The organism is Salinicola corii (genome assembly GCF_008298015.1).
Lineage (GTDB): Bacteria > Pseudomonadota > Gammaproteobacteria > Pseudomonadales > Halomonadaceae > Salinicola > Salinicola corii.
In genome coordinates this window covers 170,388-212,048 of the sequence record NZ_VTPX01000009.1, presented here as the reverse complement: position 1 = coordinate 212,048, position 41,661 = coordinate 170,388, and the positions used below count along the sequence as shown (strand labels likewise).

At 65.0% G+C, this 41,661-nt stretch carries 33 protein-coding genes and 4 tRNA genes (1 of these 37 cut by a window edge); 9 read left to right on the top strand and 28 right to left on the bottom strand.

Going from position 1 to position 41,661, the window contains the following annotated elements:
• Positions 1 to 24 precede the first annotated feature (24 nt).
• From F0A16_RS16005 to F0A16_RS15990, 4 genes are read right to left on the bottom strand one after another with little or no spacing between them, the layout of a single operon-like run.
• Positions 25 to 408, bottom strand: a complete 384-nt coding sequence (locus tag F0A16_RS16005) for an STY4526/YPO1902 family pathogenicity island replication protein (RefSeq protein WP_149436403.1) — start codon at positions 406 to 408, stop codon at positions 25 to 27.
• Entirely contained in the window at positions 408 to 2,447 is a 2,040-nt protein-coding gene (locus F0A16_RS16000) for a ParB family protein (protein ID WP_149436402.1), read from the bottom strand. The genes F0A16_RS16005 and F0A16_RS16000 overlap by 1 nt, the downstream gene beginning before the upstream one ends.
• Entirely contained in the window at positions 2,444 to 2,950 is a 507-nt protein-coding gene (locus F0A16_RS15995; protein WP_149436401.1) for a hypothetical protein, read from the bottom strand. The genes F0A16_RS16000 and F0A16_RS15995 overlap by 4 nt, the downstream gene beginning before the upstream one ends.
• Entirely contained in the window at positions 2,943 to 3,632 is a 690-nt protein-coding gene (locus F0A16_RS15990; protein WP_149436400.1) for a DUF2786 domain-containing protein, read from the bottom strand. The genes F0A16_RS15995 and F0A16_RS15990 overlap by 8 nt, the downstream gene beginning before the upstream one ends.
• Before the next feature lie 107 nt (positions 3,633 to 3,739).
• On the opposite strand from F0A16_RS15990, the gene F0A16_RS15985 reads away from it, so the two are divergent.
• Positions 3,740 to 4,039: a hypothetical protein gene (locus tag F0A16_RS15985; protein ID WP_149436399.1), complete on the top strand. Its 300-nt coding sequence runs from the start codon at positions 3,740 to 3,742 to the stop codon at positions 4,037 to 4,039.
• A gap of 237 nt (positions 4,040 to 4,276) precedes the next feature.
• Here the strand turns inward: F0A16_RS15985 and F0A16_RS15980 are convergent, their stop codons facing one another.
• The gene (locus F0A16_RS15980; protein WP_149436398.1) at positions 4,277 to 4,507 is read right to left on the bottom strand and encodes a type II toxin-antitoxin system HicA family toxin; all 231 of its coding nucleotides are present in this window, start codon (positions 4,505 to 4,507) and stop codon (positions 4,277 to 4,279) included.
• On the opposite strand from F0A16_RS15980, the gene F0A16_RS21800 reads away from it, so the two are divergent.
• Positions 4,506 to 4,682, top strand: coding sequence for a hypothetical protein (locus tag F0A16_RS21800; protein ID WP_187776046.1), 177 nt, complete (start codon positions 4,506 to 4,508; stop codon positions 4,680 to 4,682). The genes F0A16_RS15980 and F0A16_RS21800 overlap by 2 nt on opposite strands.
• 17 nt (positions 4,683 to 4,699) lie before the next feature.
• On the opposite strand, the gene dnaB is transcribed toward F0A16_RS21800, so the two are convergent.
• The 7 genes from dnaB to F0A16_RS15945 form a co-directional block, all read right to left on the bottom strand.
• Positions 4,700 to 6,109 carry a replicative DNA helicase gene (dnaB, locus tag F0A16_RS15975; protein WP_149436397.1) on the bottom strand — a complete coding sequence of 470 codons (1,410 nt, stop codon included), beginning with the start codon at positions 6,107 to 6,109 and terminating at the stop codon, positions 4,700 to 4,702.
• A complete protein-coding gene (locus F0A16_RS15970; RefSeq protein WP_149436396.1) occupies positions 6,099 to 6,989 on the bottom strand; it encodes a ParA family protein in 891 nt (296 codons plus the stop codon). Before F0A16_RS15970 ends, dnaB begins: the two co-directional genes overlap by 11 nt.
• A gap of 80 nt (positions 6,990 to 7,069) precedes the next feature.
• A tRNA-Asn gene (locus F0A16_RS15965) sits at positions 7,070 to 7,145 on the bottom strand.
• A gap of 34 nt (positions 7,146 to 7,179) precedes the next feature.
• A tRNA-Asn gene (locus F0A16_RS15960) sits at positions 7,180 to 7,255 on the bottom strand.
• 27 nt (positions 7,256 to 7,282) lie between these two features.
• Positions 7,283 to 7,358: transfer RNA gene (locus F0A16_RS15955), tRNA-Asn, on the bottom strand.
• A 204-nt stretch (positions 7,359 to 7,562) separates the two neighbouring features.
• Positions 7,563 to 7,639: transfer RNA gene (locus tag F0A16_RS15950), tRNA-Met, on the bottom strand.
• A gap of 140 nt (positions 7,640 to 7,779) precedes the next feature.
• Entirely contained in the window at positions 7,780 to 8,724 is a 945-nt protein-coding gene (locus F0A16_RS15945) for a choline ABC transporter substrate-binding protein (RefSeq protein ID WP_149436395.1), read from the bottom strand.
• 253 nt (positions 8,725 to 8,977) lie between these two features.
• Between F0A16_RS15945 and betI the strand changes: the two genes are divergently transcribed.
• The 7 genes from betI to F0A16_RS15910 all read left to right on the top strand — a co-directional run bounded on the left by betI (position 8,978) and on the right by F0A16_RS15910 (position 23,335).
• Entirely contained in the window at positions 8,978 to 9,598 is a 621-nt protein-coding gene (gene betI / locus F0A16_RS15940) for a transcriptional regulator BetI (protein ID WP_149436394.1), read from the top strand.
• Positions 9,599 to 9,696: 98 nt separating this feature from the next.
• Complete coding sequence (gene betB / locus F0A16_RS15935; protein WP_149436393.1) at positions 9,697 to 11,166, top strand: betaine-aldehyde dehydrogenase; 1,470 nt, start codon at positions 9,697 to 9,699, stop codon at positions 11,164 to 11,166.
• A 66-nt stretch (positions 11,167 to 11,232) separates the two neighbouring features.
• Positions 11,233 to 12,921 (top strand): choline dehydrogenase, encoded by a 1,689-nt coding sequence (betA, locus tag F0A16_RS15930; protein WP_149436392.1) that lies wholly within the window; start codon positions 11,233 to 11,235, stop codon positions 12,919 to 12,921.
• Between the two features lie 273 nt (positions 12,922 to 13,194).
• A complete protein-coding gene (locus tag F0A16_RS15925; protein WP_149436391.1) occupies positions 13,195 to 14,442 on the top strand; it encodes an efflux RND transporter periplasmic adaptor subunit in 1,248 nt (415 codons plus the stop codon).
• Positions 14,439 to 17,618, top strand: a complete 3,180-nt coding sequence (locus F0A16_RS15920) for an efflux RND transporter permease subunit (protein ID WP_149436390.1) — start codon at positions 14,439 to 14,441, stop codon at positions 17,616 to 17,618. The genes F0A16_RS15925 and F0A16_RS15920 overlap by 4 nt, the downstream gene beginning before the upstream one ends.
• On the top strand, positions 17,615 to 20,719 hold the full coding sequence (locus tag F0A16_RS15915) for an efflux RND transporter permease subunit (protein ID WP_149436389.1): 3,105 nt from the start codon (positions 17,615 to 17,617) through the stop codon (positions 20,717 to 20,719). The genes F0A16_RS15920 and F0A16_RS15915 overlap by 4 nt, the downstream gene beginning before the upstream one ends.
• 147 nt (positions 20,720 to 20,866) lie before the next feature.
• Positions 20,867 to 23,335, top strand: a complete 2,469-nt coding sequence (locus F0A16_RS15910) for an acyl-CoA dehydrogenase (RefSeq protein WP_149436388.1) — start codon at positions 20,867 to 20,869, stop codon at positions 23,333 to 23,335.
• A gap of 84 nt (positions 23,336 to 23,419) precedes the next feature.
• Here the strand turns inward: F0A16_RS15910 and F0A16_RS15905 are convergent, their stop codons facing one another.
• The 16 genes from F0A16_RS15905 to F0A16_RS15830 form a co-directional block, all read right to left on the bottom strand.
• Positions 23,420 to 23,899 carry a septal ring lytic transglycosylase RlpA family protein gene (locus F0A16_RS15905; protein ID WP_149436387.1) on the bottom strand — a complete coding sequence of 160 codons (480 nt, stop codon included), beginning with the start codon at positions 23,897 to 23,899 and terminating at the stop codon, positions 23,420 to 23,422.
• Between the two features lie 165 nt (positions 23,900 to 24,064).
• Positions 24,065 to 25,852, bottom strand: coding sequence for an SLC13 family permease (locus F0A16_RS15900; RefSeq protein WP_149436386.1), 1,788 nt, complete (start codon positions 25,850 to 25,852; stop codon positions 24,065 to 24,067).
• A 101-nt stretch (positions 25,853 to 25,953) separates the two neighbouring features.
• Positions 25,954 to 26,931 carry an NADPH:quinone reductase gene (locus F0A16_RS15895; RefSeq protein WP_149436385.1) on the bottom strand — a complete coding sequence of 326 codons (978 nt, stop codon included), beginning with the start codon at positions 26,929 to 26,931 and terminating at the stop codon, positions 25,954 to 25,956.
• Between the two features lie 112 nt (positions 26,932 to 27,043).
• Positions 27,044 to 27,616 carry a hypothetical protein gene (locus tag F0A16_RS15890; RefSeq protein WP_149436384.1) on the bottom strand — a complete coding sequence of 191 codons (573 nt, stop codon included), beginning with the start codon at positions 27,614 to 27,616 and terminating at the stop codon, positions 27,044 to 27,046.
• A gap of 196 nt (positions 27,617 to 27,812) precedes the next feature.
• Positions 27,813 to 28,478 carry an RraA family protein gene (locus tag F0A16_RS15885; protein ID WP_149436383.1) on the bottom strand — a complete coding sequence of 222 codons (666 nt, stop codon included), beginning with the start codon at positions 28,476 to 28,478 and terminating at the stop codon, positions 27,813 to 27,815.
• Positions 28,475 to 29,344, bottom strand: a complete 870-nt coding sequence (locus tag F0A16_RS15880) for an IucA/IucC family C-terminal-domain containing protein (protein WP_149436382.1) — start codon at positions 29,342 to 29,344, stop codon at positions 28,475 to 28,477. The genes F0A16_RS15885 and F0A16_RS15880 overlap by 4 nt, the downstream gene beginning before the upstream one ends.
• A complete protein-coding gene (locus F0A16_RS15875) occupies positions 29,341 to 30,255 on the bottom strand; it encodes an ABC transporter ATP-binding protein (RefSeq protein WP_149436381.1) in 915 nt (304 codons plus the stop codon). The genes F0A16_RS15880 and F0A16_RS15875 overlap by 4 nt, the downstream gene beginning before the upstream one ends.
• Positions 30,256 to 30,258: 3 nt before the next feature.
• Positions 30,259 to 31,287: a FecCD family ABC transporter permease gene (locus F0A16_RS15870; protein ID WP_149436380.1), complete on the bottom strand. Its 1,029-nt coding sequence runs from the start codon at positions 31,285 to 31,287 to the stop codon at positions 30,259 to 30,261.
• Positions 31,280 to 32,302 carry a FecCD family ABC transporter permease gene (locus F0A16_RS15865; RefSeq protein WP_149436379.1) on the bottom strand — a complete coding sequence of 341 codons (1,023 nt, stop codon included), beginning with the start codon at positions 32,300 to 32,302 and terminating at the stop codon, positions 31,280 to 31,282. Before F0A16_RS15865 ends, F0A16_RS15870 begins: the two co-directional genes overlap by 8 nt.
• Positions 32,299 to 33,234 (bottom strand): ABC transporter substrate-binding protein, encoded by a 936-nt coding sequence (locus F0A16_RS15860; protein WP_223119806.1) that lies wholly within the window; start codon positions 33,232 to 33,234, stop codon positions 32,299 to 32,301. Before F0A16_RS15860 ends, F0A16_RS15865 begins: the two co-directional genes overlap by 4 nt.
• A gap of 125 nt (positions 33,235 to 33,359) precedes the next feature.
• Positions 33,360 to 35,309 (bottom strand): IucA/IucC family protein, encoded by a 1,950-nt coding sequence (locus F0A16_RS15855; RefSeq protein ID WP_149436378.1) that lies wholly within the window; start codon positions 35,307 to 35,309, stop codon positions 33,360 to 33,362.
• Positions 35,306 to 36,088 (bottom strand): HpcH/HpaI aldolase family protein, encoded by a 783-nt coding sequence (locus F0A16_RS15850; protein ID WP_149436377.1) that lies wholly within the window; start codon positions 36,086 to 36,088, stop codon positions 35,306 to 35,308. The genes F0A16_RS15855 and F0A16_RS15850 overlap by 4 nt, the downstream gene beginning before the upstream one ends.
• A complete protein-coding gene (locus F0A16_RS15845) occupies positions 36,088 to 38,004 on the bottom strand; it encodes an IucA/IucC family protein (protein ID WP_149436376.1) in 1,917 nt (638 codons plus the stop codon). The genes F0A16_RS15850 and F0A16_RS15845 overlap by 1 nt, the downstream gene beginning before the upstream one ends.
• A complete protein-coding gene (locus F0A16_RS15840; protein WP_149436375.1) occupies positions 38,001 to 39,380 on the bottom strand; it encodes an MFS transporter in 1,380 nt (459 codons plus the stop codon). The genes F0A16_RS15845 and F0A16_RS15840 overlap by 4 nt, the downstream gene beginning before the upstream one ends.
• The gene (locus F0A16_RS15835; RefSeq protein WP_187776045.1) at positions 39,377 to 40,657 is read right to left on the bottom strand and encodes a type III PLP-dependent enzyme; all 1,281 of its coding nucleotides are present in this window, start codon (positions 40,655 to 40,657) and stop codon (positions 39,377 to 39,379) included. Before F0A16_RS15835 ends, F0A16_RS15840 begins: the two co-directional genes overlap by 4 nt.
• A protein-coding gene (locus F0A16_RS15830; RefSeq protein ID WP_149436374.1) for an IucA/IucC family protein crosses the window boundary here: on the bottom strand, positions 40,650 to 41,661 show its 3' portion. The gene runs 734 nt beyond the window's last position; 1,012 of the gene's 1,746 nt are visible here — the last part of the coding sequence; its start codon lies beyond the right edge, outside the window — the gene reads right to left on this strand; it ends in the stop codon at positions 40,650 to 40,652. Before F0A16_RS15830 ends, F0A16_RS15835 begins: the two co-directional genes overlap by 8 nt.

Sequence of the window (41,661 nt, the reverse complement as noted above, 5' to 3'; positions counted from 1 at the left end):
AGCTGTGCTGCTTCCTGTTTGAACTCAGGGCTGAAGGATCGTCGTTGTCTTCTTGCCATATGACACCTCGCTCAAGGTGGGAAGAATACCACCTACGCTGGTGTCCGGTTTCATTGAACCACTACACACGCTGGCCCCGTGTCGAATGCAGTGATCGACGAGCCCATCGCGATCCTGGTCGCGATCGACGCGGCGCAGCGCCGCTTTGAAGGTGTCGTGATCCAGCTCGAACCGGGCCACGCCCGGAAACTCGTGGATCAGGGACTCGATCTCGCTGGCCCGCAGCCGACTGAGACTCTGCAGCTCATCGTCGCGGAAGCCCAGCGCGCGAGCGCGACGCATGTCGCCCTCACGAATCAGGATCAGCGCCTGGTTGAACAGCGCATGGTTGAGTTGCGGTGTCGCCATCACGAATCCCCCTCTGCATTGAGCACGTCACGCAGCACCCGGATCAGCCGGGTCAGCCAGAACACACGAACGAAGAGACCGTCGGGCAGACGCACCTCGGTGTCGTCACCATGACTGCCCACCAGTTCTCCCAATAGCGAGATGTCGCTCGGCATCACCGGATCGATGTTGCCCTCGAGACCGGCGAGCAGTTGCCAGACGAGCTGAGCACGACGGCTGGGTGCGCCCTCAAGGGGACCAAGTTCGTAACCGATACCGTCGCGCGCATTGAGGCGAATGACCTCGCTGGATCCGCTGGCCTCAACGCCGGCCCAGCTGGCCAGCACCTGGACCACTTCACCAATCTGCATGCGTAGATCCTGAGCGTTGCGACGCCAGGTCGGCACATGCCAGAGATCCGTGATCGGGGCGACACGGCCACCGTCCTGCAGCGGTACGCTTTTGAGTGCCGCTGCCTCGAAGTCGATGGCCTCCTCGCCGTGTTCCTTCGCCTGCCAATGACGCAGCTGGCGATGGCCCTCCGTCTCGTGGTGTGGAGAGAGGGTCAGATCGGCGGCGATGGTCGCCTGCTCTTCGGCAGAGCGGGTCGGCTGAAGTCTGTGCTCCTGCAGCAGACCATCGGTGTCCAGTAGCCCGCCGGCGTTGTCGTTCCAGTCGTCATCGAAGCTGCCGCCCTGTGGGGCCACCGGTGTTCGCTGGGTCTGAGCCTCGAGTTCGGCGTTGCGCTGCTCGAGCTGCTCGAGCTGGGCGCGCATCTGTTTCATGGCGACCGACTCGCCTACCCCGCCCGCATCCGGCACACCGCGCGCCGGCGACGGTTCCGGCGCGGGATCGAGGTCGCTCTGGCCATCGCCGAAGGTCAGATCATTGGGGTCGAGTTCATCGTCATCGCCGGTGGGTTCGCTACCGCTACGAGAGGTTTTGGCGGTCGATGGCAGAGAGGAAGGAGCCGACGACTTGCCGGACGACGAGCCACCCGGAGAAGTATCCGGTTTTGGCGGATAAAGGTGGCGCTCCTGGGGATGACGCAGGCGCTCCAGTTCACTATCGACAGTGGTCCAGATATCCGCGCGCTCCTCGTCCGTTGCCGCCCGGGCATACTTGCGTACGGTGAACCAGTTCTTCCACGCCATGTCGATGGGGTTGAAGTGCAGACCGGTGTGCTCGTTGAGCATGCCCTTCAAGCGATCTTCGACGATGTTCCAGCGGAATTCGGTCTGCCCCTCGTGATCGAGCTGGGCCATCTCCTCATGCCAGGCCAGCGCGAAATCGCCGTCGACGACGTTGTTGGCCCAGTGTTCCCCCTCGCCCAAGTCATCGGCGTGCTCGATCCAGTAGTCGGCACAGCGGGTCCAGCACTCGTCACAGAACTGGCGATAGGAGATCAGCTTCTCGATCTGGGGACGGCCCATTCCCGCATCCAGTGATAAAGGTAGCGTGGGGAGAAAGTGCTCGATGGTGTAGAGCATCCGACTTACGTGGCCATGATTGATGGTGTAACCCAGCACGCGAAGCCGCTTGGTCAACTCGCGCTGGGAGATGGTCTCGCCGGCGTCCTCCTCGATCATGCGTTTGGCCTCGAAGATCCCGCGTGCCCGCTCGATCCAGCTCAGTTGCCCCCGGTTGTCGTTCTCGGCCAGGTGGCCGGCAAGCACGTTGATCTCGCCCTGCCACGGGATGAAATGGCAGTCCTGGTGATAGAAGGACTGATCGCCCGTCTCCTGATACAGCTCATTGAGAATGGTCAGGCGGGTATTGCCCCCATCGGAGATCATGTAGCGGTCATCGCCGGGACGCTGCGTGACGGTCAACTTCTGCTTGAGTCCGACTGCCTTGATCGACGCCTTGATCTCATCGAACTTGGGGTTGTGATGGGTTCTGGGGTTGCGATCGTAGGGACGCAGCTGATCCAGCGTGAGCGACATCGCCTGTTCGCGGGTCGGTGCCGGCAGCCGATCGGTGGGCTGGCTCCTGAGCGTCGGCCCCGGCTGGTTCAGCTTGGCCGTGATCTGATCGGGGGTAACGGATGGTTTACTCATGAGGTCCACTCCGGCTGCCGCGAGGCGCAGCCATCAGAATCGAAAAAATGGTTCAACTGCTGGTTGAGACGACCGATGCTCTGGGTCAACCCGTGCAGGCTCAGGTCGCTGCGCGTCTGCGGCGGATGCTGCTGGCACAGCGCCTGCAGGCCACGACGCAGATCGAGCAGGTTGTCATTGACGATCACCAGCAGCTCGAAATCGCTGAGGTCGAAATACTGGAGCTGTGCCCAGCGCAGGCTGTGGTGGGGCTCCATCTCAAGCCGACTGGCCCTGTCGCAGGCCATGTGGAAGACCAGCCAGGTATCGGCGAGCAGCGAGCGCAGCGCATCGTTGCGCTTGTTGTGCGCCCGGGGATGCGCCGCGAACCAGGACTCCAGTGTCTCGACCCAGCCGGCAAAGGGATCGAGCAGTCCCAGGGCCAGACATTCCCGGCCCAGCAGATAGCGTTCCATGCCCCGGTCGGTCGCAGCGCGTGTCGGAAACGTGACGATCTCAGCCATGGGACAGCTCCTTGTGTTGGTCGCGATCGACGCCGCCATGCAGGCGCGCGTTACGACCAGCGGCGTACCCACGGGCCATTGCACGCTGATCGTCACGGCGTTGACCGCGGTCGATGGCCTCCATCGCCTCGAGCTGTGGATAGAAGCGCTGCTGGAAGTGCGCGATTGCCGCGACTGACGCCTCCGTTTTCTGCACCGGGACGATGTGCTCATACGCTCCGGCGACCCATGCCAGCGCATAGGCGTCTGCCCGACGGATCTTGGTGACGCGCTTCGCGCGCTTGTGCATGCCGTTCAGGAATGACTTGCGATCGCTGATCAGCTGACGCTGCAGCACCTCGAAGGCATACGCCGCGATGCGCACCTGGCTCGCCTCGCCGAGGAAGGCGAAGTACCCCTGCCAGCTCTCGAACGTGGGACGCGGTTCGTAGACCGTGGCGGTACCGAAGGCGGCATTGACCAGGCTGGCCAGATGATCGAGCCAGCGCGGCGGCTTGCGCCCGGTTGGCGACTTGACGGCCACACGGTCGATGGTCGATGCCGCGACATCGATCTCACTGACGCCGTACTCGTCCATCAGATGCTGCGCCTGACGCAGGGCCGTTCCGGCCTCGTGCTCGTTGGCAGAGCATGACAGCGCCAGACAGCGCTCGATCTTGCGAAGGATGCGATCGGGAGTCATTGGACACCTCCCGCCGCACCGTTGGGAAAAGGTGCCGGGCGCATCCCGTGGTAGGTTGAAAACGCTCCCCAAGAGCACATCTCAACACTGGCCACAGGAGGCCCGACATGACGGAAAAAGCGGAATTTGTCTATCGAGTGAATTACGAGATGGAGACCTCGCACGGTCAAAGTGAACCACTGAGAATCCTGAAACGAACAGATCACTTGCTTTACAAGCTCGCAGAACCACCCGTCATTCCTCGACAAGGCGAATACGTCGCCTTCAAGGACGATCTGTTGTCGACTGATATCGAATGGCTGAAAGTGAAGAACGTGTTTCATGGCATCACTCCTGGTCCACTCGGGGATCTACAACATCACTGGGTGACCGTCCTGCTAACTGCTGACGAATCCATTCCGGAGTGATACCAAGAAATGCCAGGACCTCTCTGACATCACCGTTGAGAACGATCATCTGATCGACGCTTAACGCACATCGACCGCGCATACCCGGAAACGCATGGTGTGCGCGGTACCAATGCCGCGTGCAGCTGGGCAGGCTGTAGATAGGCTCATCCGAGGTGCTCATCGGCAGCATCAAGTCAGCCAGCAGGCCTCTCGCTCGAGGGCTCAAGTCATTGATGGCTGGGTTGGAGTTATCCTTCATACCTCACCCTCCTCATGTCGCTGAACCCTACGCAGGCGTGCCAGCACGTTCTTCTCGGCTCGCGCGTCGCTGGGTGAAAAGCCGGTGAAGACGGGCGGGCAGCCCGGCTTGACGAAACGAACGTGACCGCCACGTGTGCGCTCAACGTTCCAGCCATGAGTCACGGCGTAACGCACTACACGCTTCAAGGCGCGGGTCGAGCAGCGGATCGGGAGTGCGTCAGGCATGGGGCACCTCCCCGATGAATTGATCGGTGTGATCAAGCTGCTGACGAAACAGATCCAGTTGGCCTTCAAGCGACCGGATCAGTCGCTCTCGTTCACCTCGAAGCAGTCGACATTCGCGGTTGAGCCGCGCAAGTTCGTCGCGTTTTTCAGCGAGGCGAGTTTCGAGATGCAGTAGTTCCTGGGCTGCACTGTTCATGAGCGCGCCTCCTGTACCTGTTTCCACGCCAAAGACTCGAACCGGGTGCTCGAGCCCACGAACGTCAGATGCACCGTGCCGGTGGGACCGTTGCGCTGCTTGCCGATGATCAGCTCGGCCAGTCCCTTGTTGTCGGGGTTATCAGTGTTGTAGACCTCATCGCGGTAGACGAACCCGATGACGTCGGCGTCCTGCTCGATCGCGCCGGAGTCGCGCAGATCGGCCATACAGGGGCGCTTGTTGGGTCGATTTTCTAGCGTGCGATTAAGCTGAGAGAGCGCCACCACCGGGCAGTTGAGATCCTTGGCGGTGGCTTTGAGAATCCGCGAGATCGCGGAGATCTCGTTGTTGCGGTTCTCGCAGCCCGGCTCCTCGAGCAGCTGCAGGTAGTCGATGAGGATGAGGGCCGGCTTGCCATGGCGGCGCATCAGCCGACGGGCACGAGACTTGAGTGAGGTTGCGGAAAGCCCGCTGGAGTCGTCCACGAACAGGCGCTCTTCGAACCCGAGTATGCGATTCGTGGCGGAGGTCAGCTTCTCCCAGCCTCCATCGTCGAGCTGCCCTGAGCGCAGCTTGCTCAGATCCAGCCGCCCCATGCTTGCCATCAGGCGCAGCATCAGCTGCTCCTCCGGCATCTCGAGCGAGAAGACGAAGATCGGTGCCGTGGCCAACTCGGTACGGCCCGCCGTGGCAACCAATGCATTCTCGACGAGGTTCATCCCCAACGTCGTCTTGCCCATCGACGGGCGGCCGGCGAGGACGATCAGATCGGAGTCCTGCCAGCCGCAGGTCAGCGCATCGAGATCCTGGTAGCCGGTCGGCGTGCCAGTAATGCCGTCCTTGGCGTTGAAGGCGCGATCAATGGTATCGATCGCCGCCGTCAGTGCCGGACGTATGCCGGTTTCCTTGCCCTGCCGATTTTCAGCCAGCTCGAACAGTTGACGCTCGGTGGCTTCGATCAACGCCTGACTGAGCTGCTGCCCATCCAGCGCCCGCTGACTGAGATCGCGCCCCATGTTGGCCAGTTGCCGGCGACGCTGATGCTCGCGAACGATGCCGGCATAGGCGACCACATTGGTAGCCGACGGTGTGTGACGGGCCAGCTCGGCCAGGTAGGACAAGCCGCCGCAGGTCTCGAGATTCCCATCGCGCTCCAGAACTTCGGAGAGCGTCACCACATCCAGCGGCTTTTCGTCATGGGATAGCGCTTCCATCGCCTTGAAGATCAGCCGGTGCGGGTACTGATAAAACGCGCCGGCATCGACGATTACGCAGATGTCATCCCACTTGGTGTTATCGAGCATCAACGCACCCAGCGTGGACTGCTCGGCCTCGATGCTATGCGGTGGCAGAAGCCCCATGGCCTCGGCTTCGGCGGATGCCGGGGATGCGGCTTCAATGGACATGACCCACCCCCGATTTTTCGGTGCCGGTTTTACCGCTCGGTGCATTGGTGCCCACCGCGCGAATGGCATCGGCCCACTCGGGATAGAGATCGATGGCCACGGCTTTGAGCTGGTCGGCACAGGCCGGTGCCTTACGGCTGTATGGCTTGCGCGGCTCGACCCGGTGAACGGGCAAGCCCTGCAACGCTGCCGAACGATAGGCGGAGAGATTGACCAGCGGCGTCTCGAGCACGCTAATGCCGTGATCTTCGACCTCGGCATACATGGTGCGAATACTGTCGGCAATGTCGCGGGCATCGCGCAGCTGGTCGGTCATCTTGTTGAGCAGGATGGAGACCGGCGGCACCTCGAAACGGGTATAACGTGCCAGCTCGCGCAGCTCATTGAGCATGCCCTGGGTGCCACGCACGAATTCGCGCGCGGTGAGCAGTTCGGGAACGATGGGAGAGATCAGCCGATCGGCGGCCATGACGGCCATCTCGAGAATCACCGAGCGCGCGCCCTGGGTATCGATCAGGATGGCGTCATAGCGATCGGCGAAGCGATCGAGCAGGTCGATCAGCCGGAAGCGACCATTCGGGGCATTGAGCAATAACTGCTGCAACTGATTCCGATAGTCGTTGGAGACGATGATGTCGAGATTGGGGATAGCGGTGTGCGAGATGATCTGGTCGAGGTCGACCAGTTCTGTCGCGAGCAGCTCGTACACCCCACCAGGGGCAGGCTGGGACAGCTCATAGTAGGAAGAGAGGGTTGGCTGGGAGTCGAGGTCTATGAGCAGGACCCGTAGACCGGCGTCTGCCAGGAGACCGCCCAGATTGGCCGTCGTGGTGGTTTTCCCGACGCCGCCCTTGGAGCAAACCGTTGCTGAAACACGCATAACTGCACCTCATCCGTCAGTGATTGGAATGAGTGCAGAGGCGGTATTACATACCAGGATGTTTTGTCTAAGCGTTCGGCTGGCTCCCTGAGCAGGACTCGAACCTGCGACCCAGCGATTAACAGTCGCTTGCTCTACCAACTGAGCTATCAGGGATCGATATGAATGCTTCCCGACACGATGATAGCGATGGCTCCCCGAACAGGACTCGAACCTGTGACCCAATGATTAACAGTCATTTGCTCTACCAACTGAGCTATCGGGGATCGTTGTTCACCGCTGGCTGATGATGTTGGCTCCCCGAACAGGACTCGAACCTGTGACCCAATGATTAACAGTCATTTGCTCTACCAACTGAGCTATCGGGGACCATCTTCAGCACGCGGCGTAGTATACGCGCTGAGTCTTTTGCGTCAAGGCCGGAGGCCAGGATTTCTCGAATTGCCGGAAAGGAATAATCGAACACAATCAATACGCTGCGCATCCTCTCTCCCCTCCTCGGCAGGCCTGATGACCGTGCGGAGCGCATCCGGGCGAACGAAGGGATTTCGCGGAGATAAAGAGGAAAAGCGTTGGTGGCTACGCCCTGATTCGAACAGGGGACCCCATCATTATGAGTGATGTGCTCTAACCAGCTGAGCTACGTAGCCGACGCTGCTGCCTGGAAACGGCAAACGTTGCCGAATGACAACGGGGGCGGACTATACCTGCAGGCTTGTCGAAGGACAAGCCTGCAATGAGAATCGGCGCAATTTTCGGCTCGTTCTCCCCTATCCGCCCTGGCGGTGGATCAGACGCCCAGCGCTTCCTTGACCGCCGGCAGGCCCGGTTCGCCATCGACCGTCGTCACGCCCTCGAGCCAGCCGTCCAGCGTCTCGGGATGCGCCTTGAGCCAGGCGCGGGCCGCCTCCTTCTCGTCCTCGCCGTCGTCCATGATGCTGCCCATGACCTCGTTTTCCATGTCGAGCGTGAAGCTCAGGTTCTGGAGCAGTTGGCCGACATTGCCGCACTCGCCGATGTAGCCGGCGCGGGTGTTGGTATAGACGGTGGCGCCGCCGTAATCCGGACCGAAGTAGTCATCCGCCCCGGAGAGATAGCCGATATCGAAGTTGGTGTTCATCGGGTGCGGAGCCCAGCCCAGAAACACCATCCACTCCTTGCTCTGGGTACGCGCCCGAACCTCGGCGAGCATACCGGCCTCGCTGGAGTCGACCAGCTGCCAGTCGCCCAGGCCGAAGGCGTCGTCATCGATCATCTGCTGGATAATCATGTTGCCGTCGTTGCCCGCTTCGATGCCGAACAGCTTGTGGCCGAACTGGTCCGCATGTTCGTCCAGATCGGCAACCGAGGTGACACCGGCGTCGATGACGTATTCCGGCACCGCGAGGGTGTACTTGGCGCCTTCCAGATTGGCGCGCGGACGGTCGACCTGCCCCTTCTCGATGTAGGGGTCGCTGATCGACTTCATCGACGGCATCCAGTTACCCAGGAACACATCGAAGTCGCCACCTTTCATGCCCGCGTAGGCCACCGGCACGGAGACGGTATCCGAACTCGCCTCATAGCCAAGACCTTCGAGCACGACGCTGGTCAATGCGGTCGTCGCCTGGATATCGGTCCAGCCCACCTCGGCGAAACGGACGGTCTGGCAGCTCTCGGGCTCCTGCGCCTGGGCCAACGGCGCCGCAGCCAGGCCGGCACCGGCTAGGGTCCACAGAATCGGCTGATATCTCATGGTGCTTGAACTCCCTGAACGTAATTGTAGATTTTCATCAATAATCACTGATTATCGAATGCCATATTTTCCATTCGATGACACAATACACTAGTTTTTATTGATTGACCGTTCAATAAAAAATTTCCATAATGGTCAACAGCCGACGTCGCCGGTTCAATACAAGCCGATTCCCCGCGATGACTGGAAACCCGACCTAAAACGGGTTATCCGTAGGGTTCGATCACGTCAGCCCCATGCAGGAGAAAAGCCCGTGCCGAAAGTCGGTATGCAACCCATTCGCCGCCGCCAACTGATTCAGGCGACGCTGGAGGCGATCGATGAGGCGGGGCTGGCCGATGCCACGATTGCCAGAATCGCCAAGCGCGCGGGCGTTTCCACCGGCATCATCAGCCACTACTTCGCCGGCAAGGACGGGCTGCTCGAAGCGACCATGCGCCACGTCCTGAGCGATTTGGGCAACGCGGTGCTGGAACGGCGTACGGCATTGGGCAACGCCCCGCCGGAGGCGCATCTGCACGCCATCATCGACGGCAACTTCGATCGCAGCCAGACCAGCCGTTCGGTGATGAAGACCTGGCTGGCATTCTGGGCCAGCAGCATGCATCACCGGCCGCTGCAGCGGTTGCAACGGGTCAACGACCGCCGACTCTACTCCAATCTGAGCTGCCAGTTCCGACGCGTGCTGCCAAAACGGGAAGCCAGAGACGCCGCACGCGGGCTGGCTGCCCTGATCGATGGACTTTGGCTGCGTGGCGCCCTGGCCCAGGAAGGCCTCAATGTGGACCGCGCCCGCCAACTGGCCTACGACTATGTTCGGGTACAGCTCGAGACCGCTCGCCACAATCGAACCCGCGCCAACGACTACGCCTGACGGCACCTCTCATGCCAGGCAACTGATCCACGAGTCGGATCCGAACCGCCGAGGCATCGGCAACGCTATTTCATTCGCCATTCCGAAGGAGAGTCATCATGGCACGACTCGAGACGCAGACACTCTACATCGACGGCCGCCACACCCCGTCCAGCGGCAACCAGACCTTCGATGCCGTCAACCCGACCAACGGCGAGGTCATCGCCAGCGTCCAGCAGGCAACCGCGGCCGATGTCGACAAGGCAATCGAGAGCGCCCAGCGCGCCCAGCGCCAGTGGGCGGCGATGACCGGCATGGAACGTGCGCGCATCCTGCACAAGGCAGTCGCCCTGCTGCGCGAACGCAACGACGAACTGGCCGAGCTGGAAACTCTCAATACCGGCAAACCGATCAGCGAAACAGCCAGCGTCGACGTGGTGACCGGCGCCGATGCGCTGGAGTATTTTGCCGGCCTGGCGCCGGGCATAGAAGGCACGCAAATTCCGCTACGCGAAGACTCCTTCGTCTATACCCGCCGCGAACCGCTGGGGGTCATCGGCGCCATCGGGGCCTGGAACTATCCTGTCCAGATCGCCTGCTGGAAAGCTGCCCCGGCCCTGGCCGCGGGTAATGCCGTGGTGTTCAAGCCGAGCGAGGTCACGCCGCTGACAGCGCTGAAACTGGCCGAGATCTTCACCGAGGCCGGCCTGCCGGACGGTGTGTTCAACGTCGTCCAAGGCGACGGCAGCGTCGGCGCCATGCTCACCGAGCACCCGGGCCTGGCCAAGATCACCTTTACCGGTGAAGTGGGTACCGGCAAGAAGGTGATGTCCGCTGCGGCCGGCTCCACGCTCAAGGACGTCACCATGGAACTGGGCGGCAAGTCACCGCTGATCGTGTTCGACGACGCCGATCTCGACCGTGCCGCCGACGGCGCGATGATGGCCAACTTCTACTCCAGCGGCCAGGTCTGTACCAACGGCACCCGCGTGTTCGTCCACAACTCGGTGAAGGAGGCCTTCGAAACCAAGATCGTCGAGCGCGTCAACCGCATCAAAGCCGGCGATCCTCTGGATCCGGAAACCAACTTCGGCCCGCTGGTCAGCTTCGAGCATCTGGAAAAGGTCGCAAGCTACCTGGAAATTGCCAAGCAGGACGGCGCTCGCCTGCTGGTGGGCGGCGACCGCATGACCGAGGGTGATTTCGGCAAGGGTGCCTGGGTCGCTCCGACCGTCTATACCGACTGTCAGGACGAGATGCGCATCGTCCGCGAGGAGATCTTCGGCCCGATCATGGCCATCCTGACCTTCGATGACGAAGAGGAAGTAATCCGCCGCGCCAACGACACCGAGTATGGTTTGGCAGCGGGTCTGTTCACCGAGGGGCTCAATCGCGCTCACCGCGTCATTCACCAGATCGAAGCCGGCATCTGTTGGATCAATACCTGGGGAGACTCACCCGCCGAAATGCCGGTGGGCGGCTACAAGCAGTCGGGCATCGGTCGCGAGAACGGCGTCGAGACGCTAGCGCACTATACCCAGACCAAGTCCGTACAGGTCGAGATGGGGCCGTTCGCCTCGGTTTTCTGACCGATAACGGGCTGCTCTCGATCATACGACGGTGTCTCCCCTCTTCTCTCTTGAAGGAGCGTGTGTATGCAACAGGCTCAGGAATTCGATTACATCATCATCGGGGCGGGTTCGGCGGGCAACGTGCTCGCCACCCGGCTGACCGAGGACCCGGCGGTCAGCGTACTGCTGCTGGAAGCCGGCGGCCCGGATTATCGCGCCGACTTCCGCACCCAGATGCCGGCGGCGCTGGCCTACCCGCTGCAGGGCAAACGCTACAACTGGGCGTTCGAGACCGACCCGGAACCGCATATGGACAACCGCCGCATGGAGTGCGGGCGCGGCAAGGGCCTGGGCGGCTCGTCGCTGATCAACGGCATGTGCTACATCCGCGGCAACGCCCTGGACCTGGACAACTGGGCCAGGCAGCCGGGCCTGGAAGATTGGCGCTACAGTGACTGCCTGCCCTATTACCGCAAGGCGGAAAGCCGCGATATCGGCCCCAACGACTATCACGGCGGCGACGGACCGCTGAGCGTGGCGACCCCGAAAGCCGGCAACAACCCGCTCTACCAGGCATTCATCGAAGCGGGGATCGAGGCGGGCTACCCGCGCACCGACGATCTCAACGGCTACCAGCAGGAAGGCTTCGGCCCCATGGACCGCTCGACGACGCCCAACGGGCGACGCTCTTCCACCGCGCGCGGTTATCTGGACATCGCCAAGCAGCGCGAGAACCTGACCATCGTTACCCATGCCACTACCGACCGGATACTGTTCGAAGACCAGCGGGCCGTGGGGGTCAACTACCTGCACAAGAGCCTGCCGCGCCAGGCCCTGGCCCGCCGCGAGGTGCTGCTGTGCGGTGGCGCGATCGCCTCACCGCAGATTCTGCAGCGCTCCGGCGTGGGCAATCCGGAACTGCTCGAGAAGCTCGGCATTCCCATCGTGCATCCGCTCAAGGGCGTCGGCGAAAACCTGCAGGATCACCTGGAGATGTATATCCAGTACGAGTGCAAGCAACCGGTGTCCCTCTATCCGGCGCTCAAGTGGTACAACCAGCCCAGGATCGGCGCTGAGTGGATGTTTCTGGGCAAGGGCATTGGCGCCAGCAACCAGTTCGAGGCCGGTGGATTCATCCGCAGCGACGATAGCGAGGCGTGGCCCAACCTGCAGTATCACTTCCTGCCGATCGCAATCAGCTACAACGGCAAGAGCGCGGTCCAGGCCCACGGCTTCCAGGCTCACGTCGGCTCGATGCGCTCCGAGAGCCGCGGCCGCGTTCAACTGGTCGACAAGAACCCGCGCAGCGCGCCCAGCATCCTGTTCAACTACATGTCCACCGAACGCGACTGGAAGGAGTTTCGTGCCGCGATTCGCCTGACCCGAGAGATCATCGAACAGCCGGCAATGGACGCCTATCGGGGGCGAGAGATTTCGCCAGGCCCCGACGTGCAGTCCGACGAGCAGCTCGATGCCTTCGTTCGCGAACATGCCGAGACCGCTTACCACCCCTGCGGCACCTGCCGCATGGGCAGCGACGACGATGCCGTAGTCGACGGCGAGGGTCGCGTTCACGGCATCGAGGGGCTGCGCGTGATCGATGCCTCGATCATGCCCCAGATCGTGACCGGCAATCTCAACGCCACCACCATCATGATCGCCGAGAAGCTCGCCGACCGCGTGCGCGGACACGAGCCGCTACCGGCCTCGGAGGCGCCCTACTACGTCGCCGACGGCGCGCCGGCTCGCCAGGCGCCCGCCAGATCCGCCTGACGACGTCACGGGGCGCCATCGCTTCCCTTCCATGCCCGGCCGGTCGAGCCGGGCATTTTGCCGTCTGCCGTCCTCTCGATCCGCCATCGGCATGGGCCGTCACGGTCGCCCCGTATACCCGAACGCCTCACCGGGAGGATTTACGCGCTAATTGCGCATTGTCCGAACAGTGTTCCGTTACACTGGGTTCGGCTTTACGCTAGTCTGACCCCCAGCTCGTTCGAGCCGTGTAGCGCGCACGTCACAAAGTCCGTACAAGGAACGTCTTTCGTCATGTCATCCTCCCCCACGTCGTCTCGCCCCCGCCGGCCGCTGCGCTGGCTGTGGTGGTTGCTGCTGATCCTCGTCGCGGCCAGCGTCGCCTACTATTTTCTCGGCAGCAACGGCGAGCCCGAGGGCAACGACAGATCCCCGGAACAGCCCAGCGCCAGCGGCATGCCCGCCACGGCCATCTCCGCCGTGGCCGCCAGCCGCGGGGACCTGCCGATAGAGCTGACGGCGCTGGGAACGGTGCGACCGCTGCAAAGCGTCGCCGTGCGGCCGCGGGTGGAGGGCGAGCTGATTTCGGTCGACTTCGAGGAGGGGCAAACGGTCCAGAAAGGAGAGCGGATCGCCCGGATCGATCCACGCGACTATCAGGCCCAATTGGACCAGGCCAAGGGACAACTGGCCCAGGATCAGGCCCAACTGGCATCGGCAAGGGAAGATCTGGCCCGCTACGAAAAGCTGATCGAGACCAACTATGTCTCGCGCCAGGAGCTGGAACAGCAGCGCCAACTCGTGCGCCAGTACCAAGGCACGGTGGCCAGTGACCAGGCCAGCGTGAAGAGCGCTCAGGTCCAGCTCGATTACACCGATATCACCGCACCTATCACCGGGGTAGTGGGGATTCGCAACGTGGATCCCGGCAATATTGTCCAGCTCGGCGACGACGATCCGATCGTCACCATCACCCAGCTGGACCCGATCTCGGTGATCTTTTCCCTGCCCAGTCGCTATGTCGATATCGTCCGTGGCCGCCTGGTCGCCGGCGACCACCCCTCGGTGAGCGTGACCGGCACCGACGGCGAGACTTACTCGGGCCGGTTGAGCAGCATCGACAGCAACATCAATAACGCCACCGGCACGATCCGCCTGCGCGCCACCCTCGACAACCCGACCGGCGGGCTCTATCCCAACGCCTACGTCGACGTCAGCCTGGTGTCTCAGATCCTCCACGACCAGGTGATCGTCCCCGAGCCGGCGGTACAGACCGGCCAGGAAGGCAACTACGTCTACGTGGTGAAGGAAGACGACACCGTGACCCGGCGCGACGTCACGCTGGCCGCGACCCAGAACTCGCAGAGCGCGCTGTCGTCCGGTGTCGAAGCGGGGGAACGGGTGGTGGTGGACGGCGTCGACAGCCTGCGCGAGGGTGCCAAGGTGCGCGTGGTCAGCGATGCCCTGCCGGGAGAGTCGAGTGACGAGGTGGCGGACCCCGCTGCCAGTGCAGACAACAGCGGTGACGGCCGCACATCATGAATCCGTCTCGCCTGTTCATCCTTCGCCCGATCGCTACCTCGCTGGTGATGCTGGCGATCCTGATCGCCGGCGCCATGGCCTATCGGTTGCTGACGATCTCGTCGCTGCCGGAGGTGGACTTCCCCACCATCCAGGTCACCACGCTCTACCCCGGCGCCGGTCCCGACGTAATGCTCTCTCACGTCACCTCCCCGCTGGAGGACGAACTGGGCGAGATCTCGGGGCTAGAGGACATGAGCTCGACCAGCACCGGCGGCGCTTCGCTGATCACGCTGCGTTTCTCGCTCGACTCCGACCTGGGCGTCGCCGAGCAGGAGGTCCAGGCGGCATTGAGCCAGGCCGAGACACTGCTGCCCGACGACCTGCCCCGCCCTCCCAGCTACAGTAAGGTCAACCCGGCGGATACGCCGATCATGACCCTGGCGGTCAGCTCGGACACCTTGCCGCTGACGAAGGTCTATGACCTGGTCGACACCCGCATGGCGCAGAAGATCGCCCAGATCACCGGCGTGGGACAGGTCAAGCTGGCCGGCGGTCACCAGCCCGCCGTACGCATCACCGTCGACTCGCGCCAGCTCGCCGCCTACGGGCTCGATCTCGCCGCGGTGCGCAGCGCCGTCGATGCCGCCAACGTCAACCGGGCCAAGGGCACGCTCTATGGGCCCTACCGCGCCTACAGCATCGATGCCAACGATCAACTGCTGTCGGCGAGCGGTTACCGCGACCTGATCCTCAAGAACGACGGTGGTTCGGTACTGCGGCTGTCGGACGTGGCCAAGGTCGAGGACGGCTCCGAGAACGCCTACCTCTCGGCCTGGGCCGATCGCGAGGGCGCGGTCCTGATCGACGTGCTGCGCCAGCCCGGCGCCAACGTGGTCGGCGTGGCCGACAGCATCAAGCGGAGCCTGCCGGCGCTGGAGAACACGCTGCCGGCCAATGTCGACGTCAGGATACTCACCGATCGCACCACCACCATTCGCGCCGCGGTGGAGGACGTGCAGTTCGAACTGATGCTCGCCATCGGACTGGTGGTGATGGTGACCTTCCTGTTCCTGCGCAACCTTCCGGCCACGCTGATCCCCAGCCTGGCGGTGCCGCTGTCGCTGGTGGGTACCTTCGGCGCGATGTACCTGGCGGGATTCAGCCTCAACAACCTGACCCTGATGGCGCTGACCATCGCCACCGGCTTCGTCATCGACGACGCCATCGTGGTGCTGGAGAACATCACCCGCTACGTGGAGAAGGGCGAAAAGCCGCTGGCCGCCGCGCTCAAGGGCTCGCGCCAGATCGCCTTCACCATCCTCTCGCTGACGGTCTCGCTGCTCGCCGTGCTGATACCGCTGGTGTTCATGAGTGGCGTGGTCGGCGTGCTGTTCCGCGAATTCGCGCTAACCCTGGCGATCTCGATCCTGATCTCCGCCTTCGTCTCGCTGACGCTGACGCCGATGCTCTGCGCGCGCTGGCTGAAGCAGCGTCCTGAAGCCGCCGGCAGCGGCGGCGAAGAGATGGACGACGAAGCCATGGTGCGCAGCCGTCAAGGCTTGTTCGGTCGCCTCACCCGTGGCTACGAACACGCACTGAACTGGGTTCTCGGCCATCAGACGCTGACGCTGCTGGTGGCGGTCGCCACCCTGGGCGTCACCGCCCTGCTGTTCATCGCCACGCCCAAGGGACTGTTCCCGGTGCAGGATACCGGCGTCATCCGCGGTATCACCACCGCGACGCAGTCGACCTCGTTCGACGCGATGTCGGCGCGCCAGCAGCGACTGGTCGACCGCCTGCTGAAGGATCCTGCCGTCGAGAGCATCTCGTCCAGCGTCGGCATCGACGGTACCAACACCACGCTCAATAGCGGCCGCCTCTCGATCAATCTCAAACCGCTGGGCGAACGTGGCGACCTGGACGGCGTAATGGCGCGGCTGCGCAACGAAAGCCGCGACATTCCCGGGCTGACCCTGTCACTGCAGCCGGTGCAGGACCTGACGCTGGAAGATACGATCAGTCGCTACCCCTATCAGTTCGCCCTGATCCAGGGCGATCGCGCAGCGCTAAACGACGACGCCGCCAAACTTCTCGCAGTACTCGAGCGCTCCCCCGCCATCGCCAGCGTCAGCAGTGATGTCCAGAACGAAGGGCGCAAGCTCGAGGTAACCATCGACCGCGACCGTGCCGGACGGCTCGGCATCAGCGTCGCCGATATCGACGACGCGCTCTACGATGCCTTCGGCCAGCGCCTGATCTCGACCATCTTCACCCAGGCTAGCCAGTACCGGGTGGTCCTTGCCGCCAACGCCACCGACAGCGACGGCCCGCAGGCGCTGTCACGTCTCTACGTCGCCAACGACGACGATGAGCTGGTGCCGCTATCGACCCTGGTGACCCTGACCGAACGCACCACCCCGCTCTCGCTGCAACGCCAGAACCAGTTTCCCTCGGCGCTGATGTCGTTCGCCGTCGCCGACGGCCACTCGCTGTCGGAGGCCTTCGAGGCCGTCAACCGGGCGGCGGCGGACACCCTCAGCGACCAGACCACGCTCACCTATCGCGGCTCGGCGCTGGCGTATACCGACTCCACCGGCGACACCCTGTGGCTGATCCTGGCCGCCATCGTCACCATGTACATCGTGCTGGGAGTGCTCTACGAGAGCTACATTCACCCGCTGACGATCCTGTCGACGCTGCCATCCGCCGCCATCGGGGCCTTGCTGGCACTGCAGATCGGCGGTTACTCGCTCGGCCTGGTGGCGGTCATCGGCATCATCCTGCTGATCGGCATCGTCAAGAAGAACGCCATCATGATGATCGACTTCGCGCTGGAAGCGCAGCGCGAGCGCGGCATGTCGGCGGAGAAGGCGATCCATACCGCGGCGCTGCTGCGCTTCCGGCCGATCATGATGACCACTTTCGCCGCACTGCTCGGCGCCATGCCACTGATGTTCGCCAGCGGCTACGGCGCCGAGCTCCGCCAGCCGCTGGGCGTCACCATGGTCGGCGGGCTGCTGTTCAGCCAGTTGCTGACGCTGTTCACCACGCCGGTGATCTACCTGTTCTTCGACCGTCTCGCGGTACGCTTCGGCCGAACCCGGCGCCATGACGATGAACACGACGAACGCGATGCGCCCGGTCGTGATGAAGCAAGTCGTGATGGAGAGACTCCAGACGGAGCATCGCCGTGAGTCTGTCGGCACCCTTCGTACGCCGGCCCGTGGCCACCATCCTGCTGGCGCTGGCCATCGTGCTGCTGGGCTCGCTCGCCTACGAGCGGCTGCCGGTGGCCCCGCTACCCAACGTGTCGTTTCCGACCATTCTGGTCTCGGCGAGCCTGAGCGGGGCCAATCCGGAGACCATGGCATCGACAGTGGCGACGCCGCTGGAGCGTTCGCTGGGTCGCATTCCCGGTATCACTCAGATGACCTCGTCGAGCTCGGACGGCTCCACCAGCGTGATCATCCAGTTCGATCTCGACAAGGACGTCAACGTGGCTGCCCAGGAGGTCCAGGCCGCGATCAACGACGCCCAGCCGCTGCTTCCCAGCGCCATGACCAGCCGGCCACACTATCGCAAGCTGAACCCCGCCTCGGCGCCGGTGATGATCCTGTCACTGACCTCCGACACGCTGCCGACCAGCGAGCTGTATCGCCTCGCCGACAGCAAGATCGCACCACCCATCGCCCAGGTACCGGGCGTCGGCGACGTCAACGTCGGCGGCAGTTCCTCCCCGGCGGTCAGGGTGTCGATCGATCCGCGCAAGCTCAACCATGCCGGCATCGCGCTGGACGCCGTGGCCGGCGCCCTGCGCGCGGCCACGACGCAGTCGCCAACCGGATTCGTGCAGACCGTCGAGCACCGCTGGGAGGTCCAGTCCGACTCCCAGTTGCTGAAGGCGAGCGACTACAGCCAGATCGTGATCGCCAAGGGCGACGACGGCTCGCTGATGCGCCTCGGCGACGTGGCCAGGATCGTCGACGGCGTGGAAGATCGCTACAACGTCGGCTTCCAGAACGATCTCCCTGCCGTTCTACTGGTGATCAACAGTGCCAGTGGTGCCAACATCATCGATACCATCGCCGGCGTCAGGGAGCGACTCGATGAAGTGCGCAGCCTGCTACCGCAGAACATCAACCTCAGCGTGCAGCTCGACCGGGCGCCCGGCATCCAGGCATCGCTGCATGAGACACAGCTGACGCTGCTGCTGGCCGTCGTCCTGGTGGTACTGGTCGTGTTTCTGTTCCTGCGCAATGCGCGCGCCACGATCATCCCCAGTGTCGCGATTCCGGTGTCGCTGATCGGCACCTTTGCGATGATGTGGGTGTTCGATTTCTCTCTGGATACCTTGTCGCTGATGGCGTTGATTGTCTCGATCGGCTTCCTGGTCGATGACGCCATCGTGGTGGTGGAGAACATCGCACGGCATATCGAACAGGGCGTCAAGCCGTTCAAGGCCGCGCTGCTCGGCGCCAGGGAAGTCAGCTTCACGGTCACCGCGATGAGTGTGTCGCTGGTGGCCGTGTTCATCCCGCTGCTACTGCTTGGCGGCTTCATCGGTCGGATGTTCCACGAGTTCGCGGTGACGCTGTCGCTGGCCATCGGCGTATCGTTGCTGGTGTCGCTGACGTTGACGCCGATGCTGTGCGCCCGCTGGCTGAAACCGCACCCCGAACGCCAGCGACAGCCACGCTGGGAGCGCCTCCTGACCGCGACCGGCAACGCCTTCGTGCGCGGCTACGCCACGACCCTGGACATCGCGCTCAAGCATCGTCGGTTGACGCTGCTGTCGCTGGTCGCCGTAGTCGTTCTCAACGGTTACCTCTACACCGCCGTCGACAAGGGGTTCATCCCGGATCAGGATACCGGGCGCCTGCTCGGCACCATGCGCGGCGACCAGGCGCTATCGTTCGACGCCGTCTCGGGGAAGCTCGGCCAGGTGCGCGAGCGCCTGCAGGCCGATCCCGCCGTCGACAGCGTGCTGGGCTTCATGGGAAGCGGCGGCCCGGGCCGCGGCGGCTCCTCGGCCACGCTGTTCATCACCCTCAAGGCCGACCGCCAGGGTTCGACCCAGGCGATCGGCAATCGCCTGATGGCCAGCCTGCAGGGCCTGACCGGGGTCAGCACCTTCATGTTTCCGCTGCAGGATATCCGCATCGGCGGACGCTCCAGCAGCGCCTCCCAGTACGAGATCACCCTCAAGAGCGACGATCTCGAACTGCTGGACGACTGGTCCAGGAAGGTCCAGCAGGCGATGCAGCAGGTCGACGGCATCACCGGGGTCGACAGCGACAACCGCGGCGACGGCCTGGCCGCCAGGCTGGTCGTGGATCGGGACACCGCCTCGCGTCTCGGCGTGGACATGAGCACCATCGACACGGCACTGGGCAACGCCTTCGCCCAGAGCAAGGTGGTGAGCCTCTACGATGCCGACGAACAGCGCTACGTGGTGATGGAAGTCGATGCCCCCTACCGCCAGGCCCCCGATGCCATCGGCGACCTCCATGTCAGCGCCAGCGACGGCGAGATGATCCCGATCTCGGCGTTCAGTCACGTCGAGCGCAGCACCACGCCGGTAACGGTCAACCACCAGGGGCAGTTTGCCGCCTCGACGGTCTCGTTCAACCTGGAGGAGGGCGTATCGCTGGGAGAAGCGACCGCGCGCATCCGCCAGGCCGTCGATGAGCTCCACCCGCCCACCGCTGTCCAGGTCGACTTCGAGGGCAGCGCCGGCACCTTCCAGAGCGGTATCGAAGCGATGCCATGGTTGATACTCGCCGCGCTGGTGACGGTCTATCTGGTGCTGGGCATTCTCTACGAAAGCTACATCCACCCGCTGACCATCCTGTCGACGCTGCCCTCCGCCGGGGTCGGCGCCCTTTTGGCGCTGATGGCGCTGGACACGCCGTTCACCCTGATCGCGCTGATCGGCATCATCCTGCTGATCGGCGTGGTCAAGAAGAACGCGATCATGCTGGTGGACTTTGCCGTCGTCTGCGAACGCGATCAGGGCATGACGCCGCAGGACGCGATTCGCCACGCCGCGCTGGTTCGCTTCCGGCCGATCATGATGACCACCCTCGCCGCCCTGCTCGGCGCGCTGCCACTGCTGCTTGGCACCGACGAGAATGCCGGCCTCCGCGCCCCGCTGGGGATCACCATCATCGGCGGGCTGATCGTCAGCCAGATCCTGACGCTCTACACCACCCCGGTGGTCTATCTTTACCTCGACAGGCTTCACCGTCGGCTGCGGCCAAGACACATCGCCTCGGACCGTACCAGCGAAGCGTAAGCTTCGGACTTCGCTCGTGGGTCGTAGCTCGTGACTCTAGCCCAAAGGATAAGCACGCCGGCCTAGTCAGCCGTCGTGCGATCCGCTAGTCTGAAAACCAAATTCAAACGCTCGTCTGAATTCTTCGTTTTCCTCTCGGAGCTCGTCATGATCACACTGCTGCTCATCGTCCTGGCCGTCATTGGCTGTCTGGTCGTCATGCGTCGCGAAGCCGGCGCACTCGCGGCGCTGGCCGTACTCGCCGTGTTGGGTGTCGTCGGACTGGCGCTGGATGCCGGCGTCATCGGTACGCTGCTGCTGATCGCGGCGGTCGGCGTCGCCGTCTGCGGTCTCAAGCCGATTCGTCGGCTGTGGCTGTCGCCGCGCCTGTTCGCGCTGTTCAAGAAGATCGCCCCGCGGGTCTCCGAGACCGAGCGGGTCGCGCTCGATGCCGGCACCGTCGCCTGGGACGGCGAGCTGTTCAGCGGCCGTCCCGACTGGCAGCGCTTGCTCGACTTCGACAATGCCGGGCTGAGCGAGGAGGAGCAGGCCTTCGTCGACCACCAATGCTCCGTCGCCGCCGGCATGTGCAACGCCTGGGAGATCGCCCGCGAGCGTGCCGACATGCCGGAGGCGCTGTGGGAGTATCTGAAGCAGGAGCGCTTCTTCGGCATGATCATCCCCAAGGCCTACGGCGGCCTGGAATTCTCGGCCAAGGCGCAGTCCGCCGTGCTGCAGAAGCTCGCTTTCAACGAAACCCTGATGAGCACTGTCGGCGTGCCCAACTCGCTCGGCCCCGGCGAGCTGCTGCTGAAATACGGTACCGAGGCGCAGAAGGATCACTACCTGCCGCGCCTCGCCGACGGCCGCGACATTCCCTGCTTCGCGCTGACCGGCCCCCGTGCCGGCAGTGACGCCACCTCGATCCCGGACGTCGGCATCGTCTGCCGCGGCATGCACGACGGCAAGGAGGTCCTGGGGCTGAAGCTAACCTTCGAGAAACGCTGGATCACCCTGGCACCGATCGCCACCGTGGTCGGCCTGGCCTTCCGCATGTTCGACCCGGACAATCTGCTGGAGCGCGGCGAAAGCGACATCGGCATCAGCTGTGCGCTGATCCCGCGTGACACCGAAGGCATGGAGATCGGCCGCCGCCACCATCCGATCGGCAGTCCGTTCATGAACGGGCCGATCCGTGGCAAGGACGTGTTCATCCCGCTCGATTACCTGATTGGCGGGCTCGACATGGCCGGCCAGGGTTGGCGCATGCTGGTCGAGTGCCTCTCGGTGGGCCGCTGTATCACCCTGCCTTCCGGTGCCGCGGGTATCGGGCGCTACGCGGTGGGCTGGAGCGGCGGCTTCACCCGCATTCGCCGCCAGTTCAATATCGCCGTGGCGGACATGGAGGGCGTGCAAGAGCCGCTGGCGCGCATCGCCGCCAAGGCCTACATCTCCCAGGCCGCCGTGATGCAGACCGCCAACACCATCGATCACGGCGTCAAACCGGCGGTGCCGTCGGCGATTCTCAAGAGCCAGTTGACCGAGTTCCAGCGCGACGTGCTGGCCGACGCCATGGATGTCCACGGCGGACGCACGGTAACGCTGGGCCCACGCAACTATCTCGGCATCGGCTACAGCGCCAACCCGGTCTCGATCACCGTCGAGGGCGCCAATATCATGACCCGCAACCTGATGATCTTCGGTCAGGGCGCGATCCGCTGCCATCCTTACGTCCTCGAGGAACTGGCGGCCAAGGATGCCAACGATTTCGAGGCCTTCGATAGGCTGTTCTTCCGTCATATCGGGCTGATCTTCGGCAACGGCGCCCGCGCCTTCACCCAGGCACTGGGTCTCGGCAAGCCGAACGTTCCGTTCGATGCCATCGCGGCGCCCTATGCACAGGATGCCGCGCGGCTCTCTTCCGCCTTCAGCCTGTGCGCCGACGCCGCCATGGCCAGCCTCGGCTCCAAGCTCAAGCAGCGCGAGATGATCTCGGCGCGTCTCGGCGACGTGCTCTCCAATCTCTACCTGCTGTCGATGGTGCTCAAGCAGTGGCACGAAACCGATCGCGTCGACAACGAGGCGGCCCTGTTCCACTACAGCTGTCGGTTGTTGCTGAATCGTGCGGAGCAGGCGCTGGTCGACCTGTTCGACAATCTGCCCAGCCGCGCCCTGGGCAATATGCTGGCGTTCGTCACCCAGCCGCTGGGGCGCCGCTGGCACAAGCCGCAAGACGCCTTGACGCGCGAGATCGCCAAGGCGATCTCCACTGACACCGCGCTGCGCCACAAGCTGACGAGCAATACCTGGGACAGCTGGGAGGAGGGTCAGAAGGAGAACGCGCTGGCACGCTACAATGCCCTGCTGGCCAACGCCGAACGGGCCGAGACGATCTATCGCACGCTCAACAAGGCGCGGGCCAAGAAAGCGCTGCCCGAGATCGCATTGCATCCCGAGCAGTGGATCGACGCCGCCCACGAAACCGGGCTGCTGGACGACGAGGATGCAGCCTTCATGCGCGCCCACGAGGCGGAAGTCCTGGAGATGCTGACGGTGGACGACTTCGCCTTCGATGCGTTCGTCACGCGTCGGGAAGAAAAAGCGACGTCAGAGATCGAGAACGAGGCCACCGCCTAGCGGCGCCCGGCCAGCGGTGTCGGCAAGACGAAGAAGCCCCCATCCTCGGACGGGGGCTTCTTCGTCTGGTGACTGCCCTATTTCCTACTGCTCCAATACCTGCAGTTGCACATCGGCGATACCATCGTGGACCATGCCAAGCTGCTCCGCCGCCTTCCGGGAAAGGTCGATGATGCGGCCATCGACGAAGGGGCCGCGATCGTTGATACGAACCACCGTGCTTTCGCCGGAATTCAGCGCGGTCACCTTCACCCGGGTGCCGAAGGGCAACGTCTTATGCGCCGCCGTCATCGCCTGGCCGTCGTAGGGCTCGCCACTAGCCGTCAGCCGTCCCTCGAAGTAGGACGCATAGAAAGTCGCTTCGCCCAGGCGCTTTTTTCCGACCGGTTGAGCCGAGCGGGGCTGCTCGTCACTCGAGACCGCGCCGGGCTCGTTGCCCACCGCTTTCTTGTGCGACTTGGCATTGGATTTCGAACCCGCCTTGGAACTGGCCGCGACCGAAGCAGGCTGATCGGATGAGGGAGGGCCCGGCGGATGCTGATTCGTCGCACAGCCTACCAGCATGATCGAAGTCACTACGGCAGCGAAAAACGCTTTTCGAGGCATATACCGCTTGGGCGACCCAGGAATGGCGTCGGCGGAATCGGTCGTCATCATTCGGGAACGGGAACCTGATGTCATCTGAATATGGCGTATCTTTGGATTCGACAATCATAAACGAAGATAGGCTCACGATAGCGGCCAAATAAGCAAAATCAAGGGAATTGCCGTTAACATGACGACCAGCGACAGCGGCAATCCGAGCTTCCAGTAGTCCCGGAAGTGGTAGCCACCCGGGCCCATGACCAGCGTGTTCGACTGGTGACCGATCGGTGTCAGAAAGGCGCACGACGCGCTGACGGCCACCGCCATCAGGAACGGATCGAGAGAGACACCCAAGCCACTGGCGAGACTGGCGGCGATCGGCGCCATCAGCAATGCCGCGGCGGCGTTGTTAATGACGTTGGAGAGCAGCAACGTGATCGCGAACAGCGTCACCAGCGTGGCCACCGGTGGCCAGCCACTCCCCAGCGCCATCATCCCGTCCGCCACCATCTGTGCCCCGCCGCTGGTCTCAAGCGCCGTTCCCACCGGCAACATCGCCGCCAGCAGCACAATCACCGGCCCCTCGATAGCGTCGTAGCCTTCACGCAGCGGCAATACACCCAGCGCTAGCGTGACCAGTGCCGCCAGCGACAGCGCGATCGCCGCCGGCAGCAGGTCGAACATCATCGCCCCGATCGCGACCGCGAAGATCACGACCGACAGCAGCAGTTGGCGCGGCTGCCCCAACGACAGCTTGCGGCTGGCCAACGGCAGGCATCCCAGCGCCGACAGACTATCGCTGAGCCCGTTCTCGTCACCCTGCAACAGCAGCACGTCTCCTGGCTGGAAGCGCACCTCCCGCAGCCGTTGCTTCAGCCGTGTCCCATCCCTCGAGACCGCCACCAGATGCAGTCCGTGCTGATCGAGCAGCCGCAGTTGCGTCACCGTACGCTGCGTCATCATCGAATCAGTGCGCACCACGGCCTCGACCAGTTGCAGATCTTCGGTATCCAGCTTGGGGAGCTTGGATTCATCGACGTCTCGATCATGGGCACCGATGGTCAACCCGCCCTTGTCCTCCAGTTGCTTGAGATCGTCGGGGTCCGCTTCGAGCAACACGATATCGCCGGCCTGCAGGGTGCCGAAGAAGCGGCTACCGGGAAGCTGTTCACCGTTCCGCACGACGCCGAGGACCGGTACCGGCTCGTCGCATACCTCACCCAGCTGGCGTAGCGTCCAACCAGCCGCCTTGGACTCCTCTCCGACCGTCAGTTCGCTCAGATAGGCCGATGTCTCGAACAGCTCGTCGGCGGATGCCTGCCCTTGCCGTCGTGGCGTCAGACGCCAGCCCAGCAGCAGCATGAACGCCAGGCCAGCTAGCGCGACACCACCGCCCACGGGGGCGAAATCGAACATTCGGAAGGCGCCCTCCCCCTGACTGGCGCGAAAGGCGCTGATGATGATGTTCGGCGGCGTGCCGATCAGCGTGATCAGGCCACCCAGCAGCGAGCCGAACGCGAGCGGCATCAACAGCAGCGATGGCGAAGTGCCGTGCTCGCGGGCGACGCGAACCGCTACCGGCAGCAACAGTGCCAGCGCGCCGACGTTGTTCATGACGGCGGACAGCAGGATGACCGTGGTGGTCAGCACCGCCAGCTGCCAGATCGGCTGGCTCCCCGCCTTGAGGGTCTTCTCCGCGATCCAGTCGACGACGCCGGAGTGCTCGAAGCCGCGGCTGAGCACGAGCACCGCCGCCACCGTGATGATCGCCGGGTGGCCGAAGCCGGAAAACGCCTCGTCCGCCGGGACGACGCCCAGCAGCACGCAGGCCAGCAGCGCGGCCATGGCCACCAGATCGTAGCGGAACCGGCCCCAGACGAAGGCCGCCAGCGTCAACGCCAGTACGAGGAAGACCCAGTATGCATCCTGCATCGACACACTCCTTGTGCGAACGAACTCCGCCCGGACCGAAAAAGCCGACGCCGCGTGATCGCGGCGTCGGCTTCGGTATCATACGACAACGCTCGCGGACTTCACGGAATCAGAATCGTCGACCCCGTGGTCCGACGGGACGCCAGCGCCTCCTGCGCCTTGCCGGCCTCGTCCAGCGTGAAGCGCTGGGCGATGTCGACCTTGACCTTGCCGCTCTCTAGCATGTCGAACAGGTCGAGACACATCTCCTCGAAGCGCTCGCGCGTGTCGGCGTAGCCATTGAGGCTGGGACGGGTCAGGTAGAGCGACCCCTTCTGGTTGAGGATGCCCACGTTGACGCCCTCGACGGCGCCGGAAGCGTTGCCGAAGCTGACCATCAGCCCCCTGGGCGCCAGGCAGTCCAGCGACGTGGTCCAGGTGTCCTTGCCGACGGAGTCGTACACCACCGGCACCATGGCGCCGTTGGTCAGCTCGCGAACGCGTTCGACCACGTTTTCCTCACGGTAGTTGATCGTCGCCCAGGCGCCATTGTTCATCGCCAATTCGGCCTTCTCGGCGGAACCGACAGTACCGATCACCCTGACGCCCAGCGCTTTCGCCCACTGACAGGCGATCGAACCGACCCCGCCGGCAGCGGCGTGGAAGAGAATGGTCTCGCCACCTTCCAGCGGGAACGTCTGGCGCAACAGATACTGGGAGGTCAGCCCCTTGAGCATGGCGGCGGCGGCGGTCTCGAAGGGAATGTCCTCCGGCAGTTGGACGACCTTGTCCGCCGGCAGCACGTGGTATTGCGAATAGGCGCCAAGAGGGCCCTGGGCGTAGGCGACACGATCCCCCACTTCGAGATGGGTCACGCCCTCGCCGACGGCGTCGACGACCCCGGCACCCTCGGTCCCCAGCCCGGACGGCATGGCCGGCGCCGGGTAGAGCCCGGTGCGGAAATAGATATCGATGAAGTTGAGACCGATGGCGTGGTTCTTGACCCTGACTTCTCCCGCCTTGGGTTCGGACGGCTCGACCTCGACGGTCTCGAGAACCTCCGGGCCACCGGTACGGGCGAACTGAATGCGTTTGGCCATGACATTTCCTTGTTGGGCTGATGACTCTTGGTCTGTCATCCAAGCGCCATTCCCGAGGCGGGTCAAGTCGATGGATCAGGCCGCGCCAGGGTGGCGTTGGAAGCAGCCGGTGTCACGCGATGTTGGAATAGCGCTCCAGGGCAGCGACGAAGCGTGACTTGTAGGCCTCGAAGGTCTCGGGTTCCTGCTTGAAGGTGCGCACGATACCGTCGCCATTGAAGCGCACCACGCTGGGCAGCACACCGTTTACCGGCGTCGGATGGAGCGGTCCCAGGCCGATACGCAGGCCGCCATCGCCGTCGATCCAGCGCTCGATGCCACAGCGTCGGAAGAACGCCTCGCCTGTCTCGTCTGCAGCCGTCACGCGCAGCGGGGCCTTTTCCGCCAGTGTCTTGACCAAATGCCGGCTGTGTCGGGTATCCCCCTTGCCCTCGGGCGTCGACAGCATGCCCACCTCCATGGTCCCGCCGTCGACATCGGACGAGATCAGCGCCAGACACAGGATCGTGCCGTCGTCTTCGGTTAGCGCGAACAGCCGGGCCGCCTCCTGCTTGAACAGCACGCCCTGGGTGCCGGCAAACGTCACCAGCGGCGCCAGTCCCGCCTCCTGGCCGTAGACGCTGGCGCAGAGTTTGGCGAGACAGGCTTCGCGGGTCTCGGGATTCTTGACGTGGACGATTTTCATCGGGCTCTCCAGGGCGACTTTCGGCAAGGGTGTCCGGCGATCCGCCCGGCCTCGGAAAAACGGCCCGGGCGTGGCGCGACCACCGGTTGCAACCGCGCAGACTACCACAGACACCAGCGGCGGGCCTGTCGCCTCGCTCGTGGGTATGCTCGGTTATCGACCACTCGAATGCCGGGTGGATCACGTGGGCGTTCGACTATTCACGCGCACCACTCGAGCCAAGTCGAGAGTCGCCTAGACGGGCGAGCAGCTCGTCGCGCCGCCGCGCGTCCGCGGCCTCCTTCTCCTGTATGGCCGACAGCAGTGATGTCGCCCGAGCGGGCGAGAGTGCGAACAGGCCATCATCGTCGCCGAAGATCAGATCCCCCGGCGCAATGCCGACACCGGCGTGGCTCACAGGGCGATTGAGCTCACCCCAGCGCGACTCCCCAGCGGGGATGGTCAGTGCACTGATGTCGCGGTGGAAAATCGGCAGCGACAAGGCCCGCAGTGCCTGCACGTCAGTGATGGCGCCGATCACGACGACACCGGCAAGTCCCTTGACGCAGGCCGCCAACGTGCGCAGCTCGCCCCAGCAGGCCAGACAGGGCTCGCACCCGCTGACCGCGTCGTGATCCACGATCACCAGCACGTCTCCGGGTCGCGCCATGATCAGCGCCTCGCGCAACACACGGCTGTCGCGGGAATCGATCTCCGCCGTCAACGCGCGGCCACACAGGTGCGTGTCGGAATGCAGCGCGCGCAGCCCAGGTAGATAACCGGTGTGGGTCAGATGTCCGAGCGCCGAGGTCGAGAGCAGCCGATAGGCCTCGATGACCCCATCCTCGACCCCGTCATGGCAGGGGTTAACGCCATAGCTCATGATCGCTCCCATCCAGGCGTCGCTTGAACCGTCGCAGCCTCGATCCGCGCCGGCGTCGAGGCATGACGGCGGCGAGCCGCCGGAGCACCGCGCGCCTCTCGGGGCTTCAGCAGCGGGCAGGTCTGGCAGTACTCCGCGGGGCACGTGGCCTTGAAGTAGAGACAGCAGGTACGCCGGAAGCGCTCCGTACCGCCCTCGCTCGTACCCGAGCGAGCGTGGAAGAAACGCGCGATCGGGTTGAAGTCTAGCCCGTAGAGATCGGGCTCGGCGTCGCGCAGGAACGCGAAGTCCTCGGCGCAGCGCGTACGAACCGCCTCGCCTTCCAGCCGCGCCAGGCGGCGTTCGTAGAGCGAGTAGACGCGTACGGCAAGGTTCTCCCACAGGATTCGCGACGACACTCCGCCCTCGGTTTCCAGCACGTGCCAGATCGGCGCGATGAGTCCGGCAAACAGTCGCTGCACCAACTCGCGACGTGCCATGTCCCGATCACCTCGTGGCCAAGTCTCGCCCTCGAGCGAACGCAGTGGCAACGACGAGGTCCAGCGCCCGGCATCGTGAGCGAATTCGATCACGCAGTTGTCCAGCGACAGATCGAGGCCGCGATCACAGACGGAGAGCGCATAGAGCGGCGCGCCGGTGAGCAGGAAGCCGAGCCGCTTCGTCAGTAGCGACGCGGCGGTGCGGCGTTCCGGCGCACCGATCGACGGCGCAACCTGGGCGAGGAGCGTCCGGCAGCGCTCGGGGTCGAGCAACTCGCGTGCCCCCAGCGAGCGGCCGTCGGCCCGCGACGCGGGAATCAGGCGCAGCGTGTCGGTCAGATAGTGCCACTGATCGGACGTGAACCCGTTCACGCGTACCGCGCTCATCCGTCGATCTCCCAGCCCGCGGTCACGTGTTTGCTCCCGGTGTGCATGTTCTGCTGGCTGGACGACTCGGTTGTCTGCATGGACGGCGCCCCTTGCCCCGACAGACCGCTTTCGCCACCCACGGAGCGGCTCCCTGGGCCGAACGGAATGCACAGCGGGGTATGGAAGAACGGGTCCTCGATGATCCGGCACTCGAGCTGGAAGATATCCTTGACCCGTTCGCGGGTGACGACGGCCTGGGGCGCTCCCTGCGCGACGATCGCGCCGTCACGCAGCGCCACGATGTGATCGGCATAGCGGCAGGCCAGATTGAGATCGTGCAGCACCATGACGATCGTCTTGCCCGATTCGCGATTGAGGCTCTTGAGCAGCTCCAGCACCTCCATCTGATGGGTCAGATCGAGAAACGAGGTCGGCTCGTCGAGCAGCATCAGCGGGGTATCCTGCGCCACGGCCATGGCGATCCAGGCGCGCTGGCGCTGCCCGCCGGAGAGCGTGTCCACGCTGCGGTGGGCCTGCGCCGTCAGGTCCGTGCGCATCAGGGCCAGCTCCACTTGGCGCTCGTCCTCCTCCGACCATTGGGCCAGCCAGCTCTGGTGGGGATGGCGTCCGAGACTGACCAGTTGGCGAACCGTGATGCCCTCCGGCGCCACCGGATGCTGCGGCAGCAGCGACAACGTCCGCGCCACGCGCCGGGTGGGCTGGTGATGGATGTCGTCACCGTCGAGCATGACTTGGCCTTGCCAGGGCGTCAGCAGGCGTGCAAGGGCCTTCAGCAGCGTGCTCTTGCCGCAGCCGTTAGCGCCGATCAGCACCGAGATCCGGCTCTCGGGCAAGGCCAGCGACAGTTCGCGCATGATGACCTGGCGCTGATAGCCGAGCGTGAGATCGTTGGCGGAGAGCCTTGTCATGGATCAGCGCACCTGTCGAATCAGCAACATCAGAAAGAATGGCGCCCCGATGGCCGCCACGAACAAGCCCGCCGGGAGATCCCGCGGCAGGAACAGCGTGCGTCCAGCCAGATCCGCCAGCATGACGATGATCGCACCGAGTGCGATCGACATCACTACCTGCGCCGTGCCGGGTATGCGTACCAGGCGTTTGGCGAGATGCGGCGCGATCAGCCCCACGAACGCGATCGCCCCACCCCAGGCCACCGCCAGCCCAGCAAGCACCGCCGCCAGCAGCGTGAGCGCGCCGCGCATCACCTGCACGCGTACCCCAATGCCGACCGCCAGCGCGTCGTCGACCCCCGCCAGCAGCGCGTGGCGCATCAACGCTCCCATGGCCACGAGCGCGACGGCAACGCCAACGGCCAGACGCGCCACGTCGGACCAGTTACCGCCGTAGACGCTGCCCGTCAGCCACACGTAGGCCGACAGCGTGGTCGAAAACGCACTGGACACCAGCAGATAGGTGGTCGCCGCCGTCAGCAACGCCGACAGCCCGATCCCCATCAGCACCAGGCGCAGCGGCGTCGTGCCTCGATGCCATGCCAGCCGGTAGACGAGGCCCACTGCCACCAGCGCCCCGGCCGCCGCCGCCAGCGGCAGCCAGGCGCTGCCGGAATCGGCGGCCAGCAGCGAGAGATAGCCCACCGCTGCCGCGCTGGCACCGCTGGTGACACCCAGGGTATCCGGCGAGGCCAGCGGATTGCGCATCACCTGCTGCAACAGCCAGCCGGAAAGCGCCAGCGCCCCACCGACCAATGCGCCCAGCAGAATCCTCGGCAACCGCAGTTGCCAGACGATGAGCCCCGTGTCGCTAGAGGGCGTGCAGAGCGCATGCCACAGCGCCGTGGGCCCCAGCGGCACCTTGCCCAGTGCCAGGCAGCTCGAAAGCGAGAGCAGCAGCGCCACCCCGACCGCCAGCACGCGCCACCAGGGCCGCCAGACGATCGCGCGCGAAAACCCGCCGATACGTAGCGCCCGCACGTCAGCCATGTTGCACTCCCTGACGCCGCACCAGCCACATGAAAAACGGCGCGCCGAGCAGCGCGGTCATGACCCCCAGCGGTATCTCCCGGGGCAGGATCAGCGTGCGTGCGGCCACGTCCGCCAGCAGCAGCAGCACGGCACCGATCACGGCCGCCAGCGGCAGCCACTCACGATGGTCCGGCGTCGCCAGCCGCCGCGCGAGATGCGGCACGATCAGTCCGACGAACGCGATATTGCCCGCCAGCGTGACCGAGGCCCCCGCCAGCACCACGATCAGCGCGACCGAGACCAGCTGTAGCCGACGCACGGCCACGCCGGCGCCGATTGCGACCGCTTCCCCCGCGGCCAGCACGTTCCACTGGCGCAGGAACGGCGCGCAGGCAACGAGCGCGATCAGCGCCACGATCAGCATCGGCCAACTGCCCGCCAGGGGACGGCCGGCCACCGAACCGGCGAGCCAGAACAGCACCGAATCCAGGCCCTGCTGATCGACCACCAGCAGCGCCTGGCTGAAGGCGTGAAAGAGCGCCGTCAACGCCGCCCCGGCCAGCAGCAACCGTAGCGGCCCCACGGAATGCCCCCGCCGCATCGCCACACCCCATACCAGCGCGACGGCCAGTGCCGCGCCGCCGAACGCGCCCAGGTGGGTCACGGCGGCCGGCAGGTCGCCCCCGAGCGTGACCAACATCACCACGACGAACAGCGCGCCCGCGTTGACGCCCAGCAGCCCCGGCGCCGCCAGCGGGTTGCGGGTCAGCGTCTGCATGATGCCGCCGGCGACGCCGAGGCTCGCGCCCACCACCGCCGCCAACAGCGTGCGGGGCGTGCGGGTGGTGCGAACCAGCAGGTCGTCGACGTTGGTCGGCGACGGCGACCATAGCGCGTGCCACAGCGCCTCGGGGCCGAGCCATCGGGAGCCGGCCATCAGGCTGACCGCCATCGCCAGCAGCAGCAGGCCCGACCATGCCAAGAGCCGTCGCCGCGCCCGGCGGCCCTGCCCCCACCGTCCATGGGCATTCATGTCCGCGCCCGCCGTTCATCGGCCGCGAGCCAGGCATCGACGTCGTCGAGCATGGCGAAGACGCCGAGAATGCCACCCGAAAGACTCCAGTCGATGGCGTCTACCTCGCGGACCTCGCCGTGGCGCGGCGCATCCATCCGCTGCCACAGCAGATGCGCCTGCAGCCGCCGGTAGTGCGCAGCCACGGCGGCACCGCGGCTGTGACGCATGACGAAGAATACCTCGGCATCCAGTGTCGGCAGGCTCTCGATGCCGCTCAACTTGACCAGGACGCCGGAAAGCCGGCGTTGCGCCGCGTTCCAGCGAAACCCCAGGGCGGCCAGCACCGAACCGCCGAAACTGGGGGCCAGATAGCTGCGCACCTCGTTGGCCCGCACATCGATCAACGACACCGTCAGTGGCCAGCGCACCCCGAAGTGCGCTTTCAACCGGGCACGCAACTGCGCCAGTCGTGCCGCGAGGCGTGCGTTCAACGCTTGTGCGCGCACCTCCAGACCGAGCGCACTCGCCATGACCGTCAGCGTATCCCGGTAGCGATAGATGTCGTCCAGCATCACCACCGGCGCCAGGGCCGACAGCAGTGGCTCGATACGCTGATGTCGAAATCGCGAGGCGACGATCAGATCGGGCGCGAGCAGCGCGATGTCCTCGAGGCTTGGCTGGGTCTCCAGACCCACCAGCGTGGTGTCGGCCAGGGCCGCGCGCAGATAGGGGTAGACCGGCTTGTCGAGCCAGGACTCGACGACGCCAACGGGAACCACCCCGAGCGCGACGGCGGTGTCCGTCGCACCCTGAAATAGGGTCACCACGCGGCGCGAACTCGTCTTTTCTGTCCCCCGCGCCTCGGCCCCCGACGACGTGCCTGCCCGCGCCAGCGCCGGCAGGGTCGCCAGAGCCAGCAGCATGGCGAGCACGTGCCGGCGCGAGGTCATGGCTGATATCGAACCCGACGCCAAGGTCGTTATCGAACCCAGAGCCGTTCGTGGAACCGGACCCGATACCGAATTCGGGAGCGAATCGGAACCCAAGGCCCCAGCGGCGCCCAGCGTGGAATCGCTCAGGCGTCGGCGGTCGTCGCTTCCCCCACGCGGCGCCGCTGCCAGCCAATCGCCTGGAACGGGTTGATCGCTTCGCCCGTGCTGAAGGGCATGCTGCCCGGTCCGCCCGCGCGCTGGATGATCGGCCCGATCAGGTGTTTGAATGGCCAGTGCGACGCCTCGAACAGACGCCGGTTCAGCATCTCGCGATCCGCCGTCGAGAACGGCAGATCGTCGATCTGGCGATGGAGCTGATCCGCGACTTCGTGCCAAAGCGTAACTTCCGAAATATCGTAATGAGAAGCGATTGTATCCACAATGGAGCGCACGTTGACCTGAATCGCCAAGGTTTGCAACCAGAACAGCAACTCACCGAGATCATCGTGGTAGAGCGTGTTGGCATGCCCTGGCTTGATGCGATAGCAGGGATCCGCCATGCCATGGGCCTCGAGCCGTGGCACCGCGATGCGCAGAGAGTCATGATCGCGCAGCAGAAGACCCTGGACCCGGCCCTCGTGCAACACCATCACGGCGTTCTGACCGTGAACCTCGGGGAGCATGCCAAGTCGGAAGAGCCGTAGGCAGAGTTCGAAGAAACGCTCGCACACCTCACCCAGCAATCGACGGACATTGTCGGCGCTGGCTTTCCAGCCACGCTGCTGAAGCCAGTCGTCGAACGGATGATGACGCGGCGCGTCCAGGGGCGTTCCGAGCGTCGCCATCGGCACCAGTTGATAACGCGCATCCTCCAGCAGTGGCGTGGGATAGCTGCGCACCATCGCGGAAAGATGACGCGGCGCCTCGTCGAACAGCGTGGCGTCTTGTGGCAGGTAGGCCCACCAGCGCCCCTCGTCGCACAGGTGCAGCGCCTCGCCCAACCGAGGGTCCAGCGCACGCGCCTGCGCCAGCAAGGCGGCGCTCAGGTCGCCGTTGATCATCTTCACCGCCGGCAGATAGCGCGAAGCGCCGAGAGAGTGCACCGCCATCGGCAGCTTGAGCGTGTGCGGCGATTCCCGTGTCGGCAGTAGCGAGCGAAGCGACGAGCTGGCCTTCCACCCCGGCGAACGCGTTTCGAGATCCACGCACGCCCCGGCGGCGAACGCCTCCGCCAGCCAGCGTGGCACCGCGTGCTCGCGCTGCCACGGATGCATGGGTATCGCCACGTGCGTCTCGTCCAACCCGCGCGCGCGCATCTCGTCTTGCAGGGCTGACCGCGCGCGGGCGTCCAGCAGCCAGTCGGCCGGCGACTCACCGTCTGCCACACCGGCCCCCGTCATCGATTGGGCGCGGCGAATCGCGACCCAGCAAAGCGCGATGTCGGCGTCGAACTCGGCGACGTAGGCTGCGTAATCGGTCGCATCCAGACCCTGTTTGGCCTTGGCCGTCGGATGATAGGGACGATCCCGCAGCGAGGCCCACTGCTCCAGCGCGGTAAAACGCGCGAGTACGGAGCCCGTGACCGTGCGCGCGGGGTCGATACGGTGACGTTGGGAGCGTGCGCGCTGCCACACACTGGTCTCCAGCGCCTCGAGAAATACCGACTCCCCCGCCGTGGGCGTCGTCGACGCCGGATGCGTCGCCGCGAACAGCCACCGCATCAGCCCCTCGGGCGAGAGCGCCTCCGGCTCACGGCCACCCGCGCTACCCGCCGGGAGCGGCAGCCCCTCAAGCCCGACAGGCAGTCGCCAGACCCAACTCCCCGGCACCAGACACCAGGTCTGGGTGATGCCCGGCTGAACCCAGAATGCCAGACCATCACCGCTATCCTGCCCAAGGGAGCACCACCACAACCGCCAGTGGACGCTCACCTTCGATCCATCGCGCAGGACGCACGGAAATGCCGCCATCTCCGCGTCCTCCGCGGTGAGCCAACGTGTCGGCACTCCACCGAACAGGTTCTCGGCCAACAGTGCATCCACCAGCGTGCGCAAAATCTGCCGCTCGGCGGCTTGACGTTCATGATCGGTCATGAAAGGGACTCCGTTTCCTGCTTGACGTTGTTAAGCGCGCTCTGAAGCGCTCGGAAAGCGATACCGCGCTCGTCGCCGAGCATGAAGGCGTTGACACCCCGCGCCTGCCAGCAGGCACGTAGCCCGCCCTGACGCAGAAAGGCGCAGTAGGGAATGTCGTGCGCGCGGCAGGCATCGGCGGTGCGCTCGAGCGCTGCGCGAACCTTGGGGTGATCGGTCTGCCAGCTCACGCCGAGGGACTGCGAGAGATCCGCCGCGCCCTCGAGAATCAGGTCGAGCCCATTCACCGCCACGATCTCGTCGATGTTCTCCACGCCAGCGGCACTCTCGATCATCGCCACGACCATGATCTCGGCGTTGACCTGGGTGACGTAGTCGGCGAGCGCATGACGGCCAAACGCCCCGGGACGGCCGGCGTTGAGACTGCGCTCGCCCTCGGGGGCATAACGGCTGGCGCGAATCGCGGCACGCAGCGTCATCGCACTTTCCACCTGGGGCAACACGATGCCCTGCGCGCCACCATCGAGCAGACGCAGGATGCGCTTGGGATCGGCATCCGGCACACGCACCAGCGGCGTGATGTCGTAGCGCTCGGCGGTGCGGATCATGTTTTCGATCGTCTCCGGGTTGATCAACACGTGTTCGGTATCGATCACCACGAAGTCGAAACCCGCCTCGCCGATCAGCTCGATCGACGCCGGGGTCGGCATCGACGCCAGCAGGCCATACACCTCATGGTCCGCCGACAACGCTCGTTTCAATCGATTGATGCGGGCCATCACTCATACTCCCCGGCGCGCCACGACGCCAGCGGATTGGGCACCTGTTTGACCTGCGGCACGTCGTCCCCGAACAGTCGACGTCGCGTCAGCGCCTCGACCTTCCACTGCGGGCTGAAGACGTCGAAGATATCGAAGCGCGCGGCATGCTCGGGATGGGCTTGCTGATAGGCCAGCACGGTCTCGCCGGCGAACTGCCAGAAGCGGGACTCGGCGAGCCCGTAGTGACGCCACAGGAAAACCGCCAGATCGGCCAGCGCGATGAAGTAGAACGCGTCGCAGACGTAGTCGCGCACCGCCGCCGGGTCGTCGGTGAGCAGAAACGAGTTGCGGTTGAGCGCGGCGTGACGTGGCGGCACGGGCTCCAGGGCCGGCTCGCACTCGGGGTGAGCCAGGTGCGCACGGCTGTAGCGCACGCCGTCGTGGACGTCCTTGAGCGCCACGCGTCCGGGCCAGCCATCGCGGTGGATCAGCACGATATTCTGGCCGTGGGACTCGAGCGCGATGCCTTCGGCATAGAGCAGATGCAAAAGCGGCGCGCTGGCGACCTCGATCACCTGCTTAGCCCACGCCTCGAGACCGTGGCGCCGAACCCACGGATCGATGAAGGGTCGCGCGGGTTCACCCGCTTCGTCCCGCGTCAACTGCGTCAAGCCGTTGAACGGCACCGCGCGTTCCCCGGCATGCAAGTACTGGGCGACGTTTTCCCGCCACAGCGCCCCCGTCATACCATAGACGCGGGCATACTGGCGCTCGGGAAAGGCGCGCTCGTCGAGGCTGACGCCGACGTTTTCGCCCAGCAGCACGAAGCCCCGCTCCCGGGCCTTGGGATCCGAGGCGATGAGCGTCTTCAGCCAGCGCGTGACGATCGGCCCGTTGACGACCGTATGGCGAGCCAGCAGCCGCGTGCTGGAAGTGTTGGTCAGATTCATCGCCAGCTTCAGATAGGGCGCGCGACCATCGACGGGCGCCAGTGTGCGAATCGACTGCTGCGGCGTGTAGCGCCGCTCGCCTTGCCCGAGCATGGCGACCTGCCCGTCGGCGATCTCGGCGTGCAACGCCCGCATGACGGCATGCCGCCACTGCCAGGGGTGCACCGGCAGCAACCGCATCGTATCGGCGGACCGGCCTTGCCCCGCCAGCCAGGCATCGAAGCGGGCCACGACCTCACTGCCGGCCTGAGCGGCGAGAAACGCATCCACCGCGTCTTCGTCGATGCTCACGGCGACGCTCAGCGCGCGCGGCACCGCGAGCCACACCACAGCGAACGAATGGCCGAACTCCGGTCCGTAGCGGGCGTTGTCCGCCAGCGAGAAGCCCAGGCGCGACTTGTAGCACGGGTGGTAGCTGTGCGCGTCGATGAAATAGCGCTCGAGCGCATCCGCCGCCAGCTTGGTCGGTGACGGGTGAAAGGTGTGGGCGATGGCCGACTGCAGATCGTGGAGCAGGGTCTGCTCGAGCTCCCGCGTCAGACGCTCGAGGCTCACGTCGGCCCCCACTCGCGTCTGCAGATCGGCAAGCAGTTGCGACAATGACAGCACGCTCGTCGCGCCGTCTTCGGGGTGGCTCGCCGCGCTCTCGCAACGGCGCAGCGACGCGAAGTCGAGACGAATCAGCGAGAAGCCGTGGAAACACCAACCGCGGGCCCGGTAGCGCAGACCTTCATCGAGCGTGACGTGAATATCGTGAGTGGCGCCATCGGCGTCCTCACGGGCGAAGGCCCGCCACGCGAACACGTCCTCGTAGAGCAGCGTCTGCAGCAGTTGCCCCGTCACCCGGCGCGCGATACGCGGATAGTGACGCCAGCCCACCGGGTCCTCCAGCCAATCACCACTCTGGGCTTCATCAGGCCGGTGCGGGTGCGGTTCGGGTCGTTGCCCGTCGAGCGCGGAGCGCCCGGCAAGAGACGAAGTCATGACATCCTCCTCGAGGGGTCGGGCTCGCTCGTGCACGCCCTCAGCCGCCAGGCGAACGGCAGTGCAGCGAGCGACGAAAGCCCGACGACAAGAAATAGAATCGATAGCGTGTGATCGAGCGGCAGGTGCCGTTCGGGCATGGCATCGATGGCGAACGAGACGGCCACGATCGCCAGCGACGCGCTGACTCGACGCGCCATGTTGTTGACGGCGGCACCCTGTGTGGTGATGTCATCAGGCAGCGCGCCAAGGGCGATCGTCGTGGCCGGCAGGTAGGAGAAACCGATGCCCAGGCCGCGCAGCGCCATCAGCGCGCAGAACGCGACGATCGAAAGCTCACCGACCACCTGACCCAGGGCCAGCGTGGCGACGGCGCTCAGCGCGAGCCCCACCGGGATCATCGGGAACGGTCCACGGCGGTCGAGCCAGATACCGCCGAGCCGACCACCGGCGGCGGCGCATAGGGCAGTGCAGAGTAGCGCCACGCCCGTCCACAGCGGGCTCTGCCCCATCACCACCTGGACCCACAGCGGCACCAGCACCAGGCAACCGAACATGTTGATCGACTGCAGCACGCTGATGATCACGCCGAGGCGGTAGTCACGCCGCGTCAGTATGGAAAGATCGAGCAACGGCTCGGGGTGCCGCCGCTCCCAGCGCACGAATGCCCAGCCCGCGACCAGAGCCAGCATCAGTCCCAGGGAGGCGACTCGTAGCCAGCCATGCGCGAAGGCTTCGCCCGCCGCCATGGCCAGCACCACCGCGCCGGCGATGCCCGCATATCCCACACCATCGAACGCACGCCTCGGGGCGGCCTTCGGAGCGTCGGGCAGGCAGATCGCCGCCAAGCCCCAGGCGAGAGCGCCAAGTGGCAGATTCAGCGCGAAGAGCCAGCGCCAGTCGAGAGACTGAAGTACCAGCGCACCGCACAACGGGCCGACCGCGGGCACCAGCATGACGACGCCGGCCCAGGTGCCGGAAATCCGGCCACGGCGTTCCCGAGGCACCACGCTGAACAGCAGCGGCAACGACAGCGGGATCACCAGACCGCTGGCGGCCCCCTGCAGCGCCCGCGCAGCCAGCACGCCGACGAAACTGGCCGCCAGCGCCCCCACCGCCGAGCCGAGACAGAACAGCAGGATGCCGCCCAGGTAGAGCCGCCGGGCCCCGAAGCGCTGGCCGAGATAGCCGGTGAGCGGCATCGCCACCACCATTGCGACCATGAACACTGACACCACGCCACCGGCCCGACCCGCCCCGATCTCGAAAGCGCGCATGAAAGCCGGCAGTGCCGGGTTGAGCATGCTGTTGCTCAGGCTGACCAGTCCCGCTCCCAGCAGCACCACGCTCATCACTCGTGATACCGGGGTGATCATGGAGTCTCCGGCACCCCGGATGTCGTCTTGAGACCCGGCGCGACCCCGGGCTTCTTGGAAAGACCGACATCCGGCGCGGCCTCGGGCGCGTTGGACAGAAAGAAAAGCGGCGGGCGCGGATGACACAGAAAATCCGCATGGGAGATGTTGTAGCCATAGGCCCCCGCCAGCGGCAGTACCAGCAGATCGCCGACCTCGATGTCCCGCAGCCAGCACGCGCGACTGAAGACGTCTTTCGGCGTGCACAACTGGCCGACCACGTTGAAGCGCTGGGGATCGCCATTTGCCGAGTCGCGATGACGCGGCAGATGAATGACCGGGTGGTCATGACCCTGGGCCGCCGGCAAACGAAAATGGTGCGTGCCGCCCCGGCAGATCAGAAAGTGCTCGCCATGGCTGGTCTTGCGATCCAGCACTTCGACCGCGTAGAAGCCGCAGAACGCGCTGAGATAGCGCCCGATCTCGAATCGCACGCGCGGCGGCGACTCGAGGCTCGCCAGCCGCGTCTCGAGATGGGCACACAGTGCCGGCCAGTTGAAGCGGGTGTCGGTGAGATAGTCGACGCCGATCCCCCCGCCGACGTTGAGGTGCGTCGGACGGGTGTCGGGGCCCAGCAGCGCGCACCACTGCTCCCACTTCTCCAGCAACAGATCCATCAGCGCGCAGTGTCGCTCGACGCTTTTCTGATGCGACATGGCGTGCACGTGAAACCCGTGAAGGTGTAGATGCGTCGAGGCCGCCACGAGCGCAATGGCCGAGGGCAGATCGGTCTCGTCCAAGCCGAACGGTGTCGCGCTACCCGCCATGTTGAGCCGCGTGGAGAACGCTTCCGGCAGCTCGGGATTGACGCGCAGGAAGACGCTCTGATCGCGCCCGAGTCGATCGGCGATATGCGCGAGACGTTCGATCTCTCCCAGGCTCTCCACGTGGATCGCCTCCACGCCGAGTTCAAGCGCCCGGCGCAGGTCCGTATCGAGCTTGCCGGGGCCGGAGAGTACCCAAGGCAGGCGCTGGCGGCACTCGGCGGCGCGCTCTAGCTCGCCCCCCGATGAGAGCTCGAAGCCGTCGACGATGGGGGCGAGGGTGTCGAGAATCGCCGGCTCGCTGTTGGCCTTGATCGCGTAGAAGAGCTCGACGCCGACCGGCAGCGCGCGCTTGACCGTCTCGGCGTGGGCGGCCAGCGCCGCGAGGTCATAGAAGAACGCCGCCATCGGTTCGCCCAGGCTTTCCCGCCGATCGAGAATCGCTTGTCGGACGGAATCGGATAACTCAGGCACAGGCCACCTCCCGGCGCCACGGGCTCGGTAGCTGCACGTAGAGCGATTGACGATCGGAGGCCCCCATCAGGCGCACCTTCAGATTCGTCTTGCACGGAATCGCGCCACCGGCGATGACAGCGTCGAGTTCCGGCGTACTGACACCGAGCCGACGGCGGACGCTGACGAGATGCGCGTGAACGCTTAGCCACAGCCGCTCGCCGAGCGCCGGACGATGCCAGCTCAGTGCCAGAATCGCCTCCGCCAGATGATTGACGAACAGGCAGTAAGCAACTCGACACCAGCCCTGCGCGCGCGGGTAGATGAGAGATTCTCTGACCCTTGGCGCCAGACCCTCCTCGAGCCAGCGAGCACCGTGCTCTGCGGTCACCTTGGTGCCCTCGAAATCGCGGATCAGCACCGCCCGGGGCCAGCCGTGGTCATGGATCAGCACGCAGTTCTGCAGGTGTGGCTCGAGCACCACGCCGTGCCGGAAGAAGAGTGACAAGACGGGCATGACGAGGGCCTCGAGGTACGCCTCGAACCAGGCCACCGGATCCCGGTCGCCGATCACTCGGCCGACCCAGGGCGACAGGTCGACATCGCGCCCGAACAGGCCACCCGCCATCAGGCAGCGCGATTCCCCCTCGTCGACGCAGAAGTTCTCGCGCAGCACGATGCCGGTCTGCTCGGTGAACCAGCGCCGCTCTTCATCGTCACCGGAAAGCGGCGCCCAGTGCACGCTGGCGGGTTCCCGAGCCAGCTGCATCGAGGCGAGCGTGTGGTCGCGCTGGGCTTTCAAGCGCTGGAACAGTCGGTCGATGACCAGCGCGCTCTCGATCTCATACCAGGCGTTCTTGCGCACGCAGTTGGTTATCCGAACGTTCAGCGACCCCTTGATGAAGTATGGATGGTCCTTCACATACCAGGTCCGCAACGATGCCGTCGGTGCCGCCGAGAACCCACTTTCGCCCAGATCCCGGCAGGTGCCATCGGCGAGCAGCCGCGTCGCTCGCGGGTCCTGT

What these genes read in the sequence shown, in the direction of transcription:
- F0A16_RS15845 (WP_149436376.1), bottom strand. Translation starts at nt 38,004, where the DNA reads ATGACTTCGTCTCTTGCCGGGCGCTCCGCGCTCGACGGGCAACGACCC.
- F0A16_RS15860 (WP_223119806.1), bottom strand. Translation starts at nt 33,234, where the DNA reads ATGACCTCGCGCCGGCACGTGCTCGCCATGCTGCTGGCTCTGGCGACC.
- F0A16_RS21800 (WP_187776046.1), top strand. Translation starts at nt 4,506, where the DNA reads ATGGGGCACCTCCCCGATGAATTGATCGGTGTGATCAAGCTGCTGACG.
- F0A16_RS15855 (WP_149436378.1), bottom strand. Translation starts at nt 35,309, where the DNA reads ATGACCGATCATGAACGTCAAGCCGCCGAGCGGCAGATTTTGCGCACG.
- dnaB (WP_149436397.1), bottom strand. Translation starts at nt 6,109, where the DNA reads ATGTCCATTGAAGCCGCATCCCCGGCATCCGCCGAAGCCGAGGCCATG.
- F0A16_RS16000 (WP_149436402.1), bottom strand. Translation starts at nt 2,447, where the DNA reads ATGAGTAAACCATCCGTTACCCCCGATCAGATCACGGCCAAGCTGAAC.
- F0A16_RS15840 (WP_149436375.1), bottom strand. Translation starts at nt 39,380, where the DNA reads ATGATCACCCCGGTATCACGAGTGATGAGCGTGGTGCTGCTGGGAGCG.
- F0A16_RS15980 (WP_149436398.1), bottom strand. Translation starts at nt 4,507, where the DNA reads ATGCCTGACGCACTCCCGATCCGCTGCTCGACCCGCGCCTTGAAGCGT.
- F0A16_RS15920 (WP_149436390.1), top strand. Translation starts at nt 14,439, where the DNA reads ATGAATCCGTCTCGCCTGTTCATCCTTCGCCCGATCGCTACCTCGCTG.
- F0A16_RS15945 (WP_149436395.1), bottom strand. Translation starts at nt 8,724, where the DNA reads ATGAGATATCAGCCGATTCTGTGGACCCTAGCCGGTGCCGGCCTGGCT.
- F0A16_RS15905 (WP_149436387.1), bottom strand. Translation starts at nt 23,899, where the DNA reads ATGCTGGTAGGCTGTGCGACGAATCAGCATCCGCCGGGCCCTCCCTCA.
- betB (WP_149436393.1), top strand. Translation starts at nt 9,697, where the DNA reads ATGGCACGACTCGAGACGCAGACACTCTACATCGACGGCCGCCACACC.
- F0A16_RS15895 (WP_149436385.1), bottom strand. Translation starts at nt 26,931, where the DNA reads ATGGCCAAACGCATTCAGTTCGCCCGTACCGGTGGCCCGGAGGTTCTC.
- F0A16_RS15910 (WP_149436388.1), top strand. Translation starts at nt 20,867, where the DNA reads ATGATCACACTGCTGCTCATCGTCCTGGCCGTCATTGGCTGTCTGGTC.
- F0A16_RS15875 (WP_149436381.1), bottom strand. Translation starts at nt 30,255, where the DNA reads ATGACAAGGCTCTCCGCCAACGATCTCACGCTCGGCTATCAGCGCCAG.
- F0A16_RS15970 (WP_149436396.1), bottom strand. Translation starts at nt 6,989, where the DNA reads ATGCGTGTTTCAGCAACGGTTTGCTCCAAGGGCGGCGTCGGGAAAACC.
- F0A16_RS15885 (WP_149436383.1), bottom strand. Translation starts at nt 28,478, where the DNA reads ATGAGCTATGGCGTTAACCCCTGCCATGACGGGGTCGAGGATGGGGTC.
- F0A16_RS15995 (WP_149436401.1), bottom strand. Translation starts at nt 2,950, where the DNA reads ATGGCTGAGATCGTCACGTTTCCGACACGCGCTGCGACCGACCGGGGC.
- F0A16_RS15985 (WP_149436399.1), top strand. Translation starts at nt 3,740, where the DNA reads ATGACGGAAAAAGCGGAATTTGTCTATCGAGTGAATTACGAGATGGAG.
- F0A16_RS16005 (WP_149436403.1), bottom strand. Translation starts at nt 408, where the DNA reads ATGGCGACACCGCAACTCAACCATGCGCTGTTCAACCAGGCGCTGATC.
- betA (WP_149436392.1), top strand. Translation starts at nt 11,233, where the DNA reads ATGCAACAGGCTCAGGAATTCGATTACATCATCATCGGGGCGGGTTCG.
- F0A16_RS15890 (WP_149436384.1), bottom strand. Translation starts at nt 27,616, where the DNA reads ATGAAAATCGTCCACGTCAAGAATCCCGAGACCCGCGAAGCCTGTCTC.
- F0A16_RS15925 (WP_149436391.1), top strand. Translation starts at nt 13,195, where the DNA reads ATGTCATCCTCCCCCACGTCGTCTCGCCCCCGCCGGCCGCTGCGCTGG.
- F0A16_RS15870 (WP_149436380.1), bottom strand. Translation starts at nt 31,287, where the DNA reads ATGGCTGACGTGCGGGCGCTACGTATCGGCGGGTTTTCGCGCGCGATC.
- F0A16_RS15865 (WP_149436379.1), bottom strand. Translation starts at nt 32,302, where the DNA reads ATGAATGCCCATGGACGGTGGGGGCAGGGCCGCCGGGCGCGGCGACGG.
- F0A16_RS15900 (WP_149436386.1), bottom strand. Translation starts at nt 25,852, where the DNA reads ATGCAGGATGCATACTGGGTCTTCCTCGTACTGGCGTTGACGCTGGCG.
- F0A16_RS15880 (WP_149436382.1), bottom strand. Translation starts at nt 29,344, where the DNA reads ATGAGCGCGGTACGCGTGAACGGGTTCACGTCCGATCAGTGGCACTAT.
- F0A16_RS15850 (WP_149436377.1), bottom strand. Translation starts at nt 36,088, where the DNA reads ATGGCCCGCATCAATCGATTGAAACGAGCGTTGTCGGCGGACCATGAG.
- F0A16_RS15990 (WP_149436400.1), bottom strand. Translation starts at nt 3,632, where the DNA reads ATGACTCCCGATCGCATCCTTCGCAAGATCGAGCGCTGTCTGGCGCTG.